Annotated in this window: 55 protein-coding genes (2 of these 55 running past the window's edge); 18 read left to right on the forward strand and 37 right to left on the reverse strand. The window is 73.4% G+C overall.

Going from position 1 to position 54870, the window contains the following annotated elements; all coding sequences use genetic code 11:
- Positions 1-498: the 3' portion of an enoyl-CoA hydratase/isomerase family protein gene (locus ACFWUY_RS08165; protein ID WP_384103497.1), read on the forward strand. Its footprint begins 246 nt before the window's first position; 498 of the gene's 744 nt are visible here — the last part of the coding sequence; its start codon lies beyond the left edge, outside the window; the stop codon is at positions 496-498.
- A gap of 40 nt (positions 499-538) precedes the next feature.
- Here ACFWUY_RS08165 and ACFWUY_RS08170 read toward each other — a convergent pair whose 3' ends face one another.
- Positions 539-1180: a DJ-1/PfpI family protein gene (locus ACFWUY_RS08170; protein ID WP_384103500.1), complete on the reverse strand. Its 642-nt coding sequence runs from the start codon at positions 1178-1180 to the stop codon at positions 539-541.
- Positions 1181-1191: 11 nt separating this feature from the next.
- Positions 1192-2184, reverse strand: coding sequence for a GlxA family transcriptional regulator (locus tag ACFWUY_RS08175; protein ID WP_384103504.1), 993 nt, complete (start codon positions 2182-2184; stop codon positions 1192-1194).
- 125 nt (positions 2185-2309) lie between these two features.
- Between ACFWUY_RS08175 and ACFWUY_RS08180 the strand changes: the two genes are divergently transcribed.
- Positions 2310-3176 (forward strand): hypothetical protein, encoded by an 867-nt coding sequence (locus ACFWUY_RS08180; RefSeq protein ID WP_384103507.1) that lies wholly within the window; start codon positions 2310-2312, stop codon positions 3174-3176.
- Between the two features lie 242 nt (positions 3177-3418).
- Positions 3419-5905 carry a Tex family protein gene (locus ACFWUY_RS08185; protein WP_384103510.1) on the forward strand — a complete coding sequence of 829 codons (2487 nt, stop codon included), beginning with the start codon at positions 3419-3421 and terminating at the stop codon, positions 5903-5905.
- Between the two features lie 172 nt (positions 5906-6077).
- Here the strand turns inward: ACFWUY_RS08185 and ACFWUY_RS08190 are convergent, their stop codons facing one another.
- The 7 genes from ACFWUY_RS08190 to ACFWUY_RS08220 all read right to left on the reverse strand — a co-directional run bounded on the left by ACFWUY_RS08190 (position 6078) and on the right by ACFWUY_RS08220 (position 13441).
- Positions 6078-6479: a hypothetical protein gene (locus ACFWUY_RS08190; RefSeq protein WP_384103513.1), complete on the reverse strand. Its 402-nt coding sequence runs from the start codon at positions 6477-6479 to the stop codon at positions 6078-6080.
- Positions 6476-7210, reverse strand: coding sequence for a 2-phosphosulfolactate phosphatase (locus tag ACFWUY_RS08195; protein WP_384103515.1), 735 nt, complete (start codon positions 7208-7210; stop codon positions 6476-6478). Before ACFWUY_RS08195 ends, ACFWUY_RS08190 begins: the two co-directional genes overlap by 4 nt.
- Positions 7210-8847 carry an ABC-F family ATP-binding cassette domain-containing protein gene (locus ACFWUY_RS08200; RefSeq protein ID WP_384103518.1) on the reverse strand — a complete coding sequence of 546 codons (1638 nt, stop codon included), beginning with the start codon at positions 8845-8847 and terminating at the stop codon, positions 7210-7212. Before ACFWUY_RS08200 ends, ACFWUY_RS08195 begins: the two co-directional genes overlap by 1 nt.
- Before the next feature lie 13 nt (positions 8848-8860).
- A complete protein-coding gene (locus ACFWUY_RS08205; protein WP_384103520.1) occupies positions 8861-9385 on the reverse strand; it encodes a hypothetical protein in 525 nt (174 codons plus the stop codon).
- A 289-nt stretch (positions 9386-9674) separates the two neighbouring features.
- A complete protein-coding gene (locus ACFWUY_RS08210) occupies positions 9675-9977 on the reverse strand; it encodes a hypothetical protein (protein WP_384103523.1) in 303 nt (100 codons plus the stop codon).
- A gap of 117 nt (positions 9978-10094) precedes the next feature.
- Positions 10095-11402, reverse strand: a complete 1308-nt coding sequence (locus tag ACFWUY_RS08215; RefSeq protein WP_384103526.1) for a M14 family metallocarboxypeptidase — start codon at positions 11400-11402, stop codon at positions 10095-10097.
- Positions 11399-13441, reverse strand: a complete 2043-nt coding sequence (locus ACFWUY_RS08220) for a Xaa-Pro dipeptidyl-peptidase (RefSeq protein ID WP_384103530.1) — start codon at positions 13439-13441, stop codon at positions 11399-11401. Before ACFWUY_RS08220 ends, ACFWUY_RS08215 begins: the two co-directional genes overlap by 4 nt.
- A gap of 225 nt (positions 13442-13666) precedes the next feature.
- Between ACFWUY_RS08220 and ACFWUY_RS08225 the strand changes: the two genes are divergently transcribed.
- On the forward strand, positions 13667-15205 hold the full coding sequence (locus ACFWUY_RS08225) for a M1 family metallopeptidase (RefSeq protein ID WP_384103533.1): 1539 nt from the start codon (positions 13667-13669) through the stop codon (positions 15203-15205).
- A gap of 24 nt (positions 15206-15229) precedes the next feature.
- On the opposite strand, the gene ACFWUY_RS08230 is transcribed toward ACFWUY_RS08225, so the two are convergent.
- Together ACFWUY_RS08230 and ACFWUY_RS08235 are read right to left on the reverse strand one after the other, a co-directional pair.
- Positions 15230-16138 (reverse strand): oxygenase MpaB family protein, encoded by a 909-nt coding sequence (locus ACFWUY_RS08230; RefSeq protein WP_384103536.1) that lies wholly within the window; start codon positions 16136-16138, stop codon positions 15230-15232.
- Between the two features lie 94 nt (positions 16139-16232).
- On the reverse strand, positions 16233-16721 hold the full coding sequence (locus ACFWUY_RS08235) for a hypothetical protein (RefSeq protein ID WP_384103538.1): 489 nt from the start codon (positions 16719-16721) through the stop codon (positions 16233-16235).
- Positions 16722-16846: 125 nt separating this feature from the next.
- On the opposite strand from ACFWUY_RS08235, the gene sph reads away from it, so the two are divergent.
- Entirely contained in the window at positions 16847-17896 is a 1050-nt protein-coding gene (sph, locus tag ACFWUY_RS08240) for a sphingomyelin phosphodiesterase (protein ID WP_384103541.1), read from the forward strand.
- A gap of 22 nt (positions 17897-17918) precedes the next feature.
- On the opposite strand, the gene ACFWUY_RS08245 is transcribed toward sph, so the two are convergent.
- The 5 genes from ACFWUY_RS08245 to ACFWUY_RS08265 all read right to left on the reverse strand — a co-directional run bounded on the left by ACFWUY_RS08245 (position 17919) and on the right by ACFWUY_RS08265 (position 21410).
- Complete coding sequence (locus tag ACFWUY_RS08245; RefSeq protein WP_384103544.1) at positions 17919-18437, reverse strand: hypothetical protein; 519 nt, start codon at positions 18435-18437, stop codon at positions 17919-17921.
- A 93-nt stretch (positions 18438-18530) separates the two neighbouring features.
- A complete protein-coding gene (locus tag ACFWUY_RS08250) occupies positions 18531-19013 on the reverse strand; it encodes a macro domain-containing protein (protein ID WP_384103551.1) in 483 nt (160 codons plus the stop codon).
- A 75-nt stretch (positions 19014-19088) separates the two neighbouring features.
- Positions 19089-19613: a dihydrofolate reductase gene (locus ACFWUY_RS08255; protein WP_384103557.1), complete on the reverse strand. Its 525-nt coding sequence runs from the start codon at positions 19611-19613 to the stop codon at positions 19089-19091.
- Entirely contained in the window at positions 19610-20407 is a 798-nt protein-coding gene (locus ACFWUY_RS08260; RefSeq protein WP_384103562.1) for a thymidylate synthase, read from the reverse strand. The genes ACFWUY_RS08255 and ACFWUY_RS08260 overlap by 4 nt, the downstream gene beginning before the upstream one ends.
- A 40-nt stretch (positions 20408-20447) precedes the next feature.
- Complete coding sequence (locus ACFWUY_RS08265) at positions 20448-21410, reverse strand: nitrilase-related carbon-nitrogen hydrolase (protein ID WP_384103567.1); 963 nt, start codon at positions 21408-21410, stop codon at positions 20448-20450.
- A 49-nt stretch (positions 21411-21459) separates the two neighbouring features.
- Here ACFWUY_RS08265 and ACFWUY_RS08270 point away from each other — a divergent pair, with 49 nt between their 5' ends.
- Positions 21460-22380, forward strand: coding sequence for a LysR family transcriptional regulator (locus ACFWUY_RS08270; RefSeq protein ID WP_384103572.1), 921 nt, complete (start codon positions 21460-21462; stop codon positions 22378-22380).
- A gap of 157 nt (positions 22381-22537) precedes the next feature.
- On the forward strand, positions 22538-23341 hold the full coding sequence (locus ACFWUY_RS08275) for a MerR family transcriptional regulator (RefSeq protein WP_384103575.1): 804 nt from the start codon (positions 22538-22540) through the stop codon (positions 23339-23341).
- Here the strand turns inward: ACFWUY_RS08275 and ACFWUY_RS08280 are convergent.
- The 4 genes from ACFWUY_RS08280 to ACFWUY_RS08295 are packed head-to-tail and all read right to left on the reverse strand — an operon-like array spanning position 23328 to position 29103.
- A complete protein-coding gene (locus tag ACFWUY_RS08280) occupies positions 23328-25502 on the reverse strand; it encodes a 3-hydroxyacyl-CoA dehydrogenase NAD-binding domain-containing protein (protein WP_384103578.1) in 2175 nt (724 codons plus the stop codon). The two genes, ACFWUY_RS08275 and ACFWUY_RS08280, sit on opposite strands and share 14 nt — an antisense overlap.
- Before the next feature lie 39 nt (positions 25503-25541).
- The gene (locus tag ACFWUY_RS08285) at positions 25542-26756 is read right to left on the reverse strand and encodes an acetyl-CoA C-acetyltransferase (RefSeq protein WP_384103583.1); all 1215 of its coding nucleotides are present in this window, start codon (positions 26754-26756) and stop codon (positions 25542-25544) included.
- Between the two features lie 50 nt (positions 26757-26806).
- A complete protein-coding gene (locus ACFWUY_RS08290) occupies positions 26807-27949 on the reverse strand; it encodes an acyl-CoA dehydrogenase family protein (RefSeq protein ID WP_384103586.1) in 1143 nt (380 codons plus the stop codon).
- Positions 27946-29103 carry a CaiB/BaiF CoA transferase family protein gene (locus ACFWUY_RS08295; RefSeq protein ID WP_384103590.1) on the reverse strand — a complete coding sequence of 386 codons (1158 nt, stop codon included), beginning with the start codon at positions 29101-29103 and terminating at the stop codon, positions 27946-27948. The genes ACFWUY_RS08290 and ACFWUY_RS08295 overlap by 4 nt, the downstream gene beginning before the upstream one ends.
- Positions 29104-29308: 205 nt before the next feature.
- Here ACFWUY_RS08295 and ACFWUY_RS08300 point away from each other — a divergent pair, with 205 nt between their 5' ends.
- Positions 29309-30655: a saccharopine dehydrogenase family protein gene (locus ACFWUY_RS08300; protein ID WP_384103594.1), complete on the forward strand. Its 1347-nt coding sequence runs from the start codon at positions 29309-29311 to the stop codon at positions 30653-30655.
- Between the two features lie 21 nt (positions 30656-30676).
- Here the strand turns inward: ACFWUY_RS08300 and ACFWUY_RS08305 are convergent, their stop codons facing one another.
- From ACFWUY_RS08305 to ACFWUY_RS08325, 5 genes are all read right to left on the reverse strand, one after another.
- A complete protein-coding gene (locus tag ACFWUY_RS08305; RefSeq protein WP_384103597.1) occupies positions 30677-31063 on the reverse strand; it encodes a VOC family protein in 387 nt (128 codons plus the stop codon).
- A complete protein-coding gene (gene mmpA, locus ACFWUY_RS08310) occupies positions 31060-31194 on the reverse strand; it encodes a morphogenic membrane protein MmpA (protein WP_384103601.1) in 135 nt (44 codons plus the stop codon). Before mmpA ends, ACFWUY_RS08305 begins: the two co-directional genes overlap by 4 nt.
- 89 nt (positions 31195-31283) lie before the next feature.
- The gene (locus ACFWUY_RS08315; protein WP_384103604.1) at positions 31284-31502 is read right to left on the reverse strand and encodes a hypothetical protein; all 219 of its coding nucleotides are present in this window, start codon (positions 31500-31502) and stop codon (positions 31284-31286) included.
- Positions 31499-31987 (reverse strand): hypothetical protein, encoded by a 489-nt coding sequence (locus ACFWUY_RS08320; protein ID WP_384103607.1) that lies wholly within the window; start codon positions 31985-31987, stop codon positions 31499-31501. The genes ACFWUY_RS08315 and ACFWUY_RS08320 overlap by 4 nt, the downstream gene beginning before the upstream one ends.
- A 341-nt stretch (positions 31988-32328) precedes the next feature.
- Positions 32329-33024 (reverse strand): endonuclease V, encoded by a 696-nt coding sequence (locus ACFWUY_RS08325; protein WP_384103610.1) that lies wholly within the window; start codon positions 33022-33024, stop codon positions 32329-32331.
- 233 nt (positions 33025-33257) lie between these two features.
- Here ACFWUY_RS08325 and ACFWUY_RS08330 point away from each other — a divergent pair, with 233 nt between their 5' ends.
- On the forward strand, positions 33258-33557 hold the full coding sequence (locus ACFWUY_RS08330; RefSeq protein ID WP_384103614.1) for a YciI family protein: 300 nt from the start codon (positions 33258-33260) through the stop codon (positions 33555-33557).
- A 46-nt stretch (positions 33558-33603) separates the two neighbouring features.
- On the opposite strand, the gene ACFWUY_RS08335 is transcribed toward ACFWUY_RS08330, so the two are convergent.
- Positions 33604-34830: an oxidoreductase gene (locus ACFWUY_RS08335; RefSeq protein WP_384103617.1), complete on the reverse strand. Its 1227-nt coding sequence runs from the start codon at positions 34828-34830 to the stop codon at positions 33604-33606.
- Positions 34831-35201: 371 nt separating this feature from the next.
- On the opposite strand from ACFWUY_RS08335, the gene ACFWUY_RS08340 reads away from it, so the two are divergent.
- The 4 genes from ACFWUY_RS08340 (at position 35202) to ACFWUY_RS08355 (ending at position 39353) form a co-directional block, all read left to right on the forward strand.
- Positions 35202-35618 carry an SsgA family sporulation/cell division regulator gene (locus tag ACFWUY_RS08340; RefSeq protein WP_384103623.1) on the forward strand — a complete coding sequence of 139 codons (417 nt, stop codon included), beginning with the start codon at positions 35202-35204 and terminating at the stop codon, positions 35616-35618.
- Positions 35619-35872: 254 nt separating this feature from the next.
- Positions 35873-37516, forward strand: a complete 1644-nt coding sequence (locus tag ACFWUY_RS08345) for an ABC-F family ATP-binding cassette domain-containing protein (RefSeq protein ID WP_384103626.1) — start codon at positions 35873-35875, stop codon at positions 37514-37516.
- A gap of 386 nt (positions 37517-37902) precedes the next feature.
- Complete coding sequence (locus ACFWUY_RS08350) at positions 37903-38151, forward strand: hypothetical protein (protein WP_384103629.1); 249 nt, start codon at positions 37903-37905, stop codon at positions 38149-38151.
- A gap of 227 nt (positions 38152-38378) precedes the next feature.
- A complete protein-coding gene (locus ACFWUY_RS08355; RefSeq protein WP_384103632.1) occupies positions 38379-39353 on the forward strand; it encodes an acyl-ACP desaturase in 975 nt (324 codons plus the stop codon).
- Between the two features lie 146 nt (positions 39354-39499).
- Here the strand turns inward: ACFWUY_RS08355 and ACFWUY_RS08360 are convergent, their stop codons facing one another.
- The 8 genes from ACFWUY_RS08360 to ACFWUY_RS08395 all read right to left on the reverse strand — a co-directional run bounded on the left by ACFWUY_RS08360 (position 39500) and on the right by ACFWUY_RS08395 (position 46529).
- On the reverse strand, positions 39500-39757 hold the full coding sequence (locus ACFWUY_RS08360; protein ID WP_384103636.1) for a WhiB family transcriptional regulator: 258 nt from the start codon (positions 39755-39757) through the stop codon (positions 39500-39502).
- 135 nt (positions 39758-39892) lie between these two features.
- Positions 39893-40975: an LLM class flavin-dependent oxidoreductase gene (locus ACFWUY_RS08365; protein WP_384103638.1), complete on the reverse strand. Its 1083-nt coding sequence runs from the start codon at positions 40973-40975 to the stop codon at positions 39893-39895.
- 5 nt (positions 40976-40980) lie between these two features.
- Positions 40981-41844 (reverse strand): ABC transporter substrate-binding protein, encoded by an 864-nt coding sequence (locus ACFWUY_RS08370; RefSeq protein WP_384103644.1) that lies wholly within the window; start codon positions 41842-41844, stop codon positions 40981-40983.
- Positions 41841-42671 carry an ABC transporter ATP-binding protein gene (locus ACFWUY_RS08375; protein WP_384103647.1) on the reverse strand — a complete coding sequence of 277 codons (831 nt, stop codon included), beginning with the start codon at positions 42669-42671 and terminating at the stop codon, positions 41841-41843. The genes ACFWUY_RS08370 and ACFWUY_RS08375 overlap by 4 nt, the downstream gene beginning before the upstream one ends.
- Positions 42668-43606 carry an ABC transporter permease gene (locus ACFWUY_RS08380; RefSeq protein ID WP_384103650.1) on the reverse strand — a complete coding sequence of 313 codons (939 nt, stop codon included), beginning with the start codon at positions 43604-43606 and terminating at the stop codon, positions 42668-42670. The genes ACFWUY_RS08375 and ACFWUY_RS08380 overlap by 4 nt, the downstream gene beginning before the upstream one ends.
- Positions 43603-44652 carry an NrtA/SsuA/CpmA family ABC transporter substrate-binding protein gene (locus ACFWUY_RS08385; RefSeq protein WP_384103655.1) on the reverse strand — a complete coding sequence of 350 codons (1050 nt, stop codon included), beginning with the start codon at positions 44650-44652 and terminating at the stop codon, positions 43603-43605. The genes ACFWUY_RS08380 and ACFWUY_RS08385 overlap by 4 nt, the downstream gene beginning before the upstream one ends.
- Before the next feature lie 184 nt (positions 44653-44836).
- Positions 44837-45841 carry an ABC transporter substrate-binding protein gene (locus ACFWUY_RS08390; RefSeq protein ID WP_384103658.1) on the reverse strand — a complete coding sequence of 335 codons (1005 nt, stop codon included), beginning with the start codon at positions 45839-45841 and terminating at the stop codon, positions 44837-44839.
- Between the two features lie 514 nt (positions 45842-46355).
- Positions 46356-46529 carry a putative leader peptide gene (locus ACFWUY_RS08395; RefSeq protein WP_384103661.1) on the reverse strand — a complete coding sequence of 58 codons (174 nt, stop codon included), beginning with the start codon at positions 46527-46529 and terminating at the stop codon, positions 46356-46358.
- Positions 46530-46670: 141 nt separating this feature from the next.
- Here ACFWUY_RS08395 and ACFWUY_RS08400 point away from each other — a divergent pair, with 141 nt between their 5' ends.
- Both ACFWUY_RS08400 and ACFWUY_RS08405 read left to right on the forward strand, forming a co-directional pair.
- Positions 46671-47465 (forward strand): IclR family transcriptional regulator, encoded by a 795-nt coding sequence (locus ACFWUY_RS08400; protein ID WP_384103665.1) that lies wholly within the window; start codon positions 46671-46673, stop codon positions 47463-47465.
- A gap of 105 nt (positions 47466-47570) precedes the next feature.
- A complete protein-coding gene (locus ACFWUY_RS08405; RefSeq protein WP_384103669.1) occupies positions 47571-48245 on the forward strand; it encodes a TetR/AcrR family transcriptional regulator in 675 nt (224 codons plus the stop codon).
- A 75-nt stretch (positions 48246-48320) separates the two neighbouring features.
- Here ACFWUY_RS08405 and ACFWUY_RS08410 read toward each other — a convergent pair whose 3' ends face one another.
- Both ACFWUY_RS08410 and ligD read right to left on the reverse strand, forming a co-directional pair.
- On the reverse strand, positions 48321-49205 hold the full coding sequence (locus ACFWUY_RS08410; RefSeq protein WP_384103673.1) for an alpha/beta fold hydrolase: 885 nt from the start codon (positions 49203-49205) through the stop codon (positions 48321-48323).
- Positions 49206-49352: 147 nt separating this feature from the next.
- Positions 49353-50375, reverse strand: coding sequence for a non-homologous end-joining DNA ligase (gene ligD / locus ACFWUY_RS08415; RefSeq protein ID WP_384103675.1), 1023 nt, complete (start codon positions 50373-50375; stop codon positions 49353-49355).
- Between the two features lie 52 nt (positions 50376-50427).
- On the opposite strand from ligD, the gene ACFWUY_RS08420 reads away from it, so the two are divergent.
- The 3 genes from ACFWUY_RS08420 (at position 50428) to ACFWUY_RS08430 (ending at position 54363) form a co-directional block, all read left to right on the forward strand.
- Positions 50428-51486, forward strand: a complete 1059-nt coding sequence (locus ACFWUY_RS08420) for an ATP-dependent DNA ligase (RefSeq protein ID WP_384103681.1) — start codon at positions 50428-50430, stop codon at positions 51484-51486.
- A 421-nt stretch (positions 51487-51907) separates the two neighbouring features.
- Positions 51908-52159, forward strand: a complete 252-nt coding sequence (locus ACFWUY_RS08425) for a hypothetical protein (protein ID WP_384103684.1) — start codon at positions 51908-51910, stop codon at positions 52157-52159.
- Between the two features lie 110 nt (positions 52160-52269).
- Complete coding sequence (locus tag ACFWUY_RS08430; protein WP_384103687.1) at positions 52270-54363, forward strand: MDR family MFS transporter; 2094 nt, start codon at positions 52270-52272, stop codon at positions 54361-54363.
- A gap of 87 nt (positions 54364-54450) precedes the next feature.
- Here ACFWUY_RS08430 and ACFWUY_RS08435 read toward each other — a convergent pair whose 3' ends face one another.
- Positions 54451-54870 carry the 3' portion of a YchJ family protein gene (locus ACFWUY_RS08435; protein ID WP_384103693.1) on the reverse strand. The gene runs 24 nt beyond the window's last position, so the window shows 420 of its 444 coding nt (coding positions 25-444); the start codon falls outside the window, past its right edge; it ends in the stop codon at positions 54451-54453.

A 54870-nucleotide genomic window follows, 5' to 3' on the forward strand; every position in this document is an offset into this window, starting at 1 on the left:
GCCGAGGAGGCTCTCGCGGCCTTCCCCAAGCCGACCCTCGCGGCCGTCCGTGGCTTCTGCGTCGGGGGCGGCAGCCAGCTCGCCGCCGCCTGTGATCTGCGGTTCGCCGAGGAGGGCGCCCGCTTCGGGATCACCCCGTCGAAGCTCGGCATCGTCTACCCGTCCTCGTCGACCCGCAGGCTCGCCGCCCTCGTGGGTCCCGCGACCGCCAAGTACCTGCTGTTCTCCGGTGAACTGATCGACGCCGAGCGGGCGCTGCGGACCGGGTTCGTGGACGAGCTCCACCCGGTGGGCGCGCTGGACAAGCGGGTGGCGGAGTTCGCCCGGCTGCTGGTCTCCCGTTCGCTCCTGACCCAGGCGGCGGCCAAGGAGTTCGCGGACGGACGCCTGGACCGGGACGCCCACTGGGCCGGGCAGGCGCGCGGCAGCGGCGACACCGCGGAGGGGGTCGCCGCCTTCCTTGAGCGCCGCGCGCCCCGCTTCACCTACGGGCTCTGATCCGGCTCCGGCCGCCCCGGCCGGTCCGGGTCCCGCGGGCTCAGTCCTTCGCGAGCGACTCGACGGGCCGGCCGCGCCAGCGCGCGACGATCGCGGCCGGGGCCTTCTCCGGCGAGCCCGCTTCGTACGGCGGCTGCGGGTCGTACTCGGTGAGCAGCTGGATCGTCTGCGCGGTCTCGTCCCCGGCGATCCGGCCGAGCAGGTGCAGCGCCATGTCGATGCCCGAGGAGACCCCGGCGGCCGTGACGTACTTGCCGTCGAAGACGACCCGCTCGCCGGTGGGTTCGGCGCCCAGCGCCCTGAGCTCCTCGTACGCGAGCCAGTGGGTGGTGGCACGACGGCCGCTCAGCAGTCCGGCGGCGCCCAGGAGCAGGGAGCCCGTGCAGACCGAGGTGGTCCAGGTGCTGGTCGCGTCGGCGGTCCGGAGCCAGGCCTGGATCTCCGGGTCGTTCATGGCCTGCCGGGAGTCGGGTCCGCCGGGGACCAGGACGATGTCCGGGCGCGGGACCTCGGCGAGGGTCCTGTCGGCGACGAGCGCGAGGCTGCCCTGGTCGTTGCGGACGGGCCCGGTCTCCTTGGCCACGAAGACGGTCTCGGCACCGGGGAGGCGGGCGAGGAGTTCGTACGGCCCGACGGCGTCGAGCGTGGTGAAGCCCTCGTAGAGCAGGACGGCGATCTGCACGGTGTTCCCTCTCAGTCGGTTCGGTCGGCAGGTGCGTGGACAGGTGCGTGGAAACGGCGGCGGTAGTCGGCGGGCGCGGTGCCGAGGGCCTTGGTGAAGGCGCGGCGCATCGCCTCGGGCGTGCCGTAGCCCGAGGCGCGGGCGACCTCCTCGACGCCGCGCGAGGTCTCCTCCAGGAGCCGGCGGGCGTGTTCGAGTCTGACCCGGTCGACGTAGCGGCCGGGCGGGACGCCCGTCTCCGCGTGGAAGGCGCGGGCGAAGTGGCGGGGCGAGAGCCGGGCGCGGGCGGCGAGCGCCTCGACGGAGAGGTCCCCCGCGGGGTGCTCGGTGATCCAGTGCTGGAGGTCGCGCAGCGGCTCCCGGCGCGCGGTCTGGGCGGACAGCTGGGCGCTGAACTGGGCCTGGTTGCCGGGGCGGCGCAGAAAGACGACCAGGTGGCGGGCGACGGTGAGGGCCACGTCCCGGCCGAGGTCCTCCTCGACCAGGGCGAGCGCCAGGTCGATGCCGGCCGTGACCCCGGCGGAGGTGGAGAGCCGCCCGTCCCGTACGAAGATGGGGTCCGGGTCCACCTCGACCTCGGGGTAGTGGCGGGCGAGGTGGTCGCAGGTGGCCCAGTGGGTCGTCACCCGGTGCCCGTCGAGGAGCCCGGCCTCGGCGAGGAGCAGCGCGCCCGTGCAGACGGAGACCAGGCGCTCGGCGCGCGGCGCGTGGGTGCGCAGCCAGTCGATCAGGGCGGGGGCGGGCGCCCTGGTGCCCTCGCCGCCGGGGACGACGAGGGTGTGCGGGGCGCCGTCGGCCACCGCCTCGGCGAGCGTGGTGTCCGGGAGCACGCGCAGCCCGCTGTGCGTACGGACCGGTCCGCCGTCCAGGGAGGCGGTGCGGATCGGGTACGCGGAGGGGTCCCCGGCGGCTCGGCCGGCACCGGCGAACACCTCGAAGGGGCCGGTGACGTCGAGGCTCTGGACGCCGTCGAAGAGGACGACGAGGACGGGTCGCTGCGTCATGCCCCCATCCTTCGCGGGGCCGAGGACGTCCGCAACGACGCGTGGCCCACCTTTTCTGCCATCGGCCGACGGCGGGAGCGGCCCACCCATTCCCGTCGTACTGACCAGTCGGTAACCTTCGGTCCATGACGAACTCTCTCCCCCCGCGCGCCGGACGCCGCTGCCACAACGCCGTCAACACGGTGCACACCACGCTCTACTTCTCGCCCGACCTCGACCGCGAGCTCGGCGCACTCGGCGTCACCGACGGCGCCGCGGCGCGGCTGGCCGCGCGCAGCGCCGTCCTCGGCGCGGTCGGCGCCGGCACCGTCGCCGCGACCTTCTACAACTACAACCACGAACTGCTCGCCCGGTACCTGCCCGCCGTCTGGGAGACCGCCTCCCCCGCGGCCGTCCTCGACGCGCGGCTGCGCGCCGCCGACACGACCCTGCGCCGGCTGCTCGGCGAGGAGACGATCGCCTCCCCCGAGATGGCCGAGGCCGCCGGACTCGCCCTGCGCGCCGCCGAGGCCTGCACCCGGCACGCCCGGCCGCTCTACTCGGCCAACGCCGACCTGCCGGTGCCGGAGGCCCCCCACCTCGCCTACTGGCACGCCGCGACCCTGCTGCGCGAGCACCGGGGCGACGGGCACCTCGCGGCCCTGCTCTCGCTGGGCCTCGACCCGATCGAGGCGGTCGTCTCGCACACGGCGACCGGCAGGGCCATGAGCCCGCGCTGGTTCCTCGGCAGCCGCGGCTGGCGGCGCGCCGACTGGGAGGCGGCGGCCGGGCGGCTGCGCGCCCGCGGCCTGCTCGACGCCGAGGGCGAGCTGACCGGGGCCGGGACCCGGCTGCGGGAGGAGCTGGAGGAGGTCACGGACCGGCTGGACACCGCCCCGTACGAGCACCTCGGCGCGGAGGGGGTCGAGCGGCTCACCGACCTGGCGCGCGGCTTCGCCACCGCGGCGGCCGCCGCGGGCGCCTTCCCCGCGGACCTGATCGGCAAGGCCTGATGGGCAAGGCCTGAGCGGCAAGGCCCGGGCAGCGGACCTGGCCCGGCGGGGCCTGCCACGGGGCCCGGGCGGCCCGAGCCGTACGGGCCCCGGCGTGGCGGGCTCGGCGCGGTGGGACCGAGCGGCATGGTCCCCGCGCGGCGGGCTCGGCGCGCGTGGACGGGTCGGATGCCGCGTACGGGTGACCGACCCGGCACAATGCACTCGCAAGCTTGAGGCACGAGAAGGCGAGTCGGGACACCGTGACGACGTCCATCGAAGCAAGGATCGCCGAGGAACTCGGCGTACGCGAGCGACAGGTGAAGGCAGCCGTCGAGCTGCTCGACGGCGGTTCGACCGTGCCGTTCATCGCGCGCTACCGCAAGGAAGCGACGGAGCTGCTCGACGACGCGCAGCTGCGCACCCTGGAGGAGCGGCTGCGCTATCTGCGCGAGCTGGAGGACCGCCGGAAGGCGGTCCTCGACTCGGTACGCGAACAGGGCAAGCTGACGGAGGAGCTCGAAGCCCGGATCCGGGCCGCCGACACCAAGGCGCGCCTGGAGGACATCTACCTGCCCTTCAAGCCGAAGCGCCGGACCAAGGCCCAGATCGCACGCGAGGCCGGTCTCGAACCGCTCGCGGAGGGGCTGCTCGCCGACCCGTCGGTGGAACCGACGGCCGCCGCCGCGGCCTTCGTGGACGCGGACAAGGGCGTCGCGGACGCCGCCGCCGCCCTGGAGGGCGCGCGGGCGATCCTCGCCGAGAAGTTCTCCGAGGACGCCGACCTCATCGGCGAGCTGCGCGAGCGCATGTGGGGCCGGGGCCGGCTGGTGGCCAAGGTCCGCGAGGGGCAGGAGGAGGCGGGGTCGAAGTTCGCCGACTACTTCGACTTCGCCGAGCCGTTCACGGCGCTGCCCTCGCACCGGGTGCTCGCCATGCTGCGCGGCGAGAAGGAGGACGTGCTCAGCCTGGACCTGGAGCCGGAGGAGCCCACGGAAGGACCTTCTTCGTACGAGGGGATCGTCGCGCACCGCTTCGGGGTCGCCGACCGGGGGCGCCCCGGGGACAAGTGGCTTCAGGACACCGTCCGCTGGGCCTGGCGGACCCGCATCCTGGTCCACCTCGGGATCGACCTGCGACTGCGGCTGCGGACGGCCGCCGAGGACGAGGCGGTCCGGGTCTTCGCGGCGAACCTGCGCGATCTGCTGCTCGCCGCGCCGGCCGGCACCCGGGCGACGCTGGGCCTCGACCCCGGCTTCCGCACGGGCGTGAAGGTCGCCGTGGTCGACGCGACCGGCAAGGTCGTGGCCACCGACACGATCTACCCGCACGTGCCGGCCAACAAGTGGGACCAGGCGCTGGACAGGCTGGCGCGTCTGGCGAAGGAGCACGCGGTCGAGCTGGTCGCGATCGGCAACGGCACGGCCTCCCGCGAGACCGACAAGCTGGCGGCCGAACTCCTCGCCAAGCACCCCGAGTTGAACCTGACCAAGGTGATGGTCTCGGAGGCGGGCGCCTCGGTCTACTCGGCCTCCGCGTTCGCCTCGCAGGAACTCCCCGGCCTCGACGTGTCGTTGCGCGGCGCCGTGTCCATCGCCCGGCGGCTCCAGGACCCGCTCGCGGAGCTGGTGAAGATCGACCCGAAGTCGATCGGCGTCGGCCAGTACCAGCACGACCTGGCCGAGGTGAAGCTCTCGCGCTCCCTCGACGCGGTCGTCGAGGACTGTGTGAACGGCGTCGGCGTCGACGTCAACACGGCCTCCGCGCCGCTCCTTTCGCGGGTCTCGGGCATCAGCTCCGGCCTCGCGGAGAACATCGTCGCGCACCGGGACGCCAACGGCCCCTTCCGCTCCCGCCGGGCGCTCAAGGACGTGGCCCGGCTCGGCCCGAAGGCGTACGAGCAGTGCGCGGGCTTCCTGCGCATCCGGGGCGGCGACGACCCGCTGGACTCCTCGTCGGTGCACCCCGAGGCGTATCCGGTGGTACGCCGGATGGTGAAGGCGACGGGCGGCGAGGTCGCGGCGCTCATCGGCGACACGGGCACGCTGCGCTCGCTGCGGGCGGACGACTTCGTCGACGAGACCTTCGGCCTGCCGACGGTGACGGACATCCTGCGCGAGCTGGAGAAGCCTGGCCGTGACCCGCGCCCGGCGTTCAGGACGGCCACCTTCAAGGACGGCGTCGAGAAGATCGGCGATCTGGAGCCCGGCATGGTCCTGGAAGGGGTCGTCACCAACGTGGCCGCCTTCGGGGCGTTCGTCGACATCGGTGTGCACCAGGACGGTCTGGTCCACGTGTCGGCGATGTCGAAGACCTTCGTCAAGGACCCGCGCGACGTGGTGAAGCCCGGCGACGTGGTCAAGGTGAAGGTCCAGGACGTGGACATCCCGCGCAAGCGGATCTCGCTGACGCTGCGGCTCGACGACCGGCCGGGCGCCGAGGCCCCGGACGGGGCGCCCCGGCGCGAGCGGGGCGAGCGCTCCGGGCGACCGCCGCAGCAGCGGCAGGGCGGCGGTGGCCGGGGCGAGCGCGGGAACCGGGGCGGACAGCCCGAGCGGAGCGGGGCCTCCGAGCGGAGCGGGCAGAACAACCGGGGCGGCGGCGGTCAGGGCGACCGTAACGGCCGGGGCGGTCAGCCCGAGCGGGGCGGCCGGGACCGGTCCTCCGCTCCCGCGCCCGCGAACAGCGCGATGGCCGACGCCCTGCGCAAGGCCGGCCTGCTGGGCGAGGGCGGCGGCAAGCGCCGCTGAGCCCGCCGGAGCCGTCGTCCCCGTGCGCCCCTGGCGGGAGCACGGGGACGGCCGGCGGCCGACTTTCCGGGAAACCCCTGGTCCGCGCGCCCGTACGAACAGCCCGTGCGAAGAGGAGGCCACCGCCCGGTGGGCGGTGGCCTCCTTCGCGTACGCACGCTCCGTACGGGCCCTACGGCAGGAAGCGCAGGGCCCAGTCGGCACGGTTGGCGACCGAGAGGTCGTCGTCCTCCGTGAGGGGCTGGAGGAGGCTCCGGGCCGCCTTGGGGTCCGCCTGGACCAGGTCGACGATCTCGGCGGCGAGGCCGTCCTGGTCGTCGCCGAGGTCGACGGCGGAGGCCCGGATCAGCGCGGGCAGGGCGTCCGGGCCGCCGACGGCGGCGAGCACGCCGCCGAGGAGCTCACGGGCGTAGGCGTTCCGTTCGGTCAGGGCGCGGTCCAGCTCCGCCTGGAGGCGCGGCAGGAGACCGGCGTCGCCCGAGGCCGCGATCTCGTCGGCGAGGTCGATCGTCTCGTCGACGTCCGCGTCCAGATCGTCCAGCATCTCGGTCAGCCGGGTCAGTAGGTCGGTCATGGTGCCTCCTGGAAAGCGCCGTCCACGAGGACGGGGACGGCCGTCGAGCTGTCGACCTCCGCGGCCACGGCCACGTCCTGCGGAAAGCCGTACTCGTACAGTTCACGGCCCGAGTCACAGCCGTGCAAGGCGGTGACCGGGTCCTCGGTGGCCGCCCACAGCGTGGCCGCCGCGGTCGCCTCCGGGGTCAGGGTGTACGGGCCCGCGAGCCCGGAGAGGACCGCGCCCGCGCCCAGCAGGTCTTCGAGCGCCGGGCGCAGCGAGCCGTCGGGCCACCGCTCCCCGGCGGCGATGACGGCGAGCGGGCGCCCGGCCGATCCGTAGCCCCGGTCGGTGAGCCAGCGGGCGACGGCCGAGTGGTTGCGCAGGGAGGCGGCGACGACGGTGGCGCCGCCCTCTTCGGCCTCCGCCGCGATCGTGGAACCGTTCGGGGACGGCAGGACGAGACGGCCGGGCACGGGCGCGGGCGCCGCACGCAGCGCGGCCGGTGACAGCGTCCACGGGTGCGTCGGCGTGGCCTCGCTCCGGCCGACGGCGAGGACGGCGCCCCTCTCCCGCGCGTACGCGACGGCGGTGGCGTCCCGCCAGCGGTACGGGTGGACGGCGGTGCCGCCCTCGACGGCGACGCCCACGGCGGTGGTGAAGGACAGCACGTCCACGACGACCACGCAGGCGGCCGAGGGGACGAGGACCCGTGCCTCCACGGGCCCCCAGCCGAAGGCGACCGCCATCAGAGCTCGGTCACCTTGCCGTCGGCGACCTCGATGCGGCGGGTGGTGCGGACCGCGTCGAGCATCCGCCGGTCGTGGGTGACGAGCAGCAACGTGCCGGTGTACGCGTCGAGCGCGGACTCCAGCTGCTCGATGGCCGGCAGGTCCAGGTGGTTGGTCGGCTCGTCGAGGACGAGCAGGTTCACCCCGCGGCCCTGGAGCAGGGCGAGTGCGGCGCGGGTCCGCTCGCCCGGGGACAGCGTGGTGGCGGGCCGCATCACGTGGACGGCCTTGAGGCCGAACTTGGCGAGCAGGGTACGGACCTCGGCGGGCTCCGTGTCGGGCACGGCCGCGCAGAACGCCTCCAGGAGCGTCTCCGTACCGTGGAAGAGCTTCCGCGCCTGGTCGACCTCGCCGACGACGACGCCGGAGCCGAGGGCCGTGTCTCCCGCGTCCAGCGGCAGCCGGCCGAGCAGGGCCGCCAGCAGGGTCGACTTCCCCGCACCGTTCGCTCCGGTGACGGCGACCCGGTCGGCCCAGTCGATCTGGAGGGTGACGGGACCGAAGGCGAAGTCGCCGCGGCGCACCTCGGCCTCGCGCAGGGTGGCGACGACCGAGCCGGAGCGCGGCGCGGCCGCGATCTCCATGCGCAGCTCCCATTCCTTGCGGGGCTCGTCGACGACGTCGAGGCGTTCGATCATGCGCTGCGTCTGGCGGGCCTTCGCGGCCTGCTTCTCGCTGGCCTCGCTGCGCGCGTTGCGCCCCAGCTTGTCGCCGTCGGTGGCCTTGCGGCGGGCGTTCCTGACGCCCTTGTCCATCCAGGACCGCTGCATGTGGCCGCGTGCTTCGAGGGCCGCCTTCCTGCCGGCGTACTCCTCGAACTCCTCGCGCGCGTGACGCCTGGCGGTGTCCCGCTCCTCCAGGTACGCCTCGTACCCGCCGCCGTACAGGGTGATCTGCTGCTGGGCGAGGTCGAGCTCGAGGACCTTGGTGACGGTGCGGGTGAGGAACTCGCGGTCGTGGCTGATGACGACCGTCCCGGCCCGCAGCCCCTTCACGAACGCCTCCAGGCGCTCCAGGCCTTCGAGGTCCAGGTCGTTCGTGGGCTCGTCGAGCAGGAAGACGTCGTAGCGGGAGAGGAGGAGCGAGGCGAGACCGGCGCGGGCGGCCTGGCCGCCGGAGAGGGAGGTCATCGGCTGGTCGAGTCCGACGGTGAGGCCGAGGGAGTCGGCGACCTCCTCGGCGCGCTCGTCGAGGTCGGCGCCGCCGAGGTTCAGCCAGCTCTCCAGGGTCGTGGCATACGCGTCGTCGGCGCCGGGCGTGCCGTCGACGAGGCCCTGGGTGGCCTCGTCCATGGCCGCCTGGGCGGCGGCGACGCCGGTGCGCCGGGCGAGGAACTCCCGCACGGTCTCCCCCGCGCGCCGCTCCGGCTCCTGCGGGAGGTGGCCGACGGCGGCGGTGGGCGGGGAGAGCCGGAGCTCGCCCTCCTCCGGGGTGTCGAGCCCGGCGAGCAGCCGCAGCAGGGTCGACTTGCCGGCGCCGTTGACGCCGACGAGGCCGATCACGTCGCCGGGGGCGACGACGAGGTCGAGCCCGGCGAAGAGGGTGCGTTCGCCGTGGCCGGCGGCGAGGTCCTTGGCGACGAGGGTTGCAGTCATCAGGGAACGAATCCTAGGCGACGAAAGCACCCGCCCACGGGCCCGGGGCGCGGGGCTCCTTCGCCAGGCGCAGCAGGACGGCCCGGTAGCGGGCGCCGTGGAAGCGGTACGGACCGACGCCGGGGTAGGCCGCGCGGGCCGGGTCCGCGGTGGGGCCGGTCTGCCAGGCGAAGTCGCGCCAGACGACGTACCCGCCGTGTCCGCCGTACCCGCCCACGTGCTCGACGACGGCCGTGACGGCTCCGCAGCCGAGGTCCTCGCAGTCGGGGCAGGAGTAGATCACCCGGCGGCCGTCCGCGAGCGGGGGGCCGGGGGCGAGGAGCCGGCGGACGTGCTCGGCGCGGAGGGTGGGCGGCAGGTCGGCCGCCAGGGGCGAGACCGCGTCGGGGCCGTCGGCCTCGTCGAGCCGGTGGAGCAGCGGTCTGCCGTCGACGACGAGGTCGACGTCGTCGGGCCGGGGGCGGGGGAAGGCTCCCGGAAGGACACCGTCCGGGAGGACGGCGGGGGCGAGGTCGAGGGTCGTGTACGCGGCCGGCATGACGGCAAGCATTCCCCGGTCAGGGGCCCTGTTCCATGGCTGAGACGTCCCGGAAATGTCCCGGTCCCGGTACGGTCCGGGCCACTGCCCGCTGCCGGGCGGTGCCACTGCCTGCGACGGGCGACGGGCGGCGGGCGGCGGGCGTCTGATGCGCCGCCTCCGGGCACGGTCGCCCGGGGGCGGCGGCCGCCCCGGGGTGTCGGGGAGCGGGCGGCGGGCCCGTGCCGGCCGGGAACGGCCGCGGGGCGGGCGCGGCCCCTTTCGGACCGCACCCGCCCCGCGCGCTTCGCTACTTCCAGAGCGGCGGGCGGTTGTTGTTGTCCGCGTCGGCGCACTGGCGGGCGCGCTGCTCCAGGGCGTCGGCGCGGGCGGCGGCCTTGCGGGCCTCCGTCGTGGCGCCGAGGCGCTTGAGCTGGGCGGCCCGGGCGCGCTCCTTGTGGGCTTCGGTGCGCAGCTCGGTGACGTTGCAGGTGATGCGGCCGGCGGACGCCGGTCCGGCGGCCGCCGTCTGGCCGATCAGCACGCTTCCGGCGAGCAGCGTCGTGGCGATCAGGGCCGGCAGGACGCGGCGCGCGGGCTTCGTGGAACGCATGGTGGTTCTCCAACTTCCAGGTCGTGGAGACCTGTTCGGGCATGGTCAGTACCAGCGGGTAACTTTACACCGGCAAAGCAGGAGATCCCGCCGTGCCGGCCCCGCGGCACACGACCGTCAACACTCCTCCACAGGACTCCCACTGACGAGGTGATAGGTGGCCCGCCCGTCCAGGAGCAGCGGGACGAGCGCGCGCTGCGACTGGCGCAGCGGGACGAACGCCCCCGCCCCCTCCGGCCGGACGGTGACGCCGTGCAGGGCGAGCTCGTCGCCCACCTCCGCGTACCGCGCGGCGTCGAGCCGGTAGCCGCACGGCGGGTCGGCGATGATCTCCCCGGGCTCCGGCGGGTCGTTGTCGGCGCCGCCGAGGAAGACCGGACCCCGATCGGCGAATCCGGCGTGCCGGGCCGCGGCGGTGGCCGCCGTGAGCGGCCCGCGCCGCTCCTCCACGTAGGCGAAGGCACCCGCGAGGGCCGCGCGTTGGGTGGCGACGCGGCGCCGGTGGTGGAGCGCCGGATCGTTCTGCTCGGCCTCGTCGAACGCGTCCACCCGGGTCTCGACGAGCAGGCCGGCGGAGTGCTTGATGCCGGCCGTGTTGCGCAGGATCCGCTCCTGTCCGTCGCCCGCGACCTGCTTGACCGGCTTCCCGGTGAGGGGATCGGTCCAGATCCCGTAGATGCCGCTGCTGTATCCGGCGAGTCCGGCGGCGGGCCGGACGTAGGACTCGGAGAGGGTCCGGGACTCGTCGTGGACGTGCGGATCGGCGTCGAGGCTCCGCGGCCAGAGGGCGAGCAGGTCCTTGTCGTAGTACCGGGGGGTGGCCCCGTACTCGTGCAGGTCGTAGACGAGTTCGGGGCGCCGGTCGCGGATCACGGCGGCGACCGCCCGGGCCTCGGCGGTCCGCAGTGCGATGTGGTCGCGGTTGACGTCGACGCCGTCGCCGTTGCCCCGGGTGTCGGCCTCCCGCCCGTCGGGGTTGGCGGTCGGAACGACGAGCAGGGTCGTACGGGCGAGGAAGCGCCGGGTCTCCGGGTCATGGGCGTGGGCGAGGTCGCGCACGGTGCTCAGACAGGCTTCGCGGCCGGCCGGCTCGTCCCCGTGCTGGCTGCAGACGAGCAGCACGGTGGTGCGGCCCGTACCGAGGGTGGCGAGCTGGATCGGGCGGCCCTGCGCGGTGGCGCCGATCCGACGCAGCGACACCCGCTCGCTCGCCCGGTCGACGGCCGCGAGGAAGTCCCGCTCCTCGGCCCCGGTGGTCCACCGGGCGCCCCCGCTCGTCTCGAATCCGGTGCGCGGGAGCGGTTGCGCGGGAGCGCTGTCGGCCGCCTCTGCGGGAACGGTGACGAGCGGCAGGGCGAGGGCGGCGGCGGCGGCCACGAGGCCGAGGACGCGCCGGGAACTCCGGTGACGGGTGGGCCGTGTCATCGGGCGGCTCCCGCTCCGGGGAGGCGCGGACCCGTGACGGCGGCCGGCGGTTCGGCGCCGCTCAGGGACGGTACGGCGGTGGGCGAGGGCACGGCCGGGTGGGGGCCCGTCGTGGCCCGGGCGAAGGCCGGGGCACCGCCGACCAGCGGCACCTTCGCCCAGGTGCGGGCGAGGTCGAGGGTCAGGGTCGGGGTGGTCGACGGAGGGTCGAGCAGGTCCTTGTCGGTGCCGCCGACGATCAGCGCGAGCCGGTGTCCTGCCGGGACGACGTGGTCGGTGGCGGCGAGGTCGAGGGTCATCGTGTACGCCCTGCCGGGGGTCAGCGGGCGTTCCCGGCCCGGGTCGGCCCAGGTGCCGAGATCGGCCCAGCCCCGGCTGACGACCGTGTACCCGACGGCTGCCGTACGGGCCTCGGTCTCCTTGAAGCAGGCGCTGTCGCCGGGGGTGCTCGCGCCCCAGCAACTGCGGTCGGCGCGGGTGGTGATGCCCTCGCCGGGGGCGCCGTAGTCGCGGATCGTGTCCGGTCCGAGGTCGACGAGGACGGCGGAGAGGTGCGCGGTGGCGGTGGTCGGGGTGGCGGTGACCGTCACCCGGGAGGAGCCGGAGATCCGCAGGTCGCGGGAGAGGGGGCGGGTGACGAAGCCGGCCTTCTCGGGGGTGGCGGTGTCGATTCGGGCCGCCCAGTCGAGCTCGCCGAGGCCCGGGTCGTCGGTGAAGGTCGCGGCCGAGCCGGGGGCGGCGGGGGCGCGGCCGAGGACGCCGGGTCCCGCCGCGGCTCCGGGGGCGGGGCGCAGGGTGGTGGTCCCTGTGGTGCGCGGCGGCCAGTGCCGGTCGGTGGTCCAGTGGTCCGGGGCGCGCTCGATGTCGGCGACCGGCTCGCGGTCGATGCCGTTGTCGTGGCCGAGGAGGTAGTGGTCGAACCAGCGGTGCAGGGTGCGGACCCAGTCGGCGCGCCGGAAGTCGAAGGGGTCGACGTGACCGGTCTGGGAGAGCCAGATCTTCCGTTCCACCCCGTGGGCGGCGAGCGCGTCCCACCACCGGCCGAACTGGCCGGCCCGCACGTTGAGGTCCTGCTGCCCGTGCACGACGAAGACGCTCGCCCTGACCTTCCCCGCGTCCGGCACGTGGTCGCGCTCGGTCCAGGCGGCGGTCCAGTCGCCGCTGTAGGGAGTGCCGGCGGCGACGCGGTCCTGGACGGCGCCGCAGCGGGCCTGCGCCTCGGGGCTGTTGACGTACTCGGAGAGCCAGCTCGGGTTGGCGTTGTAGAGAGGGGCGCCCTGGGAGTGGAAGTAGTCGTACCAGGAGGAGATGGCGCCGATCGGGACGATCGTCTTCAGCCCTTCGACGCCGGTGGCGGCGACGCCGTTGGCGACGGTGCCGTCCCAGCTCTTGCCGATCATGCCGACGTTCCCGGTGCTCCAGGTGGTGGCGCGGGCCCGGGTGTCGCCCGTACGGGAGGTGTAACCGCGGGCCCGGCCGTTCAGCCAGTCGACGACGGCCTTGGCCGACTGGACGTCTGAGCGCCCGCCGACGTCGTCGCAGCCGTCGGAGCGGTTGGTGCCGGCGAGGTCGACGGCGGCGAAGGCGTAGCCCCTGGGGACGAAGAAGTTGTCGTAGAAGAGCGGGAACTGGACGGGGTTCCCGTCGGCGTCGTAGGTCTTCCGCTGTCCCTCGTTGCCGCGTCCGCAACAGGCGTAGTACGGGCTGGCGTCCATGATGACCGGGATCTTCCGGCCGGCCGCGGCGGTCTCCCCGGGGCGGACGATGTCGACGGCGACCCGGTCCGCGCGCCCGTCGCCGTCGCCGTCGAGTCCGGTGTCGACCCAGACGGACTCCCGAATGGCGTCGGCGTAGGAGTGGACGGGCCGGGACTCCCGCACGGACGGCGCGGAGGACCCTTCCCGCGCGACGGGCGTGGCGGGCTCCGGCTGCGCGCCCGCGGGCGTGACCAGGGTCGCGAGCAGGGCGGCGGTGGCCGCGGCCACGAGGGTTCCGTACGGCAGTCGGGCTCCGCGGGTTCTCCGCATTCGCATCGGCATGGGCGGGAACGTACCCCGGTCAACTCCCGTGCAAAAGAGTGCCGCAGGGAATCAGGGGTGATTCGGGGTGATCCCCGGGACGGAGGTGTTCGTATCGGCCGAATGGCGATCGTGTGACAGGGGGTCCTCTGGACGTGACGGTGCGTCGGGTAGCTGAATAGTGTCCGGACTAAGGACCGACGACCACCCGTGCGTCTTACGTTTCTTATGACTTGGGGAGCACCTGTGCACCGCAGAATCATCGTTCCGAGCGCCCTCGCGGCCTCCCTGCTGCTGGCGATCCCGGCATCGGCGGCCGACTTCGAGCCCGGGGCGCCGGGCATCGGCGACTCCTACTACCCCACCAGTGGCAACGGCGGCTACGACGTCTCCCACTACGACCTGCGGCTGAAGTACCAGCCCGCGACCGACCTGCTCGAAGGCACGGCGACGATCCTCGCCACGACGAAGCAGAACCTGTCCCGGTTCAACCTCGACCTCGGCCTGAGGGTCAGTGAGGTCCGGGTCAACGGCCGCCTCGCGAGGTTCACCACCTCGGGCGCCCACGAGCTGGAGGTCACCCCGGCCGTCCCGCTGGAGAAGAACAAGCCGATCTCGGTCGTCGTCCGCTACGCGGGCAAGCCCTCCGAGGTGAAGATCGACGGCTGGTCGGCCTGGGCCCGTACCCCGGACGGCGGAGTCGCCGCCCAGGAGCCGGATTCGGCCGTCTGGTGGTTCCCGTCCAACGACCACCCGCTCGACAAGGCCACCTTCGACGTCTCGGTCTCGGTGCCGGACGGCCACCAGGCCATCAGCAACGGCGTGCTGCAGTCCCAGTCCTCGCGCCTGGGCTGGACGCGCTTCAACTGGCGCTCCGACAAGCCGCAGGCGACGTATCTCGCCACGCTCGCCGTCGGCAGGTTCGACATCACGACGGACAGGACGGCGAACGGTCTGCCGGTCCTCAACGCGTACAGCAAGGACCTCGGCGGCAACGACGGCGCGGCGCGCGCCTCCGTCGAGCGCACGACCGAGGTGGCGGAGTGGCTGGAGTCGCTCTTCGGGCCGTACCCCTTCAACTCCCTCGGCGGGTACGTGCCGAACGTGACCAGTGGTTTCGCCCTGGAGACGCAGACCCGGCCGTTCTACAGCCCGCGGCAGTTCGCCAACGGCGCGAACGTGTCGGTGGTCGTCCACGAGCTGGCCCACCAGTGGTACGGGGACAGCGTGTCCGTCCGCGACTGGAAGGACATCTGGGTCAACGAGGGCTTCGCCCGGTACAGCCAGTGGCTGTGGTCGGAGAAGGAGGGCGAGGGCACGGCGCAGGAGCTGGCGGACCACGTGTACGCCATCCGTACGGCCGAGGACCCGTTCTGGACGGTGAAGCCGGGTGACCCGGGCCCGGAGAACCAGTTCCACATCGCCGTCTACGACCGGGGCGCGCTGGCGCTCCAGGCGCTGCGCAACGAGATCGGCGACGAGGACTTCTTCGCGATCCTGAAGGGCTGGCCGCAGGAGTTCGCCCACGGCAACGCGCGGGTCTCCGACTTCGTCCGGTACGCGGAGCGGGTCTCCGGCAAGCCGCTGGCCGAGCTCTTCGACACCTGGCTGTACCAGCCGTCGAAGCCGTCCGCGTCGACGGCGGCCGCGGCGGGCCTGTCCGCTCCGGCCGCCCGGGCGACGGCGCGGCAGCGGCCGGTGGCGCCGAAGTCGTGGAAGAGGATCGCGGAGACGAACACGATCCACGAGACCGGGCACGAGACCGGGGAGCACCACCCGCACTGACCGGTACGGAGACCGGGCCGTCCGTCAGCGCGGTGCGCGGCGGGCGGCCTGGCGTGCCTTCCTGGCCAGCGGCAGATAGCGCAGCCGCTCCGGCAGGACGGGAACGACGGCCCGGACGACCCGGGCGGACCGGCGCAGGGCGCGCTCCTGCGCGTCCGTCCACTCCAGCCCGATGGCCTCCCGGGCGTCCGGCGGCATCAGGCCGACGGTGAGGAAGGCCCGCAGCCGCAGGAACGGGCGGCGCAGGACGGGCCAGAGCAGCCGGAGGGCGAGCCGGAGCGGCAGCGGACCCCGGTCGGGGGCCGGCACCGGCTGGTCGGTGTCGAGCAGCTCCCGGACGACGACGGTCGCCTCCAGCTCCTCCGCCAGGACCTTCCGGTAGTACGGCCAGAACTCCTCGATCGTCTGCGGCATGTCGCGGTCGTGGATGCCGAGGACCCGGCCGACCTGGAGCCACTCGGTGTACAGCTGCCGCTCCTGCGCCTCGGTGAGGGGGCGGGAGAGGAGGCGGAGACCCCAGGTGTAGACGGGGAAGCCGGTCGCGTGCACCCAGGAGTAGTAGGCGGGGGTGAGTGCGTGGTAGCGGCGCCCGTGGGCGTCGGTGCCCCGGATGGTGCGGTGCAGCTCCCGCAGGCGGCGCCCTTCCCGTGCGGCGTCCTCGCCGCCGTAGATCCACAGCTGGAGCGAGCGCAGGGAGCGCTCGCCCCGGCCCCAGGGGTCGGTCCGGAAGACGGAGTGCGCGTCCACCCCGGCGCCGATCGCCGGGTGCGCGACCTGCATCGTGAGGGCGGCGGGCAGCATCAGGAGCGCCCGGATGTCGCCCGCGACGCTCCACAGCACTCCGCCGACGGGCGGCGGCACGGGATCGGAGGGGCGGTCGAGGCGGTCGAGGCGGTCGGGATCGGAGGGGCGGTCGGGATGCACACGTTCCATGGGGTTCTCCTCACCCTCCAGGCTGCCACCCACGACGAAGGGGCCGTCACCCGGGTCTGCGACCCCGGCGACGGCCCCTTGCGAGGAGTACGGATCAGGCTCGGTCGGCGCCGACCGGCTCGCCGACGATACGGGCGGCGAGGGCGTGGGCCCAGGCGTCGACGTCCGCGTTGAGCTCGCGCTCGGCGGCGGCGCGCTCGGCGGCGATCTTCTCGGCACCGGCCGCGAGGATCGCGTCCCGCTCGGCGTTGCCCTCGGCGCGGGCGGCGGCGATGGCGACCGAGCCCTCCTCGACGGCCTTGGAGCGGATGCGGGCGGCCTCGTGACGGGCCTCGGCGAGCTCCGCCTCGTACTGCTCACGGATCTGCGTGGCCTCGGAGCGCAGGTCGTCGGCGCGCTCGGTGCCGCCGTCGATGGCGTCCTCGCGCTCGTCGAGGGTGCGACGGATCTTCGGCAGGATGCCCTTCGCCATGATGAGGAAGGTGAGTCCGAACAGCACCAGGCCGAGGAGGAGCTCGGCCCAGACGGGGTTGAGCGGACCGAGGTCCATCTTGAAGATCGTTGAGTTGCTCGCGAGGGTCATGCGCGCATTCTACCTGGACAAAAACACCACAAAACAGACAACGACCGGAGAGTTGGCGCGCTTGTGCGGGCCCGGCAAGATTCCCGGCACCCAAAGGCTACCGGAAGGTAACCACGGCTGATTGTATGTGCGGCGCCAGGTCAACCCCCCACACCCTCATGGGAGTTCACGTGTCGCTCGCCGCACTCCGCCGCGCCCCCGGCGCCGCCCTTTCCCTCGCGCTCGCCGTGGCCACGCTGGCGGCGACCGCGCCCGGCGCGACCGCTGCCTCCACGACGGCCACCTCCACGACCGCCGCCGAGGCCCCGCGGCTGAAGGTGCTCACGTACAACGCGTTCCTGTTCTCCAAGTCCCTCTACCCGAACTGGGGCCAGGACCACCGGGCCAAGGCGATCCCCGCCGCCTCCTTCTTCCAGGGGCAGGACGTCGTCGTCCTCCAGGAGGCCTTCGACAACTCCGCCTCGGACGCGCTCAAGGCGAACGCCGCCGCGCAGTACCCGCACCAGACGCCCGTCATGGGCCGCAGCAGGACCGGCTGGGACGCCACCGGGGGCGCCTACTCCGCGACCACGCCCGAGGACGGCGGCGTGACGATCCTCAGCAAGTGGCCGATCGTCCGCAAGGAGCAGTACGTCTACAAGGACGCCTGCGGCGCCGACTGGTACTCGAACAAGGGCTTCGCGTACGCCGTCCTGGACGTGAACGGCAGCCGGGTCCACGTCGTCGGCACCCACGCGCAGTCCACCGACCCGGGCTGCTCGGCGGGTGAGGCGGCGCAGATGCGCAGCCGCCAGTTCAAGGCGATGGACGCCTTCCTCGACGCCAAGAACATCCCGGTGAACGAGCAGGTGATCGTCGCCGGCGACATGAACGTCGACTCGCACACGCCCGAGTACGGCACGATGCTCGCCGACGCGGGCCTGGCGGGGGCCGACGCCCGCACCGGCCACCCGTACTCCTTCGACACCGACCTGAACTCGATCGCCTCCGAGCGCTACCCGGACGACCCGCGCGAGGACCTCGACTACGTCCTCTTCCGGGCCGGGAACGCCCGCCCCGCCGGCTGGACCAACCACGTGATCCTGGAGCAGAGCGCTCCGTGGACGGTCTCCAGCTGGGGCACGCGGTACACGTACACCAACCTCTCCGACCACTACCCGGTCACCGGCTTCTGACCCGGCCCGCGGCGGGCTCGGGTCAGTACCCCCGGCCGCCGAAGAGGCTGTAGAGCCAGGCCCCGAACACTCCGGCGACACAGAGCAGCACGACGAGAGAACCCAGACTCGTGTGCCGCTCCTTACGGGGCCGGCCGGGGCGGGCGGCACGCGCCGCCCGCCCCGGCTTCCCCTGCTTCCCGGACGCTCCCTCGCGACCCGCCCGTCCTGTCCGACCCGCCCGGCCCGACGCGGCCGGAGCCGGCTCGGCGACCGCGGCGACGTCGGCGAGCAGCCGGCGGCAGACCGCCGCGAGCTCCGGTGTCCCGGCCGTCAGGTCCACGACCACCTCGGTCCTGGCCGGGGCGGTGGTCCCCCCGTCGAGGAGCCGCCCCGCGCGCAACAGCGCCTGGTCCTTGCCCCCGGTCGGACCGAGACTGATCCAGCGGCGCACGTGCTCGCCCCGGATCACCACCCCGCCGCCCCGCTCCCGGTAGACGGTGTGCTCCCGCCACAGGATTCCGGCCAATTCGTCGGCCGTCTCCCTGAGTTGCGTGTACATCTGACTCCCCTGTTCCCAGTCCCCCGGTCCGAACAGCCGCAGACTCTAGCCCCCGCCCACCGAACCCCCGAGCACACCCCGGCTCCGCGCCCCTTACGCACCGAAGTCGTACACGCTGACCGGTATCCCCCGGTCCACGAGCCGGCGCACGACCAGGGGCTCGATCCGCTTCCAGGAACCCCCGGCGAGCCCGCAACCGATGCGCGGCATGTGCACGGATGCTCCCAGCTCGGCCGCCCTGTCGGCGAGCAGCCCGAGTGCCGCGTCGATCGCCTCGTACCGCACGGGCACACCGGTGCTCCGTCCTGTGCGCATCCCCCGCTGTCCCACCAGATTGGCCACCCAGACGTACGGCTCGACCTGGACGAGCTGGGCGGCACCGAGGCCGAAGTCGTTCCGTGCCCGCTCGCGGTGCCACCGCCGGTAGGCCGCCTCCGGCTCGCTCCAGCGATGTGAGATCGCCACGACGAAGCCCTTGCCCCAACCGCCGAGGTCGTTGCAGACATGGGCGATGATCTTGACGCCCTTCCCCTGCGGCGAGGTGGCGTCCCCCTTGACGTACGTGATGCCGCTCATGTCGATCACGCTACGCGGCGCCACTGACAGCGCGGCCCCGGCGGCGGGTTCGCCGACGGGGCCACGGCGCGGCGCCTACGGGCGGGTGTAGCGGCGGACGCGGTAGCGGAGGGTCGTCGTGGAGGTGCGCCAGTCGGTGTCCTCGGCGAGGTGCCAGGACGCGTCGAGGGGCGGGGCGTAGGTGTCGCCGGCCACCGGGGCGTCGACCTCCGTCACCGAGAGCGTCGTGGCGTACGGCAGGGCCGCGCGGTAGATCTCGCCGCCGCCGATCACCCAGACCGTGCCGGTCGGCTCCGGCGAGTCGGCCGTGAGCGTCAGGGCCGCGTCGATGGATCCGGCACGTTCCGCGCCCTCGGCCGTCCAGTGCGGGTCACGCGTCACCACGATGTTCCGCCTGCCGGACAGCGGGCGGAAGCGCGCGGGCAGCGAGTCCCAGGTCCTGCGCCCCATGATCACGGGGTGGCCGAGGGTGGTGGCCTTGAAGTGCGCCATGTCCTCGGGCAGGCGCCACGGGATCGCGTTGCCCGCCCCGATCACGCCGTCCGGGGTCTGCGCCCAGATCAGTCCGATGTCCGTGCCGATGTCCGTGCCGCCGCTCATACGGCGACCGGGGCCTTGATGGCCGGGTGGTGCCGGTAGTCCACGACCTCCACGTCCGCGAAGGCGTAGTCGAAGATCGAGTCGGCCTTGTGGAGGCGCAGCTCGGGGAAGTCGAACGGGGTCCGCGAGAGCTGTTCGGTGACCTGCTCGACGTGGTTGTCGTAGATGTGGCAGTCACCGCCGGTCCAGATGAAGTCACCCGGCTCGAGCCCCGTCTGCTGCGCCACCATGTGGGTGAGCAGGGCGTAACTGGCGATGTTGAACGGGACGCCGAGGAACAGGTCCGCGCTGCGCTGGTACAGCTGGCAGGAGAGCTTGCCGTCGGCGACGTAGAACTGGAAGAAGGCGTGGCACGGGGCGAGCGCCATCCGGTCCAGTTCGGCGACGTTCCAGGCGGAGACGATCATCCGGCGGGAGTCCGGGTCCTCGCGCAGGGTGTCGAGGACCTGGCTGATCTGGTCGATGTGCCGGCCGTCGGGGGTGGGCCAGGACCGCCACTGCACGCCGTAGACCGGGCCGAGCTCGCCGTCCGCGTCGGCCCACTCGTCCCAGATGCTGACGCCGTGCTCCCGCAGCCAGCCGACGTTGGAGTCGCCGCGCAGGAACCACAGCAGCTCGTACACGATGGACTTGAGGTGCACCTTCTTGGTGGTGACCAGCGGGAACCCCTGCGAGAGGTCGTAGCGGAGCTGGTGTCCGAAGACGCTCCGGGTCCCCGTTCCCGTCCGGTCGGCCTTGGCCGTCCCGGAGGTGAGCACCAGTTTCAACAGGTCTTCGTACTGTGTATCCGCCACGGAGGTGGAGTTTACTGCCGGCCAGGGGCGCGCCGTACCGTCAGCCGCCGGTGACCGTGGTGCGCGGGGTCTCGTCGACGTGCAGGGCGAAGACGTCGGGACGGGCGTAGTGGCCGGTGGCGTCGAGGTCGAAGCGGGCGCGGGCGAGGTCGTCGAGGTCCAGCTCGGCGGTCAGGATGCCCTCGCCGTCGCGCAGCGGCCCGGCGAGGACCTCGCCCAGCGGGGAGACGATGACGGATCCGCCGCCGATCAGTACGGTGTCGGGCTCGTCGCCCTGGACCGGGTGGAGGTCGGCGGGCAGGGCGTCGCGGCGCAGGTACTGGCCGGCGCCGAGGACGAAGCAGCGGCCTTCGAGGGCGATGTGGCGCATGGTGGCCTGCCAGGCGTCGCGGTCGTCGACGGTCGGCGCGCACCACAGGTCCACGCCCTTGGCGTACATCGCCGTGCGCAGGAGCGGCATGTAGTTCTCCCAGCAGATGGCCGCGCCGAGGCGCGCGGTGCCGGTGTCGATCACGGGGAGGGTGGATCCGTCGCCCTGGCCCCAGAGGTACCGCTCGGCCGCGGTGGGCATGAGTTTGCGGTGCAGACCGAGGTAGCCGTCGGGGCCGAGGAAGAGGGCGACGCAGTACAGCGTGCCGCCCCGGCGCTCGACCGCGCCGATGACGGCGTGGACGCCGAGCTCCCGTGTGACGGTGGCCAGGGTCTCGACCTCGGGGCCCGGGACCTCGATGGCGGCGGCGTGGTAGCGGCGGAAGAGTTCCCGGCCGGCCGGGGTGCGGCTGCCGACCGTGATGCCGAAGTCGAGCCCCTTGGGGTAGCCGCCGATGAACGCCTCGGGAAGGACGACGACCCCGGCCCCCCGGGCCGCGGCCTCGCGGATGAGCTCTTCGGCCCGGGCCACCGCGGCCGGGGTGTCGAACAGCGGGGCGGCCGCCTGGACGACGGCGGCGGTGACGGTACGGCGGTGGGGCCGGGCGGGAGCGCCGGCAGGAGTCGCAGTCATGCGTCGACGCTAGGAACCTCGACCCCCATCCGGCAAACTGATTCTCACGATGATCGACATCTATGAAACCGAATTCCGGAAGGCCGACCTCAACCTGTTGGTCGTCTTCGCCGCCCTGATGCGCGAGCGCAGCGTCACCAGGGCCGCCGCCGCCCTGCATCTGAGCCAGGGCGCCACCAGCGCCGCCCTCGGCCGCCTGCGCGGACTCTTCGACGACGAGCTGTTCACCCGTACCCGCGCCGGCGTCGAGCCCACGCCGCGCGCCGTGGCGCTGGCCCGCCGCATCGAGCCCGCGCTCGGGCTCATCCACGGAGCGGTGACCGACCGGGACCGCTTCGACCCGGTCACCGCCCGGCGCGCCTTCACCCTCGGCATGTCCGACGACCTGGAGGCGGCGCTGATGCCGCGCCTGCTGAACGCCACGGCCGGGCTGCCCGGCGTCCGGCTCGCCGTACGGCAGGCCAGCCGCAACACCGTCGCCGACATGATCGACCGGGGCGAGGTCGACCTCGGCGTGGCCGCCGCCCCGGCGCACCGCGCCGACCACCGCCGCCAGGACCTGTTCACCTCCGGCTACACGTGTCTGTTCGACGCCCGTCTCCTGCCGCTCCGGGTTCCCCTCTCCCTCGACGACTTCCTGGCCCATCCGCATCTGCTGATCTCCTACGACGGCCGGCGCGGCGTGGTCGACGACGTCCTGGAGGCACGCGGGCTCGACCGCCGGGTGATCGCCTCGACCACCCACTTCGCCGGGGCCGCCCTCCAGCTCGCGGCCCTGCCCGCCCTGGCGACCGTCCCCACCCACGCGGCCACCGTCTACGCCGGCCTGCTGGGCCTGACCGCCGCCGAGCCGCCGCTGGCGATGCCCACGTACACCGTCAGCGCGATCTGGCACGGAAGCCTCACCGACGACCCCGCCCACGTGTGGCTCCGCGGGCTCGTCGACGACACGGCGCGCGCGGAGCGCTGAAGCGGGGCCGACCGGGCCGGTGCTCTTTTACACCGATGGTGAGACAGCAATACTGTTCAAGCGACCCGGACCGGCGGGTCGACCGGCAGGGGAAGTGAGGGCACCTCGGATGGACGTCGGGAGCGGCGGGGGCGGGACGGACGCGCGGGGTGAGCACGTGCCGGAGCCTGATGGCGTGCGGGGCGACGACGTGCCGGGTGGGCGCGTGCCCCGTGAGGACGTGCCGGGCGAGCAGGCTCCCGGTGACGACCTGCCGAGTTATACCGTCGACGAGCTCGCCGCGCGGGCCGGGGTCACCGTGCGGACCGTGCGGTTCTACGGGACCCGGGGACTGCTCCCGCCGCCCGTCATCGGGCCGCGCCGGGTCGGGCACTACGGCCCGGGGCATCTGTCGCGGCTCGCGCTCATCGAGGAGCTCCAGCGGCAGGGCATGACCCTCGCGGCGATCGAACGGTACGTGGAGCAGCTGCCGCCCGACCTCAGCGCCCAGGACCTCGCCATCCACCGGGCCCTCGTGGCCTCCTGGGCCCCGGAGTCCGCCGAGGCCATCACCCGGCGCGACCTGGAACGGCGCGCCGGGCGGGCGCTCACGGAGCGGGACGTCGACCGGCTGGCCGCGATGGGCGTCCTCGACCGGACCGACGACGCCGACACCTTCCGGCTCGACGGCGCGCTGCTGCGGCTCGGCGTGGAGCTGCTCGACGTGCCGATCGAGCACGAGACGATCCTCGCCTCCCGGACCGTGCTCCTGGAGCACGCGCGCCTGGCCGCCCAGGAGCTGTCCCGGCTGTTCCAGGAGCGGGTGTGGAGCCCGTACCGGGAGAGCGGGGAGGACCCGGACCACCTGAGCGCCATGCGGTCGCTCTCGGCCCATATGCAGCCGATCGTGGTCCAGGCCCTCGTCACGGCCTTCCAGCGCTCATTGAGCGAGGAGTTGCGGACCGCGTTCAGGAGTCGCTGAACACCTCGCCGCGCTCGGCCTTCGCCACCAGGAGGGCGGGCGGGGCGAACCGCTCGCCGTACGTCTCCGCCAGCTCGCGCGCGCGGGCCGTGAAGCCGGCGACACCGCCCTCGTAACCGTTGACGTACTGGAGGACGCCGCCGGTCCAGGCCGGGAAGCCGATGCCCATGATGGAGCCGATGTTGGCGTCGGCGACCGAGGTCAGGACGCCTTCCTCCAGGAGCCGGACGGTGTCCAGGGCCTCGGCGAAGAGCATCCGCTCCTGCATGTCGCGGAAGGGGATCTCGTATCCCGGCTTGGTGAAGTGCTCGCGCAGGCCCGGCCACAGCTTGCCGCGCTTGCCGTCCTCGCCGTACTCGTAGAAGCCCGCGCCGCCGCTGCGGCCGGGGCGGCCGAACTCGTCGACCATGCGGTCGATCACGGCCTCGCCCGGGTGCGTGACCCAGGTGCCGCCCGCCTCCTCGACCGCGCGCTTCGTCTCGTTGCGGATCTTGCGGGGCAGGGTGAGGGTCAGTTCGTCCATCAGGGAGAGGACCTTGGCGGGGTAGCCGGCCTGGGCGGCGGCCTGCTCGATCGAGGCGGGCTCGATGCCCTCGCCGAGCATGGCGACGCCCTCGTTGATGAAGTGGCCGATGACCCGCGAGGTGAAGAAGCCGCGCGAGTCGTTGACGACGATCGGCGTCTTGTTGATCTGCCGGACCAGGTCGAACGCGCGGGCCAGGGCCTCGTCGCCGGTCCGCTCGCCCTTGATGATCTCGACGAGCGGCATCTTGTCGACGGGCGAGAAGAAGTGCAGGCCGATGAAGTCGGCCTGGCGCTCCACGCCCTCGGCGAGGACGGAGATCGGCAGGGTGGAGGTGTTGGAGCAGAGCAGCGCGTCGGGTTCGACGACGGCCTGGATCTCCTGGAAGACCTTGTGCTTGAGGGCGGTGTCCTCGAAGACCGCCTCGATGACGGCGTCGCAGCCCGCCAGGTCCCGGACCTCGGAGGTCGGGGTGATGCGGGCCAGGAGCGCGTCGGCCTTCGCCTGGGTGGTGCGGCCACGGGAGACGGCCTTGGCGCAGAGCGCCTCGGAGTAGGCCTTGCCCTTGGCGGCGGACTCCGCGGAGACGTCCTTGAGGACGACCTCGATGCCGGCGCGGGCACAGGAGTACGCGATGCCGGCGCCCATCATGCCGGCGCCGAGGACGGCGACCTTGCGGACCGGGCGGGCGTCGATGCCCTTGGGGCGGCTGGCACCGGAGTTGACGGCCTGGAGGTCGAAGAAGAACGCCTGGATCATGTTCTTCGCCGTCCGGCCGACGACCAGCTCGGTGAAGTAGCGGGACTCGATGGTGGCCGCGGTCTCGAAGTCGACCTGGGAGCCCTCGACGGCGGCGGCCATGATGGCGCGCGGCGCCGGGTAGGGCGCGCCGTTGAGCTGCTTGCGCAGGTTGGCCGGGAAGGCCGGCAGGTTGGCGGCGAACCTGGGGTTCGACGGGGTTCCGCCCGGGATCTTGTGGCCGGGCGTGTCCCAGGGCTGGCGGGACTCGGGGTGCGCGTCGATGAAGGCGATGGCCTTGTCCATCATCTCCTCGGGGGTGGCGGCCACCTCGTGGACGAGGCCGTTGTCCAGGGCTCGCTTCGGGGTGTACTGGGTGCCCTGGAGCAGCACCTTGAGCAGGGCGTCGGTGATGCCCATGAGGCGTACGGTACGGGCGATGCCGCCGCCGCCCGGCAGCAGCCCGAGGGTGACCTCGGGCAGGCCGATCTTGGAGCCGGGCGCGTCGAGCGCGACGCGGTGGTGGGAGGCGAGCGCGATCTCGTAACCGCCGCCGAGCGCGGCGCCGTTGATCGCGGCGACGACCGGCTTGCCGAGGGTCTCGATGCGGCGCAGCGCCTTCTTCATCTCCATGGCGGCGTCGAAGATGGACTCGGCGTGCTCGGGGCCCGCCTTGACCATGTCCTTGAGGTCGCCGCCGGCGAAGAAGGTCTTCTTGGCGGAGGTGTAGATGACGCCGCGGACGGAGTCCTTCTCGGCCTCCAGGCGGTCGGCCACGGCGGTGATGGAGGCCCGGAAGGCCTGGTTCATGGTGTTGGCGGACTGGTCGGGGTCGTCCAGGACGAGGGTGACGATCCCGGTCGCGTCCTGCTCCCAGCGGATGGTGGTGCGCTCGCTCATGACTGATGCTTCTCCGTTTGAGGGGTTCGGACGGGACGGTCAGACGCGCTCGACGACGGTGGCGATGCCCATGCCGCCGCCCACGCAGAGGGTGGCCAGGCCGTAGCGCTTGTCCTGCCGCTCCAGCTCGTCGACGAGGGTGCCCAGGATCATCGCGCCGGTGGCGCCGAGCGGGTGGCCGAGCGCGATGGCTCCGCCGTTGACGTTGACCTTGTCCAGGGAGATCCCCATGTCCTTCACGAAGCGCAGGACGACGGCCGCGAAGGCCTCGTTGATCTCGATCAGGTCGATGTCGTCGATGGTGAGGCCGGCCTTGGCGAGCGCCTTGCGGGTCGCCGGGGCGGGGCCGGTGAGCATGATCGTCGGCTCGGAGCCGGAGACGGCGGCCGAGACGATCCGGGCGCGCGGGGCCAGCCCGTTCCGCTCGCCGGCCTCCTTGGAGCCGATGGCGACGAGGGAGGCGCCGTCGACGATGCCCGAGGAGTTTCCGGCGTGGTGGACGTGGTCGATCTCCTCGACCCAGTGGTACTTCTGCAGCGCGACCGCGTCGAAGCCGCCGAGTTCGCCGATGTCGGCGAAGGAGGGCTTGAGCCGGGCGAGGGAGTCGGCGGTGGTGCCGGGGCGCAGGTGCTCGTCGTGGTCGAGGACGGTGAGGCCCGCGCGGTCCTTGACGGGCACGATCGAGCGGGCGAAGCGGCCGTCCTTGACGGCGGCGGCGGCGCGCTCCTGGGAGAGGGCGGCGTACTCGTCGACGTCGCGGCGGGTGAAGCCCTCGATGGTGGCGATGAGGTCGGCGCCGATGCCCTGCGGCACGAAGTTGGTGTCGAGGTTCGTCATCGGGTCGGCGAACCAGGCGCCGCCGTCGGAGGCCATCGGCACGCGGGACATGGACTCGACGCCGCCGGCGAGGACGAGGTCCTCCCAGCCGGAGCGGACCTTCATCGCGGCCATGTTGACCGCTTCGAGGCCGGAGGCGCAGAAGCGGTTCTCCTGGACGCCGGCGACGGTGTCGGGGAGTCCGGCGGCGATGGCCGCGATGCGGGCGATGTCGGAGCCCTGGTCGCCGACCGGGCCGACGACGCCGAGGACGATGTCGTCGATCGCGGCCGGGTCGAGCCCGGGGTTGCGGGTCTGGATCTCCCGGATGAGGCCGACGACCAGGTCGATGGGCTTGGTGCCGTGCAGGGAGCCGTTGGCCTTGCCGCGTCCGCGCGGGGTGCGGATCGCGTCGTACACGTACGCTTCGGTGCTCACGGGAAGCCTTTCACGAGGGGTGAGGGTGGTGTTCGTGGAGCGGCGGGAGGTCAGCCGAGGAGGGATCGGCCGATGATCTCCTTCATGATCTCGGTGGTACCGCCGTAAATGGTCTGGATCCGGCCGTCCGTGTAGGCGCGGGCGACCGGGAATTCGCTCATGTAGCCGTATCCGCCGTGCAGTTGCAGGCACCGGTCGGCGACCCGCTTCTGGAGTTCGGTCGCCCACCACTTGGCCATGGAGGCGTGGACGGCGTCGAGTCCCCCCTCGTGGTGCTCGGCGATGCAGCGGTCGACGAAGGTGCGGGTGACGGCGCACTCGGTGGCCATCTCCGCGATCTCGAAGCGGATGTGCTGGAGCCGGGCCAGGGGCCGGCCGAAGGCCTCCCGCTCCTTGACGTACCGGGTGGTGATCTCCAGGAGGTGCTCGGCGCCCGCGATGCCGGCGACGGCGATGGCGAGGCGTTCCTGGGCCAGGTTCGTCATGAGGTGGACGAACGCGCCGTTGAGCTCGCCGAGCAGGTTCTCCTTGGGGACCCGGACGTCCGTGAAGAACAGCTCGGCGGTGTCCTGGGACTTCTGGCCGATCTTGTCCAGGTTCCGGCCGCGCTCGAAGCCCTCGGCACCGCGCTCGACGACGAGGAGGGAGAGGCCGTGCGCGCCGCCCTCGGGGGTGGTGCGGGCGACGACGACCACGAGGTCGGCGAGGATGCCGTTGGAGATGAAGGTCTTGGAGCCGTTGAGGATCCAGTGGTCGCCGTGGTCCTCCGCGGTGGTGCGGATGCCCTGGAGGTCCGAGCCCGCGCCGGGCTCGGTCATGGCGATGGCGGTGACGATCTCGCCGGAACAGAATCCGGGCAGCCAGCGCCGTTTCTGCTCCTCGGTGCCGAGCGAGGTCAGGTAGGGGCCGATGATGTCGTTGTGCAGGCCGATGGCGAGCCCGGGGGCGCCGGCCCGGGTGAACTCCTCGGCGAGGACGGCGCCGTAGCGGAAGTCGGGGTTGCCGCCGCCTCCGTACTCCTCGTCGACGGCGAGGCCGAGGAGCCCCTGCCGTCCGGCCGCGAGCCAGACCTCGCGGGAGACGATGCCGTCCTTCTCCCACTGCTCGTAGTGGGGCAGCACCTCCTTCTCCAGGAAGGTGCGGACGGTGGACCGGAAGGCCTCGTGGTCGGCGGTGTAGAGCTGACGCTTCATGCTTCGGTCTCCTGGGTCTTCTTCTGGCTCTCTAGAGCGGGTACGGCCCAGTCACGGGCGACGGCCTCGGTGTCGGCGCCGGGCAGGGCGGGGCCCGTCCGCAGGGTGCCGGGGGTGACGGAGAAGCGGGGGGCGGGGGCCGGCTGGGCGATCCCGTCCCGCTCGGTGAAGGTGGCCCGGGCGGCGAGATGCGGATGGGCGGGGGCCTCGCGCAGGGAGAGGACGGGCGCGACGCAGGCGTCGCTGCCGTCGAAGACGGCGGTCCACTCCTCACGGGTACGGCTCCGGAAACGGGCGGCGACGGCCTCGCGCAGCTCGGGCCAGCGGGTGAGGTCACGGCGGGCGGGGGCGGCCTCCTCGACGCCGAGGAGCCGGACGAACTCCGCGTAGAACTGCTCCTCCAGGGCCCCGACCGCCATGTGGCCGCCGTCGGAGGTCTCGTACACGCCGTAGAACGGGCAGCCGCCGTCGAGGAGGTTGACGCCCCGCCGGTCCTGCCAGCCGCCGGCCGCGAGCATGCCGTGGATCATGGTGGTGAGGTGCGCCGTGCCGTCGACGATGGCGGCGTCGACGACCTGGCCCTCGCCGTGCGCGCGGGCGTGCTGGAGGGCGGCGAGGACGCCGATGACGAGGTAGAGGGAGCCGCCCGCGTAGTCGCCGACGAGATTGGCGGGGACGGTGGGCGGGCCGTCCGGGGCGGGGCCGATCATGCCGAGCGCGCCGGTGATCGCGATGTAGCCGATGTCGTGCCCCGCGGTCGCGGCGAGCGGACCGTCCTGGCCCCATCCCGTCATCCGTCCGTAGACGAGGCGCGGGTTGCGGGCCAGGCAGGCGTCGGGGCCGACGCCGAGGCGCTCGGCGACGCCGGGCCGGTAGCCCTCGATCAGGATGTCGGCCCGCTCGACCAGGTCGAGGACGGTGGCCGGGCCGTCGTCGGCCTTGAGGTCGACGAGGACCGAGCGCTTGTTGCGGTTGGTGAGGTCGCGGGCCGGGTCGATGCCGAGGCCGGGACCGCCGGGGCGGTCGACGCGGACGACGTCGGCGCCGAGGTCGGCCAGGAGCATCGCGGCGAACGGACCGGGGCCGATGCCGGCGAGTTCGACCACGCGTACCCCGGTGAGCGGGCCGTTCCCGGCGGTGTGCGTCGTGCTCATCGAGCCCCCAGGCGTGTGTGACACCAATGATGTAACACCGGAGATGCTAGGAACGTGTTCCACTCGGCACAAGCCCCCCGGCCGAGCAAGCGCTTGGAAATTACGTCCGCCGGGGCGGGGGCCGGGGTCCGGCGGGGACCCGCTATCCTCCGCCGACGACGACAACCGCGCGCGGCGGCGCGGTACGGCCGAAATGAGGGGCTGGATGGAGACAGGGGCGGGCGTGGGGCGCGAGGACGGGGCCGGAAGGGGCGGCGGGGCGCCCTCCGAGGCCGGGGGCGGAAGGGATGCCGAGGCCGGAGCGGACGCCCCGGCGCGCGTGGGGTCCGGGGCCGGTGCGGCCCCGGAGTTCGGGACCGGCGCGGACCGGTCCGATCGCGGGGCCAGGCCGTACGACGTGGCCCTGTTCGGCGCGACCGGGTTCGTGGGCGAGCTCACCGCCGCCTACCTGGCCGAGCACGCCCCCGCGGAGTGCCGCTGGGCGCTCGCGGGCCGCAACCGTGCCGGGCTGGCCGCCCTGCGCGAGCGGCTCGCCGCCCGGTGGCCGCACTGCGCCGACCTCCCGCTCGTCGTCGCCGACGCCGCCGACCCCCTCTCCCTGCGCGAACTCGCCGAGTCCACCCGGGTGGTGGCGACCACCGTCGGCCCCTACGTCTGGTACGGCGACGGGCTCGTCGCCGCCTGCGCGGAGGCCGGCACCGACTGTCTGGACCTCACCGGCGAGGCCGAGTTCGTCGACCTGACGTACGTACGGCACGACGCGCGCGCCCGGGAGACCGGCGCCCGGATCGTGCACGCCTGCGGGTTCGACTCCGTCCCGCACGACCTGGGCGTGCACTTCACCGTCCAGCAGCTCCCGGAGGGCGTACCGCTCCGCGTCGACGGCTTCGTCCGGGCCGGGGCGGCCTTCTCCGGGGGTACGTTCGCGTCCGCGCTGACCGCGCTCGGCCGGGGCCGGGAGATCCTCCGGGCCGCACGCGAACGGCGCCTGTACGAACCGCGATTGGTGGGGCGCCGGGCGCGGGCTCCGCTGGGCGGACCGCGCTTCAGCCCGGAGACCGGGACCTGGGCGCTGCCGCTGCCGACGCTCGACCCGCGGGTGGTGGCGCGTTCGGCCGCGGCGCTCGACCGGTACGGGCCGGACTTCCGCTACCGGCACTACGCCTCCGTGAAGACGCTCCCGATGGCACTCGGGGGCGCCGCGGCGGTCGGCGCGAGTGTCGCCGCGGCCCAACTACCGCCGGTGCGGAACTGGCTGATGGAGCGTTACCAGACCGGTCAAGGGCCGTCGACCGAGCGGCGCGCCCGCAGCTGGTTCTCGGTGCGCTTCGTCGGCGAGGGCGGTGGGCGCCGGGTCTTCACCGAGGTGTCGGGCGGCGATCCGGGATACGACGAGACGGCGAAGATGCTCGCCGAGTCGGCCCTCTGCCTCGCCTTCGACCCGCTCCCGAAGACGGCGGGCCAGGTGACGACAGCGGTGGCGATGGGCGACGCGCTCACCGCCCGGCTGCGGGCGGCGGGAATCCGCTTCCGGGTGGCGCACCGCGGCTGAGCGACGGGGGCACGGGAGGGATCAGAGCCGTACGAGGCGGAACGGGTGCCCGGCCGGGTCGGCGTAGACGCGCCAGGCCGGGTCACCGCCCCCGGCGTCGAGCCCTCCGTCGCCGAGCGGTACGGCCCCGAGGGCGAGGACGGCCTCGTGTGCCGCGTCCAGGTCGTCGACCCACACGTCGAGGTGGAACTGCTGCTCCGGCGCACCCCAGACGGGCGGCCGGTGGTCGGCCACGCCCTGGAAGACGAGGGCCTGCCCGCCGTCGCCGCGCAACACGGCGGAGCCCTCGCCGACGGCCCACCGGGGATCGGGGCTCACCACCTCGCCGCCGACCAACCGCCGGTAGAACTCGGCGAGTTCCCCGGCGTCCGGGCAGTCGATGACGAGGCATCGGAGCCGCCCGATCACGCCAGGATCCAGACGCCGAGGACGTACAGCATGGCGCAGACCCAGGCCAGGGCGACAAGGCCGGCACCGGCGAGAACCAGGTTCAGGCCGCGCCCGGCGGAACGCGGCGGAGCGGAGAGCGGTGTCGTCATGGGCACCACTCTTCCGGGCGGGGGCACGGCCCGGTATCCGTACACGTACTCAGCTCGTCGTTCGGCGGTCGGCGTCGGCCACCCCGTGCTCACCGCTTCCTGAAGTACTCGACCAGACGCGCGTAGCTGTCGTCGGCGTGGCCGTCCTCCAGGGCCTTGTTCACGAGGCCGATGGTGTAGCCGGGGAACTCGACGTCGATGTTCCGCGCGCCGCTCTCGCGGACCAGGTCCTCGACCGAGGGCAGGTGGTGCTGGAGTGCTCCGTACGGCGTCGCGGACGCGCCGCGGTCGACCCCGTCGGCGATCATCGGCGATCATCGGCGATCATCGGCAAGGATCCCAGAAGCGCGGCGACGGACGGACCGGCGTCGGCCGGGAAGCGTTCCGCCCCGATGCCCTCGCTGGACAGGAGGGCCGCCGCGTGCAGGAATCCGTTGAGCGCGCCCCACATGGTGCCGTGCACGGCCATTCCGTACAGGGCCGGGACGCCGGCGTCGGCCGAGATCGGCGTTCCCCGGCCGCCGATGAGCCGCAGCGTGGGGCCGAAGCGGGCGAACACGGCGTCGGAACCGCCGTAGAAGACCACCGTCTCCACTCCTCCGATGCCCGGAGCGATCGTCATGATCTGCCCGTGGAGATACCGCGCGCCCTGGTCGCCGACCCACTCGGCCACGGCCCTGGCGTCCCCGGACGTCCCGTCCGTGAGGTTGGGCACGGAGCGGCCGGCCAGCGCGTCGCCCGCCGATTCCAGCACCGCGCGGGCCGTCGCGTTGCCCTTCACGCTGACGACCACGAGAGGACTCGCGGCGACGGCGCCGCGGACGGTCGCGGGCCGCTCGGCCCCCTGGCGACCAGGGGATCGACCTTCTCGGGCGTACGGTTCCACACGGTGGTCGGGTGCCCGCCCTGCAGGAAGGCGCCGCGAGGGCGAAGCTCATCTCGCCCGCGCCGATCACGGTCACGGCCGGCTGGGCATCGGTCCGTTCCGAGCGGTGTTCATCGACGTCACTCTCTCCTTGGTCGCCGTGGTCCGGCCCCTCCAGGGCCGCCACCGGTGCCGCGCGAAACGTCACGCCAGAACCTGAAGCGAAGTCGAGGTCAACGGTGGTCCCCGTACCCGGCGAACCTTCGTGCTCAGGCGTCCCCGAGCGCCTCCTTCAGGGCGCGGCGGCAGAGGGAGTCGGCGTGACGGGTCGTTTCGGGGATGCGGTAGCGCGGGGTGAGCCGGAGGGTGTGGGCGCAGGCGTTGGCGAGGGAGACCCGGTGGCCGACGGAGACGAACACCGGCTTCACCCCCGTCCGGGTGCGCAGGGCCCGCCCCACCTCCTCGCCGCCGGCCAGGAGCGGGGCGGAGTCGCCGCGCGCGGAGCCGGGTTGCTCGTACGTGAAGGTGAAGGGGTTCTTGGCGACGCCGATGGACGCCCGGCCGGTGAGCACCCCCAGGTGGCTGGCGAGCCCGAAGCGGCGGGGGTGGGCGAGGCCGTAGCCGTCGCAGACGAGGAGGCCGGGGTCGGCGGTGAGGCCGCCGAGCGCGGCGAGGACGGTCGGGATCTCGCGGAAGGCGAGGAGACCGGGAACGTACGGGAACGAGATCCGGCCGACCGCCACGGCCTCCTCCACGACCTCCAGGGTCCGTGCGTCGAGGACGACGGCCGCCGCGGCGACGAGGTCGCGCTCGTCGTCGTAGGCCACGTCGAGCCCCGTGACATGTCCTTCGCCCGGCTCCGGCCCCTCCTCGTCGCGTACGAGTCGCCCGCGCAGCTCCTGCTGGACGGCTCGGGCGGCGGCCTCGTCGGCGGGCCAGCCCGCCGGAATCTCGATGATCGTCATGATGCGGGCCACCCTACGGTCGCCCGTGGACGGGCTCCCAGCCCCGTGTGCGGGAGAAACGCGCGGCCGGGCCGCGGAGGGCGGGCGGTCCGGTGACCGCCGTGTCCCGGGCCGGGCCGGCAAGCGGCGGTCCGGTCGCTGGTACGTCCCGTCCCGTCCCGTCCCGGAGAGCGGCTGTCCGGTGGCCGGTACGTCCCGGCCCGGCCCGGAGGGCACCGGGTAGCCTGGCGATCATGTTCGTACTGGAATTGACCTACACCGCGCCCGTCGAGCGGGTCGACGCACTGCTCGACGCGCACATCGAGTGGCTCGACGCGCAGTACGCCGCCGGCGTGTTCATCGCCTCGGGGCGGAAGAACCCGCGCGACGGCGGGGTGATCCTGGCCGCCGGGGTCGACCGCGCGGAGATCGAGAAGATCGCGGCGGCCGACCCGTTCAGCGTCGAGGGCGTGTGCGCGTACCGGATCACGGAGTTCTACCCGACCAAGACGGCCGAGGGCCTCGCCGCGTACCGGGAGCAGCTGCCCTCCTAGGCGGCCCCGCCCTCCTGGGCGGCTGTGCCCTGTCCTCCGTCGGAGGTCAGGGCCGGCGGTCCGGGCCCGCCACCGCGATCCGGCCCTTCTCGCCGGAGGCCCAGCAGGAGCCGTCGGGTGTGCAGTCCACCGTGTCGTACGAGCCGGTGTCGACCGTGCGCCAGGTGCGGCCGCCGTCGGTGGTGAGGTCCGTGCCCGTCGGGCCGACGGCGAGCGCCGCGCTCCCGCCGTGCGGGAGCCAGGCGACGCCGGAGCGGTACGCGGGCGGCGGCGCGGTCGAGGCGCGCCAGGTGCGGCCGCCGTCGCCGGTGACCGCGGCGGCCCGCGGGGACGGCTGGTCCTTGCGGTAGTCGCCGCCGACGGCGATGCCGTGCGCGCGGTCGCGGAAGGCGAGCCCGAAGACGCCGCGGGCCGGGTCGCCCGCCGGTACGGGCGAGACGGCGGCGGTCCAGGTCAGCCCCCGGTCGGCGGAGTGGAGCACGCGCGCGGTGGCGCCGCCGCCGGTCGCGAGCCACACGTCGCGGGGACCGGCCGACACCAGGCACTGGCCGCTCGCCGCGAAGCCCGCCTCGCCGGGGAGCGCGTCCGGCATCCCGGCGTTCGGCAGCACGTGCCAGGAGCGGCCGCCGTCGCGGGTGGAGAGGATGCGGTACTTCCCGTCGACCGGGTCGCTCATGGCGAGTCCGTGCCGGCGGTCGAAGAACGTCATGCAGTCGTAGAAGGCGCGCGGATCGGTGTTGCGGAAGGACTCGGTCCAGGTGGCTCCGCCGTCCTCGGTGCGCAGGACGCGCGAGGCCTCGCCCTCGCCGATGGCGAGGACGACGGCCCGGCGGGCGTCGAAGGCCTCCACGTCGCGGAACTCCAGCTCGGCCGCGCCGGGCGGCGAGACGTTTCGCCAGCTCCGGCCGCCGTCAGTGGTGCGCAGTACCGTGCCCCGGGAGCCCGCGGCCCAGGCGGTGCGGCGGTCGACGGCCGCGAGGCCGCGGAAGCGGGCGTCGGTGCCGGTCGGTGTCAGCCGCCAGCCGGTCGCGGCCCGGTCGACCGGTGCCGGCTGCCCGCCACTCGCGGCCGTGCCGGTCGCCGGCTCGTGCCGGGCCGCCATGTCGGTCCCGGCCTCGTGCCGGGCGATGGCCGCCGGGTCGGTGCCCGTCGGTGCCGGCTGCCGGTCGGTCGCGGCCGCGGGGGTCTCCCCGGCGCGCGCCGGGGCGGTCAGGGTCAGCGCCAGCGCCGCCCCGATCAGACCCACCGACATCATTCGTCTCGTCATCCCCATGGACGTCATGGCGCCGGAAGCTAGTGCCCCGGGCCGCCTCCCGTCCAGGGTGCGTCCCCGTCAACGGCGTTCCCCGGCCGGGGCCATGACCGACCGCGCGGACGAGCGCGTGCCCGGCGGAAGGCCGAAGGCTCCGGAATCCGGCCGTACCGCGATCGCTCCGAGCCGTGTGCCGGAACCGGCGGTCCCGTACCCGAACGGCGCTGACCTGCGCCGCCCCGCCAGGACGCCCCGGACCGGCTGGCTCGGTGACGCAGCTCACGTGGGCCCCGAGTGCACGTTCCGGCCGCTTCGCTCGTCTAGCCAGGTGTCAGGTGCCCCGGTGTCGGGGAGACGCACAGGATCCGAAGCCCGCGCGAGAGGAGCCGGTCTTGTCCGCCGTCATCGAGCAAGCCGTAGAGGCACGCATGGTCGCATCCACTCCGCGGATGGAGACGGTCCCCGCCACCCTGCGGTACGACCGCGAGGACCCGTACGCCGTGAGCATGGCCTTCCCGCCGCTCGCGACCCTGGAGGGCGTGGAGGTCTCCTGGGCCTTCTCGCGCGAACTCCTCGTCCAGGGCGTCGAGCGCCCGGCCGGGGACGGGGACGTGCGCCTGCGTCCGTACGGGTACGACCGTACGGTGGTCGAGTTCCACGCCCCGGAGGGGGTGGCCATGGTCCACGTCCGGACCTCGGAGCTGCGCCGCTTCCTCGAGCGCTCGCAGCACCTGGTGCCGACGGGACGCGAGAACCAGTACCTGGACTGGGACCACGGGCTGACGGAGCTGCTGCGCGACCGGCCCTGACGGGGTCCGGGTCCGCCCCGTAAATCGTTTGTCCCTTCCCGCGCCCCGGCGTACGGTCCTTGATGACCCTGTCGTCATCTGATCGGAGAAGGACGTTGCTCGTCTGAGGTTGCGAGACACCGTGCCGCGTGTGCCCCCTGTGCCGCGTGTGCCGTTCTCGACCTCGGCGTACGAGCCGTACTTCCCACTGCCCGCGCCCCGGTGTCTCCACGCGTCGCATCCAGTCACGCTCGCGCTCGCATCGGGAGGCCCCCATGGCGCATCACCCCACGTTCATCACCTGTACCTCCGTCTCCTTCTCCTGGCCGGACGGCACCGAGGTCCTCGACGACTTCCGTCTCGCGGTCGGACCCGGCCGCACCGGGCTCGTCGGGCTCAACGGCTCCGGCAAGTCCACGCTCCTGAAACTGATCGCGGGCGAGCTGACGCCGGTCTCCGGCACCGTCCGGGTCACCGGCGAACTCGGCCACCTCCCGCAGAACCTGGTCCTGGACACCTCGCGGCGGGTGGACGAGATCCTCGGCATCGCCGCGAAGCGGGCCGCCCTGCACGCCATCGAGGCGGGGGACCCGGCGGAGGAGCACTTCACCGCGCTCGCCGACGACTGGGACGTGGAGGAGCGGGCCCGCGCCACCCTCGACCAGCTCGGTCTCGGCGGCGTCGGTCTCGACCGGACCGTCGGCGAGGTCTCGGGCGGCGAGTCCGTCCTGCTGCGGCTCGCCGCACTGCTGCTCGCCCGTCCCGACGTCCTGCTGCTCGACGAGCCGACCAACAACCTGGACCGGCACGCCCGGGCACGGCTGTACGAGGCGGTGGAGAGCTGGTCCGGCGTCCTCGTCGTGGTCAGCCACGATCGCGAACTCCTGGAGCGCGTCGACCAGATCGCCGATCTGCGGGACGGCGGCGTCACCTGGTACGGCGGTTCCTGGTCCGACTACGAGGAGGCGCTCGCGGCCGAACAGGAGGCGGCGGAGCGGATGGTACGGGTCGCCGAGGCCGACGTGCAGCGCCAGAAGCGGGAACTCGCCGACTCGCAGGTGAAGTTGGCCCGCAGGAAGCGGTACGCGCAGAAGAGCTTCGAGAACAAGGTCGTCCCGAAGATCGTGGCGAACAACCGCAGGAGCGAGGCACAGGTCTCGGCCGGCAAGCACCGCGCGCTGCACACGGAGCGCCTCTCGGAGGCCCGGGAGCGGCTCGACGCGGCCGTGGAGGCGGTGCGGGACGACGACGAGATCCGTGTCGAACTGCCGCGCACCTCGGTGCCGCCGGGCCGCGAGGTGCTGTTCCTGCGGGATCTCGAGCTGCGGTACGGGGCGCGTGTGGAAGGCGAGTTCGAGCTGCGTGGCCCGGAGCGGATCGCGCTGGTCGGCCGGAACGGCGCCGGGAAGACGACGCTGCTCCGGACGATCGCCGGAGAGCTGCCGCCGCTGTCGGGCGAGGCGGACGCGCGGGTGCCGCTCCGTTTCCTGCCGCAGCGGCTCGACGTCCTCGACGACGGGCTGAGCGTGGTGGAGAACGTGGCCCGGTTCGCGCCCACGGCGACGGGGAACGCGATCCGGGCCAGGCTCGCGCGCTTCCTGTTCCGGGGGGCGCGGGCCGATCAGCCCGTGGGCACCCTGTCGGGCGGGGAGCGCTTCCGGGCCACGCTCGCGGCCCTGCTCCTCGCGGAGCCGGCTCCGCAGCTGCTGATGCTGGACGAGCCGACGAACAACCTGGACATGGCGTCGGTACGGAAGCTGACGGCGGCCCTCGACGCGTACGAGGGGGCACTGGTCGTGGCCAGTCACGACGTGACGTTCCTGGAGTCACTGGGGATCACCCGGTGGCTGCTGCTCGACGGTGAGCTGCGGCCGACGACGGCGGAGGAGGTACGGGGAACGACGTCGAACCGGCACTAGAGCGGGGCGCGGAGTCATCGGACAGGTCCCGGGACCGGTCGCGCCCACCGGCCACGCCCGCCGGTCGTGTCCGCCGGACACGTCTCGGGTCCGGCCGCGGGTGTCCGGGGCGTGTCGTCCGGCCGTCCTCGTCCGAGGCGTCCTGGCGGTGGAGTAAGGCCCAGGACTTCGTGCCGCCGCCGGGGGTGAGGACGGGGACGGGTCCCCAGTCCCCTCCGTGCCCGACGAGTTCGGAGGCGGCGAGGGCGGCGGTCGCGCAGAGGTCGGAGAGGCCGTGGCGGGCGAGGAGCGACCCGACCCGCCCGGCGCGCGAGTCCGGCGCAGCGGGCGCCTCCGGGGAGGGGCATCGGGACCATCGCCCAGGACCTGTGAGGGGGCCTCCCACCATGAACGTCACGACCGGCACCGCCGCCGGCACCGCCGCCACCCAGTCCGGCCGTCCCGGCGTCGAGATCGGCTGGAGCGAGGCCTTCCGCAGCGAGGGCGCCAACCGCTTCCGGTTCGGCCTCGACGACGCGGGGCGCGCCTGCATCGGCTCGGCCCTCGCCCCCGGCGCGTACGTCAGCGACTCGGTGGAGGCCCCGCGGGCGCCGATCCGGGCGGTCAAGGCGGGGGCGGCGGACCACTTGCCCTGAGCTGTCGGCCTCCCGCTCTGCGTAGTCGGCCGAAGGCTTCGCGAGTGGCGCCCGGGGCGTGACCTGCGTCTCTGCCACCCCGCCCGAGCAACGCACATAACGGAACGTAATCGGACATCGCCGGGGCAGGCTTGGCCGACGCCTTACGGAGCCTTAACCTACGGTTTCGTAACCTACGAATCCGTAGGTAATTCCGTAGGCCCTTCTCCCCGTCCCCAGGAGTCCCCGTGACGCTCACTTCTCCCCACCTCGACAGCTCGGCGGAGTGGACCGACGCGCGCCTGCTCTACGCGCTCGAAGAGGTCGTGGAGAAGGAACTCAACCGGCACCTCAAGGTCACCAAGGACTGGATGCCGCACGAGTACGTGCCGTGGTCCGACGGCCGGAACTTCCCCGGCTACTTCGAGGACGGCGAGGCCTGGGACCCGTCCCAGTCGAAGGTGACCGACATCGGCAAGATCGCCCTCGTCGTCAACCTGCTCACCGAGGACAACCTGCCGAGCTACCACCACGAGATCGCCAGCCTCTTCGGCCGCGACGGCGCCTGGGGCACCTGGGTGCACCGCTGGACCGCCGAGGAGGGCCGGCACGGCATCGTGATGCGCGACTACCTGCTCGCCTCGCGCGCCGTCGACCCGGACAAGCTGGAGCAGTTCCGGATGTCGCACATGAGCGAGGGCTTCGAGTCCGACAACCGGCACTCGATGCTGCACTCGGTGGCGTACGTGGCCTTCCAGGAGCTCGCGACCCGCATCTCGCACCGCAACACCGGCCACCAGTCCGGTGACCCGGTCTGCGACCGGATGCTCTCCCGCATCGCCACCGACGAGAACCTGCACATGGTCTTCTACCGCAACCTGCTGGGCGCGGCCTTCGAGCTCGCCCCCGACCTGACCATGCAGGCCGTGCGGGACGTCGTGGTCAACTTCCGGATGCCCGGACACGGCATGCCCGGCTTCGAGCGGGCGGCGGCGCAGATGGCGATCGGCGAGATCTACAACATGCGCATCCACCACGACGACGTCCTCCAGCCCGTCCTGCGCTTCCTCAAGGTCCTCCAGATCGAGGGCCTCGGCCCGGACGGCCTGCGCGCCCAGGAGGAGCTGGGGCTGTACATGAACGGGCTCGACAGCGAGGCCAGCAAGTTCGACGAGAAGCTCGCGGCCCGCAAGGCCCGGATGGCCGCCCGCGCGGCGGGCTGAGAGCCGGGCCCCGGACGGCGGGCCGACGACCGGGCCCGCGCGGCGGGCCGGCCGGACTGGCGCCCGCACGGCGGGCCTGCGGACCCGCCGCGTGCTCGGCCTCGCCGCGTGCTCGGCCCCGCCGCGTGCTCGGCCCCGTTGGCGCCTCAGCCCCGCTGACGCCTCAGCCGGAACCGCTCCTTCTCCGAGAGCCCGCCCCACACGCCGAAGCGCTCGTCGTGCGTGAGCGCGTACTCCAGGCAGGCCACGCGCCCCTCGCAGGCCCCGCAGAGCTGCTTCGCCTCGCGGGTCGAGGAGCCGGGCGCCGGAAAGAAGAACTCCGGGCCGGCCTGGGCGCACAGCGCGTTCTCCTGCCAGGTCATGTCGGGCTCCGGTGCGGTCAGTACGCTCGTGTCGGTGTGCATGCCGTACACGCTGCCGCAGGGGCGTAAACGAGCCATCAACGTTCGATCAATGCGGCGCGCCGAAGACGTGCGGCCCGTACGTCCGCCGGGCCCGCGCACGGCCCCGTCCGATGAACGCGTGGGGCGTGCTCGGCCTCAACGGCTGACGCCCAGCGCGGGGAGAACCGTTTCAGCCACCCGGTACGCCTCCTCCAGGAGCGGGTTCCCGGACAGGATGAACGTGTCCACGCCCAGGGCCCGGTACTCCTGGAGCCGTTCCACGACCTGGGCCGTGGAGCCGACGACCGCCGTTCCCGGACCGGGACGGAAGAGACTCATGCCGGGCCAGAGGTTGGGGTGGGTCTCCAGTTCGCGGGCGCGGGCGGGCACCTTGCCGCCGTGCTGGCGGAACTGGCGCTGCCAGCCGACCCCGTCCTCCTCCGCCCGCCCGCCCAGCTGCCGTGCGTAGGTCGCCTCGCTGGTGACGTCCAGGAGCCGGTCGGCCGCCGCCCAGGCCTCGTCCTCGGTGTCACGGACGATCAGATGGAGACGGAGGCCGATGCGGAGCGTACGGCCGTGGGCGGCGGCCCGAGCCCGTACGTGGTCGAGCTTCTCCTTCAGCAGGTGCGGGGGCTCGCCCCAGGTGAGGTAGACGTCGACGTGCTCGGCGGCCATCTCGACGCCGGCGGCCGAGGATCCCCCGAACCAGAGCGGGACGTGCGGTTCCTGCACGGGCCGCAGGTCACGGAAGGACGCGCCGGCGTTCTTGAGATCGTAGAAACGCCCCTCGTGGTCGAAGACCTCCCCCGCCGTGAGCCGCTTCACGATCGACCAGTACTCGGCGCTCAGCGCGTACCGCTCGTCGTGCTCGACGTGGAGCCCGTACTCGCGCAGGGACGCGGTGGATCCGTTGACGACGTTGAAGCGGAGCCGCCCGCCGAAGAGGTTGTCGAAGCTCAGCGCCATCTTGGCGAGCAGGGTCGGCGAGATCAGCCCGGGGTGGACGGCGAGCAGCGGCTTGAACCGGGTGCCGGTGGAGGCGGCGAGCGCGGAGCCGAGCGGCCAGACGTCGTAGAGGTCGGTGGCGAGCAGCGCCCCGGTGTAGCCGAGGCGTTCGACGGTCCCGGCGAGCTGTGCGAGGTAGCCGAGGTCGACGGGGCGGCGGCCCGCCGGCTCCCACGGATAGGCGCCTTCGCGCGGGATGACGTACCAGAGGACTTCGGGTGCCTGGGTGGTCACGGCGGTCAGGCCTTCCGGGGCAGGGCGTCCGCGACGGTGATCGCGCGGTCGACGAATCCGGCCCGGTGGAGGATGTCGGCCGCCCGCTGCTGCTCGGCGACGAACTCCTCGGTGACCGCCTCGATCGTCCACGGCAGTGCACGAAGGGCGGTCTCCCAGTCGTCGACCGTGCCGCCCTGGTCGGCCGCGGCGATCCCGGCGGCCTCGCGGGGGTGCGCGGCGGCCCACTCGTCGGCCCGCCGGAGCGCCCGGGTGAGCGCCTCGACCACGTCCGGCCGCCGCTCGGCCAGGTCACGGCGGGCGAAGAAGACGGACCGGTCGGTGATGACCTCGCCGGTGGGGACCAGGACGCGCAGGCCGCCGGTCCGGCGGGCGGCGGCGAGTTCGGCTCCCTGGGCGACCCAGGCGGTGATCGCGCCGGCGCGGAGCCGCTCCTCGCTGCCGGAGTCGGCGCGCACGGGAGTGATGTCGGTGGCGTACGAGAGACCCGCGTCGTCCAGGGCCTTGGCCACGAGGTGGGTCTGCCAGGAGCCGACGGCGAGGTGCACGGTGCCGCCCTTGAGGCCGGCGACGGTACGGACCGGGCCGTCCTCGCGGACGAGGAGGGCACCGTGGCCGGGGCGGGGCGCGGAGACGGCGGTGTAGACGATGTCGTGCCCGGCGGCCTGCGCGGTGACGGGCGGGGTGGAGCCGGTGCCGCCGAAGTCGATGGTGCCGTCGGCGAGGAAGGCGCCGGTACGGACGCCGTCGGTGTACGGGTGCCAGGTCACCGTCTCGCCGAGTGCGGCGAGCTCCTCCTCCGCGTAGCCGAGACGGGAGAGGTGGTAGAGGGAGGGGTTGCTGCGGTGGACACCGATGACGACGGTCATGCGGACGCTCCTTCGGGGGCGGTGGACGCGGGAGTGGCGGATGCGCGGGTGCGGACGTCGGGGGTGGGCGTGTGGCCGGCGGGCGGTTCTTCGCCGGTGTCCTCGGACGTGTGGACGCCGAGGTCGGCGAGGAGACGGCGGCGCAGGGCGACGAAGGCCGGATCTCCGGGGTCCCGGGGGTGGTCGACGGTCACGGGCTCGTCGGTCACCAGTCGGCCGTCGCGCAGGACGGCGACCCGGTCGGCCAGGCGTACGGCCTCGTCGACGTCGTGCGTCACCAGCAGGACCGCGGGCCGGTGGATCCTGCGCAGCTCACCGACCAGGTCCTGCATGCGGAGCCGTGTCAGCGCGTCGAGCGCGGCGAACGGCTCGTCGAGGAGAAGCAGTTCGGGCTCCCGGACCAGGGCGCGGGCCAGCGCGACCCGCTGGGCCTCGCCGCCGGAGAGGGTGGCGGGCCATGCCCCGGCATGCCGTTCCAGACCGACCTCGGCGAGGGCCCGCAGTCCGGTCGCCCGGGTCGCGGCGCCGCGCGGGAGGCCGACGGTCACATTGGCGAGGACCTTCTCGGAGGGGATGAGCCGGGGTTCCTGGAAGACGATCGTGCGGGCCTCGGGGACGAGTGCCTCTCCCCCGTCGGCGCCGTCGAGGGCGCCGAGAATGCGGAGCAGCGTGGTCTTGCCGCTGCCGCTCGCCCCGAGGAGGGCGAGGAACTCGCCGCGCGCCAGGGTGAGGTCCAGGCCGTCGAGGACGGGCCGGTCCCCGAAGACCCGGCGCAGGCTCCGTACCCGTACCGCCGTGGTGGGGGATGTCGTGGAGGTGGTGGTCATCGGGCCGCTCCCCCGGGGCCGGCCGTGCGCCAGGGCATCAGGACCCGTTCCAGGCCACGGACGGCCACGTCGGCGGTGAGGCCGAGCAGACCGTAGACGAGGATGCAGACGGCGAGGATGTCGGTGCGGGCGTAGCTCTGGGCCTGGGACATCAGATAGCCGATGCCCGCGGTGGCGTTGATCTCCTCGGCGGCGATGAGCGCGATGACGCTCAGCGTCATGGAGAGCCGCAGTCCGGCGAGGAGCGAGGGCAGGGCGCCCGGCAGGACGACCTGGCGGACGATCGCGAGCCGGCCGAGACCGAAGCTGCGCATCGCCTCGACGAGCTTGTGGTCGGTGCCGCGGACGCCTCCCGCGGTGGAGACGTACATCGGGAAGGTGGTGGCGACGGCGATGAGCAGGATCTTCGCGGTCTCGTTGATCCCGAACCAGACCATGAAGAGGGGGACGAGCGAGAGGAAGGGGATGGTGCGGAGGGTCTGGAGCGAGGAGTCGAGCAGTTCGTCGCCGAGCCGGGTGAAGCCGGTCGTGATGCCGAGGGTGAGACCGGCGGTGAGACCGATGAGGAGCCCGATCCCGGAGCGGGTGAGGGAGGTGGCGAGCGCGTCCGGCAGCTGTCCGTTGCCCCACAGTTCCCGTACCGCTTCGATTACTTGCGCCGGTGAGGCCAGTACGTCGGGGGTGAGGAGTCCGGTGGCCGACGAGCTCCACCAGAGGACGAGGAGGACGAGGGGGCCGAGGGCTCGGACGGTGAGGGAGTACGTACGGGAGCGGGGGCGGCGCACCTGCGGGCGGGGCCTGACGAGTCCGGCCGTACCGCCCTCGGGGCCGGCCGCGGTGCCGGCCGGTACGGGTGTCGCGTCGGCCGGTTCGGTCGTGGTCCCGGCCGGTTCGGGTGCCGCGATGGCGGGTGCCGGTCCGGTGACGGCCGTCATGACAGCTTCTCTATGTCGAGGAGGTGGGCGGCGATGTCGACCTTGTTCGGTGTGACCTTCTGGTCGGCGTAGAAGCGGGCGACGGTCTCGAAGCGCTTGACGTCCCCGGGCCGGATCGGGTCCACGGTGCCTCCCTTGCCGGTGAAGGAGATCTGGACCTCCCTGGCCCTGCCGTTGACGGCGGTGGGCCCGGCGTCGGTGAAGACGTTGAGGTAGGCGGCCGGGTCCTTCCTCTCCTTGGCGCTGTGTTCGTGGAGGTAGGCGTAGAGGGCCTTCACGACCTCGGGGTGTTCCTCGGCGAATTCCGAACGGACGGCGTTGAGGCTGTAGTTGTCGGATCCGATGGCGGTGCCGTCGGCGACGAAGTGGGCCTTGCCCGCGCCGATCTCGGCGACGGCGTAGGTGGACCAGACGGCCCAGGCGTCGACCTGGCCGGCGTTGAAGACGGCGGCCGTCTGGTCGGGGCGCAGATAGACCCGCTCGACCTTCTCGGCCGGCACGCCGGCCTTGGCCAGGGCCTTGAGGAGCAGGTACTCGCCGGTGCCGCCCTTGTTGACGGCGACCTTCCGGCCGACGAGGTCCCGGACGGATGCGATGTCCGAGCCCTCGCGGACGAGGATGCCCTCGCCGACGGGGTCGGGAGCGGTGGCCGTGAAGAAGGCGAAGCCGGGGCTCTGGGAGAGGGAGGTGATGCCGGCGGTGATCGAGCCGGTCGCGATGTCCAGCTGATCGGCGTTCATCGCCTGGGCGGCGGGGGCGAAGGGCCCGGCGCTTCCGGTCCACGCCACCTCGGCACCGACCGCCGCGAGGGCCTTGTCGAGACTGCCGTCCTTCTTGCCGCGGGCGAGGACTCCGGAGTTCCCGGGATCCGGGATGCGGATGGTCACCGTGCCCTTGGCGCCCTCGGAGCCGCCGCCCTGTCCGTCGGCCGGACCCGCGGCCGGGCTGCCTCCGCAGGCGGTGAGAGCGGAGAGGGCGGCGAGGGCCGCCAGAGCGGCGAGCGGGGTGAGTGCGGTGCGTGGGATGAGTGGGGTGCGTGGGCGCATGACGGTCGTCCTTCGGAAGATCGGTGCGGAGCCGGGGGGCGGCTACAGGGCAGCTTCAGGGGCGGGGCGCGGTGACGGGGTCGGGCCGTGGTGACGGGGCTGAGGGCGGGCGGATGTCGCGGGGCCGGGCTTCTTCGGGCCCCTGCGACGGGACCGGAGCGTGTCGTCGCGGTCGCTGTCGCGGTTACGGGACCGGCAGCGGCGCCGCGAGCTGTCGGGCCCGCCGCAACGGCTCCGGGTCGGCCCAGGCCCGTACGTCCACGGCCTCGGCCAGGAAGCCGTGGCCGCGCAGGGCCTCCTCCTGACGGGCGAGCAGGTCCAGCCGGGTGCCCGACAGGTCCGGGTGGAGGGTGCGATGGGTGCCGGGGCGGTAGGCGCCCGCGACTCCCTCGGCACCCGCCCCGGTCTCCGCGCCGAGGATGCGGGCGACCTCGGCCGGCTCGTCGGCCGCCCAGTCCGCGGCCCGGAGCAGGACGGCGAGGAAGCGGGCCACGAGCTCGGGGTGCCGGTCGAGGAGGTCCTGGTGGACGGTGAGGGGGCGCGGGGTGCCGTTGTTGACGCGGTGCGCGGGGTCGGGCAGCTCGTCGAGTTCCACGGCCACCTCCGCCCCGGCCCGGCGGGCCGCCTCGACGGCCAGGGCGCCCTTCACGTAGACGGCGTCGGCCTCGCCCCGGCGGAGGGCGTCGAGCTCGGCGGCCCACTGGCCGCGACGGCCTTCGGCGGGTACGTCGACGAGGACGGCGTCCCCGAGTCCGTACCCCGCCGAGGCGAGGGCCCCCTCGAAGCCGCGCAGGGCCATGGCCCTCCAGAAGTCGACGGGTACGGAGTGCCGGGGCACGGCGAGCCGGAGGCCGCGCAGGGCGGCGGCTCCGCGCACCGGGGAGCCGGGGGCGACGAGCACGACCTGCCGTTCCTCGATCCAGGTGAGACCGACGAGCCGGGTGCGCTCACCGCGTGAACGGGCCCACAGCGCGGGCACGTTGCCGCCCTCGCGGAAGAGGCCGGGAAGGGCGTGGGTGAAGTGGGTGGCGCGGTCAGCGCCGGGTTCGTCGTCCTGGAGCGAGCGGACGGCGATGCCGTCGGAGGCGAACTCCCGGGCGAGCCAGCCCCGGTCGGCGGCGACACCGGTGGCGGTGGGGACGGGGCAGCGGGTGAACCAGAGCGTGTCGGGAACGCGGGCGTGCGGCATGGAGGGCTTCCCGGAGGGGTGTGGTGGGACGGTGGGCGGCGGCAGCGGTACACGGGCGGGTGGTCACCGCGAAGGCGTCGGCGACGCGGCCGACGTGCGGGAGACGGTGGAGACGGTGGGGTGAAGGGCGGACCGAGGGGAGCGCGCCGGGAACGTGGAAGTCCCGGTGCGTGGAGCGTGGATCCGGCTTGGGACCCGGCGCGTCGACCGACCCGTGGGCCTGGCGCATGGACCCGGTGCGTAGGTCCGGAGTCCGGAGCCCGGGACCGGAGCAAGGGGCCTGGGCGCAGGCCCTGGGCAGTGGGCCGGGCACGGACCTGGGCGCGGGCCCTGGGTGCGGGACCGGAGCGTGGCGCCGGGACGCGGCGCCGGTGCGTAGCCAGGAGCACCGCACCGGAGCACGCGACGGACGGTTCCCGTGTCCGGCCGGTGGCGCCGGCCCGCCGATCGCCCTCAGCCGGGAGACGGCCTCAGCGAAGCACTCGGACCGGCGGCGACGTCAGGGGACGCCGTGTCAGCGACAGCCGGCCCCTGCGACGCGCGCCAGGTCGATGTGGCGGCGCCGGGTGAGGCCGAGCGGCGCGGGAGAGACGGTGGGCGCGCATCGTGCGGTACGTCGTCCGTTCATGACTGGCCCTGCTCCCTCCGGCTCGGTGTCGCTGTGGTGGCTTGGCCGGAACCCTGCCATGGATGCTCCGCCGTCGACAACTCGCCTCCCACGATGTGGGATTGCGTGTGAACAGAGTGTTTCCGGCCTGGTGGGACCCCTGATCCGGCTCCCGTCATGTGGGAGCGTGGGAGCCCGATCACCCACGGGGAGCGAACCCTGATGACGACCGAGGCCGGCATCGTCCGACCCCCGGCGGGCGCCCAGGCGGTCCGCCGCGCACTCGACGTGCTGCACTGTTTCCACGACAACGGGCCCGACCTGAGCGCCTCCGACCTCGCGCGACGGCTGGGGCTCTCCACCTCCACGGCGCACCGCCTCGCCCGGACCCTGCTCGGCGCGGGATTCCTGGAGCAGGACGCCAGGACCGCCCGCTACCGGCTCGGTCCGGCGGTGACGGAGCTGGGACGCCTCTCGTACCACCAGCGGGGGCTTCACCTGGCCGCGCCGGAACTGTCCGACCTCGCCGAACGCACCGGAGCCACCGCCGACCTGGCGCTGCGCAGCGGACCGCACGTGGTGATCGTGGCGGGCGGCTCGGTGACTCCGAAGGTGGGCCTGCGGCGGCCGCTGCACTCCACGGCGCTCGGGAAGGTACTGCTCGCGTGGCCCCGCGCGGGCGAGGCGGGCCCGCGCTCGCTGCCGCCGCTGCACGCGTTCACCGAGCGGACCATCGTCGAACCTCCGGCCCTCACCGTCGAGTTGGCCCGGGTACGGGAGGCGGGGTACGCCCTCAACGACGGCGAGTCGGCCCTCGGGGTGCGAACCGTGGCCGTGCCGGTCCTGGAGCGGACCGGGTCCGCGCGGTTCGCGCTCGCGGTCCGCGCGACCCCGGAGCTGATCACCGAAGGGCGGCTCGACTGGTACCTCGCCCAGGCCCGGTCCTGCGCCCGCGCCCTCGAGGTCCTGCTGCTGCCCCCGGCGGAGCGGCGGGATCCCGGCACCGGGGCCGGGTAGGCCGTCCGACGCCCTGGCCGGCCCGGCGTGGCCCGAGGCGGCCCGACGTGGCCCGGGACCGCCCGGGAGATTTCCGTACGGTCGTGCGGTCAGTACGATGGACGCATGAGCGGCAGCACCGGAAGCGGCACCGGGACCAAGACGGACGGACGCGTCGAGCGCGGGAACCAGACCCGGCGCCTCGTGCTCGGCCGGACGATGGACATCGCCTCGGTCGAGGGGCTCGAAGGCCTGTCCCTGGGGCGGATCGCGACCGAGCTGCGGCTGAGCAAGAGCGGCGTCTTCGCCCTGTTCGGCTCCAAGGAGGAGCTCCAGCTCGCCACGATCAGGGCGGCCGTCGCCGTCTTCGCCGACCGTGTGGTCACCCCCCTGGAGGACGTGCCGCCGGGCGCGCGGCGGGTGCGCGACCTGTGCCGGAACTGGCTGGCGTACTCCTCGGACCGGGTGTTCACCGGCGGCTGCTTCTTCTACGCGGTCTCGGCCGAGTTCGACGCCCGTACGGGTCCGGTCCACGACGCCGTCGCCCGGACCCGCCACGACTGGACCGCCTATGTGGAGGGGGCCCTGAGGGAGGCCCGGGCGGTGGGGGACTTCACGGAGGAACTGGACGTGGAGCAGCTGGCGTTCGAGGTGATCGCCCTCATGGAGGCGGCGAACGCCCAGTCCGTGCTCTTCGGTGACACCCGGACCTACGCCCGTGCCGAGCGGGGCATCACGGACCGCCTGCGCGCCTCGGCCACGGAGCAGGGCCTGGCGGACATGGACGCCGCCGACCCGTAGAGCCGCCCCCGCTTTCCGTACCGCCCCGCGCCCACTCAGCCCGTCCCGCGCCCGCTCGCCCCGTCCCGCGCCCGCTCAGCCCGCCGTCACCCGTTCCTCCGACGGCTCGCCCGCCGGAGCCGTCAGGAACTCCACCGCCTCGGCCACGACCCGCGGGTCCGTCAGGATGCGGCGGTGGCCGAGGTCCCGGGTGACGACGAGCCGGGCCCGGTCACCGTGGGCACGGGCGAGCAGCCGTGACTGGGCGAGGGGCACCATGTCGTCGCTCTCGTCGTGGAACAGCAGGACGGGCGCGCCGAGTTCGCCGGGGGCTCGGTCGGCGTCGAAGCGGTCCCAGATCCCGGGTTCGTCCGGCGCGATCCGCCGCTCCACGTGGTCGCGCATGCGGCGGACGACCCGCTCGTCGAGGCCGAGGCCGGCCCGGAAGCCCGCGAGCAGCAGGTCGAAGGAGCCGACTCCGCCGAGGCCGACGAAGCGGGCCGTGCGGACGCCGTCCCGGAGGGCGAAGAGGGCGGCGAGGACACCGAAGGAGTGGGCGACGACGGCGTCGAAGTCGCCGTGCCGGGCGTGGAGTTCGCGGATGATCTGCCGGTACTCGACGATGTTGCTCGCCCGCCCCGAGGAGTCGCCGTGGCCGGGGGCGTCGAAGGTGACCGGGCTGTAGCCGCGCGCGAGGAGCGCTTCGGCGAAGGCGGTGAGGCGCGAGGCGCGCGAGGGCCAGCCGTGGACGAGCAGGACGGGCCGGCGGCCGTCGCCCCAGGCGTAGGTGACGACGTCCTGGCCCCGGACCCGGAGGTGTCCGGTGCGGGCCGCGGCGAGGAGGGCCCGCTCCTCGGGCCTGACCCGCGCCCGGCCGAGCGGGCGGACGAAGAGGTGGAAGGCCCAGCGGCCGGCCGGTCCGGGGGCGACGCGGGCGGTGGCGTTCAGGGCGGTGCGGATGAGCGGAGCCATCGGGTACATGCCGGATCTCCTCGGTCGTCCTGGGCAGGCGAAAATGTTAGCACGATCGTTCGTGTTGTTTTAGACTCAGGAAACAGGCGGGCCGACGCCCACCCGGAAAGCGCCGGCCCGCCCTCCGGCCGTGTTCGGCCGATTCCGTCCAGCTCGTCAGCTCGTCCCCTTCTTCGCCCGGCTCGGCTGGACGCGCTTCGGCTCGCCCGGCGCCTTCGGGTACTCCGGCGGGTACGGCAGGTCACCGAGGCCGCGTTCCGCCTCGTCCCGCCGGGCCAGTTCCAGCAGGGACTCCAGACCGAACCGCTCGTCGTCCATGTCGGCGTGCACGTCGCCGACCTCGGCGTACCGGACCGGCATCTTCTTGATGTCGAAGTCCTGCGGCACGGCGTCGTCGACCTCCTCCCAGCGCAGCGGCGCCGAGACGGGGGCGTGCGGGCGCGGGCGTACGGAGTAGGCGGAGGCCATCGTGCGGTCCCGGGCCGTCTGGTTGTAGTCGACGAAGATCCGCTCGCCGCGCTCCTCCTTCCACCACCTCGTGGTGACCCGCTCCGGCATCCGTCGTTCCAGCTCCCGGCCGCAGGCGATGGCCGCCCGCCTGACCTGCCCGAAGGTCCACCGGGGCAGGATCGGCACGAAGACGTGGAGCCCCCGGCCGCCGGAGGTCTTCGGCCAGCCGCGCAGCCCGTGCCCGTCGAGGACGGAGCGCAGCTCGTGGGCGGCGCGGACGACGTCGGCGTAGTCCGTGCCGGGTTGCGGGTCGAGGTCGATGCGGAGTTCGTCGGGGTGGTCGGTGTCGTCCCGCCGCACCGGCCAGGGGTGGAAGGTGACGGTGCCGAGGTTGGCGGCCCAGAGCACGGCCGCCGGTTCGGTGGGACACATCTCGTCGGCCGACCGGCCGCTGGGGAAGGTGATGCGCGCGGTCGGGATCCAGTCGGGCAGGTGCGCCGGGGCGCGTTTCTGGAAGAAGGAATCGCCGGTCACCCCGTCGGGACAGCGCTCCAGGGTGGTGGGGCGGTCGCGCAGGGCGCGGGTGATGCCGTCACCGACGGCCAGGTAGTAGTGGACCAGGTCGAGCTTGGTGTAGCCGGGCTCGGGGAAGTACACCTTGTCCGGATGGGACACGCGCACGGTCCGGTCGCCGGCTTCCACTTCCACCGCTGCCGCCTCACCTGCCATGCCGGTCAGCCTAGGGCTCGCCGACAACTCCCGCATACCGGACAATTCCCTCATGGATCTTCCGGTGATGCCGCCCGTGAAACCGATGCTCGCCAAGTCCGTGAAGCGGATTCCGCCCGGGATGCAGTACGAGGCGAAGTGGGACGGCTTCCGGGCGATCGTGCACCGGGACGGACCGGAGCTCGTCATCGGCAGCCGTACCGGCAAGCCGCTCACCCGCTACTTCCCCGAGCTGGTCGGGGCGCTCGCGGCCCGGCTGCCGAAGCGGTGCGTGGTCGACGGGGAGATCGTCGTCGACCACGAGGGCCGTCTCGACTTCGACCGGCTCAGCGAGCGGATCCATCCGGCCGGCTCCCGGGTCCGCCTGCTCGCCGAGACCACCCCGGCGCGGTTCGTCGCCTTCGACCTGCTGGCCCTCGGGGACACCTCGCTCCTCGACGCCCCCCTGAGCGAGCGCCGGAAAGCGCTGGAGCGCGTGCTCGCCGGGGCCGGAGCGCCGGTCCACCTGGCCCCGGCCACCCGGGACGCCGAGGTGGCCGGGCGCTGGTTCCGGCAGTACGAGGGCGCGGGCCTCGACGGGGTGATCGCCAAGCCCCTCGACCTGCCGTACCGGCCGGACGTCCGGCTCATGTACAAGATCAAGCACGAGCGGACGGCCGACGTGGTCGTGGCCGGCTACCGCTTCCACAAGAGCGGGCCGGTGGTCGGCTCGCTGCTGCTCGGCCTGTACGACGACGAGGGCGCCCTCCAGCACGTCGGGGTGTGCGCGGCGTTCACCGCGCGGCGGCGCGCCGAGCTGGTCGAGGAGCTGGAGGCGCTCCGGACGGACCCGCGGGACGGGCACCCGTGGGCGGCGTGGGCGGACGGGGCCGCGCACGAGGAGGCGCGGCTGCCGGGCGCCCCGAGTCGCTGGTCGGGGAAGAAGGACCTGTCGTGGGTGGCGTTGCGGCCCGAGCGGGTCTGCGAGGTCGGGTACGACCACATGGAGGGCGACCGCTTCCGTCACACGGCCCAGTTCAAGAGGTGGCGCCCGGACCGCACGCCGGAGTCGTGCGGTTACGGACAGCTGGAGGAGTCCGCCTCGTACGACCTGTCGGAGATCTTCCGGTAGGGACGACGGCCGTCCGGAAAGATCCGGCCCTCGGAAGGATCCGGTCGGCGGCCGTCCGGACGGATCCGGTCGGCAGTTGTCAGGAAGACGCCGTTCCGCCGAGTGAGATGCTTCACATTCCTCGGGCGTCCCGATGCGCTCCACCCGCCCGTTTCGGCCACGCGTTCGTCGTACGCGCGGGCGATACGCGGGGGCGCCGCGCGACGCGGCGACCGCCTTTCGCCCCCGTACCTGCGAGAACGTCTCCTCGCCCGCCCCACCTCCGGGCCCGCTCCCCCGCCCCGGATCCCGCGCGCCGGTCGCCCGGACCGCCGGGCCGTTGCCCCACCGCGACATCGCCGTGCCGGAACCCGTACGGCGATCCGGTACGTATGGAGGGGAGACCCTTCCGTACCCGTCCCTGACCCACTAGGACTGACCCGTGATCACCTCGCCCTCGCGCCTCGTCCCCGTCCCGATCCCCGACCGCGTGGCCGCGCTGATCGGTTCCTGTCTGCCGCTGCACGTCCTCCAGGCCGAGATCGACGCGGACTCCGCGGCCCGCGAGGTCTACCGGTTCCGGGGACCGCTCTGCGCGGAGGACCGGGCCGACCGCGAGCACGCCCTCTCCGCGCTCGCGCGGGCCAACAAGATCCTCGCCAAGCACCACCCGAAGCTGCCCGTCACCCCCTGAGGGAACCGGGCCGGCGCACGCCCGGCAGCCCGGCTCCGTCGCCCCTGACGGCCCGCCCGTTCGGCCGTCCCCCGCATGCACCCGGACGGGGCCGGTGTGACGCTGCGAGAGTGACCACGACCAGCGACGCAGCGCCCGCGCCCCCGGCCGCCACCGAGCCGCCCGTGCTCGACGGCCGCCGCCGCAACATCGTCTTCGGCACGATCCTGCTGGGCGTCCTCCTCGCCGCTCTCGACCAGACGATCGTCGGCACGGCGCTGCCCACGATCGTCTCGGACCTCGGCGGCGCCGCCCACATGTCGTGGGTGGTCACCGCCTACCTGCTCGCCGAGACGGTCGCGACCGTCCTCGTCGGCAAGTTCGGCGACCTCTTCGGCCGCAAGGTGATCTTCCAGATCTCGGCGGTCGTGTTCATCACCGGCTCGTTCCTCTGCGGACTCGCCACGAACATGACGCTGCTGATCGTCTGGCGCGGCCTCCAGGGCATCGGCGCGGGCGGCCTCATGGTCACCTCCATGGCGCTCATCGCCGATGTGATCCCGCTGCGCGAACGCGGCAAGTACCAGGGCGCCATCGGGGCCGTGTTCGGCGTCTCCACCGTCATCGGCCCGCTCCTCGGCGGCCTGTTCACCGACCACCTCAGCTGGCGCTGGGCCTTCTACGTCAACGTGCCCATCGCGATCCTCGTCGTCATCGCCGCCGCCCGCACCATCCCCTCCGTGCGCTCGGCGAGCCGGCCCGTCATCGACTACGCGGGCATCGCGCTCGTCGCCACCGGAGCCAGCGCCCTGATCCTGGCCACCAGCTGGGGCGGCAACGAGTACGCCTGGGGCTCCGGGATCATCATCGGACTCTTCGCCGGCGGCCTCGTCGCCCTCGCCCTGTTCTGCTGGGTGGAGACCCGGGCCGCCGAACCCATGCTGCCCATGCGACTGTTCGGCAATCCGGTCTTCACCGTGTGCTCCGTGCTGAGCTTCGTCGTCGGCTTCGCCATGCTCGGCGCGATGACCTTCCTGCCGACCTACCTCCAGTACGTCGACGGCGACTCGGCCACCGTGTCCGGCATCCGCACCCTCCCCATGGTCGTCGGCCTGCTCATCGCCTCCGTCTTCAGCGGCAACGTCGTCAGCAAGACCGGCCACTACCGGATCTTCCCGATCGCCGGCTGCCTGGTCATGGGGCTCGGGCTCTACCTGCTGTCGCTGATGGAACCGGGTACCAGCACCTGGCTGGCGTCGCTGTACATGTTCGTCCTCGGCGTCGGCATCGGCCTGTGCATGCAGGTCCTCACCATCGCCGTGCAGAACACCGTCGACTACGCCGACCTCGGCACCGCCACCTCCGGCGTCACCTTCTTCCGGACCCTCGGCAGCTCCTTCGGCACCGCCGTCTTCGGCACGATCTACGTCAACTCCCTCGAACCCAACCTCACGGCCGGGGTCGCCGAGGCCTCGGCCGTCGCCGGGAGCCTCGGCGTGGATCCGGCCGGACTCGCGCAGGCCGCGCGGAGCCCGGCCGGTGTGCACGGACTGCCGGACGCGGTCGCGGAGCCGATCGTCCACGCCTACGCCGACACCCTCCACACCGTCTTCCTGTGGACCGTGCCGGTCGCCGCCGTCGGCTTCGTCGTCGCCCTCTTCCTCAAGCAGGTGACGCTCCGCGACTCGGCGCGTGCCGCCGCGCCCGACATGGGCGAGGGCTTCGCCTCCCCCACCACGGCGGGCGACTCGGCGAAGCTCCTCGAACTGGTCGTCGGCCGGATCCTGCGCCGCACGGACCTCGACACCGTCCGGCGGATCGTCGCCTCGTCCGACACCCGCCTCGACACCGCGGGGGCCTGGGCGGTGATGCAGGTCGAGCTCTTCACCCGGGCGGTCGGGCACGCGAGCCTCGGCCTGATCTCGGCGCGGCGGCGGATCCCGCCGGAGGTGCTCCTGCCGGTCTTCGACCGGATGGTCGAGGAGGGCTTCCTGACCCGCGACGGCAACCTGCTCTCCCACACCCCGGCCGGCAAGCGCGAGGCGGAGGTCATCACCCGCGCGTGGGGCGACTGGCTCGCCGACCGGATCGAGCGGGAACGCGGCCGGCCCAGCGACCCCGAACTGCGGGCGGCGACGGACGCCATCGCGAAGAAGATCGTCGCCGAGGACCTCGCGAGCGGCGCCCCGGCCGGACGGCAGAAGGTCTCGGCGGGCGCCCGCTGAAGGACCACCGCCCTACCGGCCCGCCGGAGGGCCGCCGCGTCACCGGTCCGTCGAAGGGTGCGCCGCCCTACTGGCTGACGTCGCGCCCTACTGGCTGACGTCGCCGTCCACGTACACCCAGGCGCCCTCGTGGCGGGTGAAGCGGCTGCGCTCGCTCAGCGCGCCGGGCTCGCCGTCGTGGACGTAGCGTGCCGTGAAGGTCACCGTGCCGCGCCGGTGGAAGGCGGTGCCCTCGGTGGCCTCCTCGATCTCCAGGCCGGTCCAGCGCAGGCCCGGGTCGAAGTCGACCTCGCCCGGACGGGTCTCCGGAGCCCAGGTGCGGAGCAGATAGGCCTCGTCGCGGACGACGAAGGCGCTGTACCGGGAGCGCATGAGCAGTTCGGCGGTGGGCGCCGTGCCGCCCGTACCCGCGTGGAACCGGCCGCAGCACGCGCCGTACGAGGCGTCGAGACCGCAGGGGCAGGGGGAGCTCGCGGTCACCGCCGGGGCGGCGACGGAGGTCGTACG

It is taken from the genome of Streptomyces sp. NPDC058664 (assembly GCF_042716635.1).
Lineage (GTDB): Bacteria > Actinomycetota > Actinomycetes > Streptomycetales > Streptomycetaceae > Streptomyces.

Bases quoted from the DNA above. Each gene is read 5' to 3' on its own strand.
- ACFWUY_RS08295 (WP_384103590.1), bottom strand. From the start codon at position 29,103: ATGAGCACGACGCACACCGCCGGGAACGGCCCGCTCACCGGGGTACGC.
- ACFWUY_RS08410 (WP_384103673.1), bottom strand. From the start codon at position 49,205: ATGTACCCGATGGCTCCGCTCATCCGCACCGCCCTGAACGCCACCGCC.
- ACFWUY_RS08180 (WP_384103507.1), top strand. From the start codon at position 2,310: ATGACGAACTCTCTCCCCCCGCGCGCCGGACGCCGCTGCCACAACGCC.
- ACFWUY_RS08235 (WP_384103538.1), bottom strand. From the start codon at position 16,721: ATGACCCTCGCGAGCAACTCAACGATCTTCAAGATGGACCTCGGTCCG.
- ACFWUY_RS08230 (WP_384103536.1), bottom strand. From the start codon at position 16,138: ATGGAACGTGTGCATCCCGACCGCCCCTCCGATCCCGACCGCCTCGAC.
- sph (WP_384103541.1), top strand. From the start codon at position 16,847: ATGTGCGGCGCCAGGTCAACCCCCCACACCCTCATGGGAGTTCACGTG.
- ACFWUY_RS08375 (WP_384103647.1), bottom strand. From the start codon at position 42,671: ATGACCACCACCTCCACGACATCCCCCACCACGGCGGTACGGGTACGG.
- ACFWUY_RS08215 (WP_384103526.1), bottom strand. From the start codon at position 11,402: ATGACACGGCCCACCCGTCACCGGAGTTCCCGGCGCGTCCTCGGCCTC.
- ACFWUY_RS08395 (WP_384103661.1), bottom strand. From the start codon at position 46,529: ATGGCAGGGTTCCGGCCAAGCCACCACAGCGACACCGAGCCGGAGGGA.
- ACFWUY_RS08290 (WP_384103586.1), bottom strand. From the start codon at position 27,949: ATGAAGCGTCAGCTCTACACCGCCGACCACGAGGCCTTCCGGTCCACC.
- ACFWUY_RS08360 (WP_384103636.1), bottom strand. From the start codon at position 39,757: ATGCACACCGACACGAGCGTACTGACCGCACCGGAGCCCGACATGACC.
- ACFWUY_RS08300 (WP_384103594.1), top strand. From the start codon at position 29,309: ATGGAGACAGGGGCGGGCGTGGGGCGCGAGGACGGGGCCGGAAGGGGC.
- ACFWUY_RS08390 (WP_384103658.1), bottom strand. From the start codon at position 45,841: ATGCCGCACGCCCGCGTTCCCGACACGCTCTGGTTCACCCGCTGCCCC.
- ACFWUY_RS08345 (WP_384103626.1), top strand. From the start codon at position 35,873: ATGGCGCATCACCCCACGTTCATCACCTGTACCTCCGTCTCCTTCTCC.
- ACFWUY_RS08405 (WP_384103669.1), top strand. From the start codon at position 47,571: ATGAGCGGCAGCACCGGAAGCGGCACCGGGACCAAGACGGACGGACGC.
- ACFWUY_RS08370 (WP_384103644.1), bottom strand. From the start codon at position 41,844: ATGACCGTCGTCATCGGTGTCCACCGCAGCAACCCCTCCCTCTACCAC.
- ACFWUY_RS08195 (WP_384103515.1), bottom strand. From the start codon at position 7,210: ATGGCGGTCGCCTTCGGCTGGGGGCCCGTGGAGGCACGGGTCCTCGTC.
- mmpA (WP_384103601.1), bottom strand. From the start codon at position 31,194: ATGACGACACCGCTCTCCGCTCCGCCGCGTTCCGCCGGGCGCGGCCTG.
- ACFWUY_RS08385 (WP_384103655.1), bottom strand. From the start codon at position 44,652: ATGCGCCCACGCACCCCACTCATCCCACGCACCGCACTCACCCCGCTC.
- ACFWUY_RS08210 (WP_384103523.1), bottom strand. From the start codon at position 9,977: ATGCGTTCCACGAAGCCCGCGCGCCGCGTCCTGCCGGCCCTGATCGCC.
- ACFWUY_RS08325 (WP_384103610.1), bottom strand. From the start codon at position 33,024: ATGACGATCATCGAGATTCCGGCGGGCTGGCCCGCCGACGAGGCCGCC.
- ACFWUY_RS08245 (WP_384103544.1), bottom strand. From the start codon at position 18,437: ATGTACACGCAACTCAGGGAGACGGCCGACGAATTGGCCGGAATCCTG.
- ligD (WP_384103675.1), bottom strand. From the start codon at position 50,375: ATGGCAGGTGAGGCGGCAGCGGTGGAAGTGGAAGCCGGCGACCGGACC.
- ACFWUY_RS08190 (WP_384103513.1), bottom strand. From the start codon at position 6,479: ATGACCGACCTACTGACCCGGCTGACCGAGATGCTGGACGATCTGGAC.
- ACFWUY_RS08205 (WP_384103520.1), bottom strand. From the start codon at position 9,385: ATGCCGGCCGCGTACACGACCCTCGACCTCGCCCCCGCCGTCCTCCCG.
- ACFWUY_RS08175 (WP_384103504.1), bottom strand. From the start codon at position 2,184: ATGACGCAGCGACCCGTCCTCGTCGTCCTCTTCGACGGCGTCCAGAGC.
- ACFWUY_RS08255 (WP_384103557.1), bottom strand. From the start codon at position 19,613: ATGAGCGGCGGCACGGACATCGGCACGGACATCGGACTGATCTGGGCG.
- ACFWUY_RS08420 (WP_384103681.1), top strand. From the start codon at position 50,428: ATGGATCTTCCGGTGATGCCGCCCGTGAAACCGATGCTCGCCAAGTCC.
- ACFWUY_RS08200 (WP_384103518.1), bottom strand. From the start codon at position 8,847: ATGACTGCAACCCTCGTCGCCAAGGACCTCGCCGCCGGCCACGGCGAA.
- ACFWUY_RS08250 (WP_384103551.1), bottom strand. From the start codon at position 19,013: ATGAGCGGCATCACGTACGTCAAGGGGGACGCCACCTCGCCGCAGGGG.
- ACFWUY_RS08330 (WP_384103614.1), top strand. From the start codon at position 33,258: ATGTTCGTACTGGAATTGACCTACACCGCGCCCGTCGAGCGGGTCGAC.
- ACFWUY_RS08400 (WP_384103665.1), top strand. From the start codon at position 46,671: ATGACGACCGAGGCCGGCATCGTCCGACCCCCGGCGGGCGCCCAGGCG.
- ACFWUY_RS08280 (WP_384103578.1), bottom strand. From the start codon at position 25,502: ATGAGCGAGCGCACCACCATCCGCTGGGAGCAGGACGCGACCGGGATC.
- ACFWUY_RS08220 (WP_384103530.1), bottom strand. From the start codon at position 13,441: ATGCCGATGCGAATGCGGAGAACCCGCGGAGCCCGACTGCCGTACGGA.
- ACFWUY_RS08265 (WP_384103567.1), bottom strand. From the start codon at position 21,410: ATGACTGCGACTCCTGCCGGCGCTCCCGCCCGGCCCCACCGCCGTACC.
- ACFWUY_RS08335 (WP_384103617.1), bottom strand. From the start codon at position 34,830: ATGGGGATGACGAGACGAATGATGTCGGTGGGTCTGATCGGGGCGGCG.
- ACFWUY_RS08270 (WP_384103572.1), top strand. From the start codon at position 21,460: ATGATCGACATCTATGAAACCGAATTCCGGAAGGCCGACCTCAACCTG.
- ACFWUY_RS08350 (WP_384103629.1), top strand. From the start codon at position 37,903: ATGAACGTCACGACCGGCACCGCCGCCGGCACCGCCGCCACCCAGTCC.
- ACFWUY_RS08315 (WP_384103604.1), bottom strand. From the start codon at position 31,502: ATGATCGCCGACGGGGTCGACCGCGGCGCGTCCGCGACGCCGTACGGA.
- ACFWUY_RS08380 (WP_384103650.1), bottom strand. From the start codon at position 43,606: ATGACGGCCGTCACCGGACCGGCACCCGCCATCGCGGCACCCGAACCG.